At 73.3% G+C, this 55,520-nt stretch carries 50 protein-coding genes, 5 tRNA genes and 2 pseudogenes (1 of these 57 running past the window's edge); 17 read left to right on the forward strand and 40 right to left on the reverse strand.

Annotated features, from left to right (window positions below):
• Positions 1 to 336: 336 nt before the first annotated feature.
• The gene (locus ABZ836_RS19690; protein WP_361143840.1) at positions 337 to 1,203 is read left to right on the forward strand and encodes a winged helix-turn-helix domain-containing protein; all 867 of its coding nucleotides are present in this window, start codon (positions 337 to 339) and stop codon (positions 1,201 to 1,203) included.
• Positions 1,190 to 1,891, forward strand: a complete 702-nt coding sequence (locus ABZ836_RS19695; protein WP_361143843.1) for an HAD family phosphatase — start codon at positions 1,190 to 1,192, stop codon at positions 1,889 to 1,891. Before ABZ836_RS19690 ends, ABZ836_RS19695 begins: the two co-directional genes overlap by 14 nt.
• A 956-nt stretch (positions 1,892 to 2,847) precedes the next feature.
• Here the strand turns inward: ABZ836_RS19695 and ABZ836_RS19700 are convergent.
• The 10 genes from ABZ836_RS19700 to recG all read right to left on the reverse strand — a co-directional run bounded on the left by ABZ836_RS19700 (position 2,848) and on the right by recG (position 11,913).
• The gene (locus tag ABZ836_RS19700) at positions 2,848 to 3,606 is read right to left on the reverse strand and encodes a hypothetical protein (protein ID WP_361143846.1); all 759 of its coding nucleotides are present in this window, start codon (positions 3,604 to 3,606) and stop codon (positions 2,848 to 2,850) included.
• 224 nt (positions 3,607 to 3,830) lie between these two features.
• Positions 3,831 to 4,262 carry a hypothetical protein gene (locus tag ABZ836_RS19705; protein WP_361143849.1) on the reverse strand — a complete coding sequence of 144 codons (432 nt, stop codon included), beginning with the start codon at positions 4,260 to 4,262 and terminating at the stop codon, positions 3,831 to 3,833.
• A 30-nt stretch (positions 4,263 to 4,292) separates the two neighbouring features.
• Entirely contained in the window at positions 4,293 to 5,150 is an 858-nt protein-coding gene (gene mutM / locus ABZ836_RS19710; RefSeq protein ID WP_361143851.1) for a bifunctional DNA-formamidopyrimidine glycosylase/DNA-(apurinic or apyrimidinic site) lyase, read from the reverse strand.
• A 125-nt stretch (positions 5,151 to 5,275) separates the two neighbouring features.
• Entirely contained in the window at positions 5,276 to 6,196 is a 921-nt protein-coding gene (gene rnc / locus ABZ836_RS19715; protein ID WP_356137813.1) for a ribonuclease III, read from the reverse strand.
• Between the two features lie 19 nt (positions 6,197 to 6,215).
• Positions 6,216 to 6,389 (reverse strand): 50S ribosomal protein L32, encoded by a 174-nt coding sequence (rpmF, locus tag ABZ836_RS19720; protein ID WP_052859918.1) that lies wholly within the window; start codon positions 6,387 to 6,389, stop codon positions 6,216 to 6,218.
• A gap of 2 nt (positions 6,390 to 6,391) precedes the next feature.
• A complete protein-coding gene (locus ABZ836_RS19725; protein ID WP_361143855.1) occupies positions 6,392 to 7,045 on the reverse strand; it encodes a YceD family protein in 654 nt (217 codons plus the stop codon).
• 142 nt (positions 7,046 to 7,187) lie between these two features.
• A complete protein-coding gene (locus ABZ836_RS19730) occupies positions 7,188 to 8,414 on the reverse strand; it encodes a cell division initiation protein (protein ID WP_361143858.1) in 1,227 nt (408 codons plus the stop codon).
• 123 nt (positions 8,415 to 8,537) lie between these two features.
• The gene (coaD, locus tag ABZ836_RS19735) at positions 8,538 to 9,017 is read right to left on the reverse strand and encodes a pantetheine-phosphate adenylyltransferase (RefSeq protein ID WP_356137829.1); all 480 of its coding nucleotides are present in this window, start codon (positions 9,015 to 9,017) and stop codon (positions 8,538 to 8,540) included.
• A gap of 26 nt (positions 9,018 to 9,043) precedes the next feature.
• Positions 9,044 to 9,631 carry a 16S rRNA (guanine(966)-N(2))-methyltransferase RsmD gene (gene rsmD / locus ABZ836_RS19740; RefSeq protein ID WP_356137808.1) on the reverse strand — a complete coding sequence of 196 codons (588 nt, stop codon included), beginning with the start codon at positions 9,629 to 9,631 and terminating at the stop codon, positions 9,044 to 9,046.
• A 74-nt stretch (positions 9,632 to 9,705) separates the two neighbouring features.
• Positions 9,706 to 11,913, reverse strand: a complete 2,208-nt coding sequence (gene recG / locus ABZ836_RS19745; RefSeq protein WP_361143862.1) for an ATP-dependent DNA helicase RecG — start codon at positions 11,911 to 11,913, stop codon at positions 9,706 to 9,708.
• Positions 11,914 to 12,085: 172 nt separating this feature from the next.
• Here recG and ABZ836_RS19750 point away from each other — a divergent pair, with 172 nt between their 5' ends.
• Together ABZ836_RS19750 and ABZ836_RS19755 are read left to right on the forward strand one after the other, a co-directional pair.
• Positions 12,086 to 13,960, forward strand: coding sequence for an HSP90 family protein (locus ABZ836_RS19750; protein WP_361143865.1), 1,875 nt, complete (start codon positions 12,086 to 12,088; stop codon positions 13,958 to 13,960).
• Positions 13,957 to 16,854, forward strand: a complete 2,898-nt coding sequence (locus ABZ836_RS19755) for a tetratricopeptide repeat protein (RefSeq protein WP_361143868.1) — start codon at positions 13,957 to 13,959, stop codon at positions 16,852 to 16,854. Before ABZ836_RS19750 ends, ABZ836_RS19755 begins: the two co-directional genes overlap by 4 nt.
• A gap of 71 nt (positions 16,855 to 16,925) precedes the next feature.
• On the opposite strand, the gene ABZ836_RS19760 is transcribed toward ABZ836_RS19755, so the two are convergent.
• Positions 16,926 to 18,629, reverse strand: a complete 1,704-nt coding sequence (locus tag ABZ836_RS19760; RefSeq protein ID WP_361143871.1) for a DAK2 domain-containing protein — start codon at positions 18,627 to 18,629, stop codon at positions 16,926 to 16,928.
• Between the two features lie 276 nt (positions 18,630 to 18,905).
• Here ABZ836_RS19760 and rpmB point away from each other — a divergent pair, with 276 nt between their 5' ends.
• Complete coding sequence (rpmB, locus tag ABZ836_RS19765; protein ID WP_151775442.1) at positions 18,906 to 19,091, forward strand: 50S ribosomal protein L28; 186 nt, start codon at positions 18,906 to 18,908, stop codon at positions 19,089 to 19,091.
• A 210-nt stretch (positions 19,092 to 19,301) separates the two neighbouring features.
• Here the strand turns inward: rpmB and thiD are convergent, their stop codons facing one another.
• Complete coding sequence (thiD, locus tag ABZ836_RS19770; protein ID WP_356137783.1) at positions 19,302 to 20,126, reverse strand: bifunctional hydroxymethylpyrimidine kinase/phosphomethylpyrimidine kinase; 825 nt, start codon at positions 20,124 to 20,126, stop codon at positions 19,302 to 19,304.
• A 2-nt stretch (positions 20,127 to 20,128) separates the two neighbouring features.
• Positions 20,129 to 21,094, reverse strand: coding sequence for a thiamine-phosphate kinase (locus ABZ836_RS19775; protein WP_356137781.1), 966 nt, complete (start codon positions 21,092 to 21,094; stop codon positions 20,129 to 20,131).
• A gap of 238 nt (positions 21,095 to 21,332) precedes the next feature.
• On the opposite strand from ABZ836_RS19775, the gene ABZ836_RS19780 reads away from it, so the two are divergent.
• Complete coding sequence (locus tag ABZ836_RS19780; RefSeq protein WP_356137779.1) at positions 21,333 to 21,566, forward strand: Lrp/AsnC ligand binding domain-containing protein; 234 nt, start codon at positions 21,333 to 21,335, stop codon at positions 21,564 to 21,566.
• Positions 21,567 to 21,586: 20 nt separating this feature from the next.
• A complete protein-coding gene (locus ABZ836_RS19785) occupies positions 21,587 to 22,102 on the forward strand; it encodes a DUF3515 domain-containing protein (RefSeq protein ID WP_361143876.1) in 516 nt (171 codons plus the stop codon).
• A gap of 98 nt (positions 22,103 to 22,200) precedes the next feature.
• Here ABZ836_RS19785 and ABZ836_RS19790 read toward each other — a convergent pair whose 3' ends face one another.
• From ABZ836_RS19790 to ABZ836_RS19800, 3 genes are all read right to left on the reverse strand, one after another.
• Entirely contained in the window at positions 22,201 to 22,518 is a 318-nt protein-coding gene (locus ABZ836_RS19790) for a hypothetical protein (RefSeq protein WP_356137775.1), read from the reverse strand.
• A gap of 225 nt (positions 22,519 to 22,743) precedes the next feature.
• Positions 22,744 to 23,592 carry a DUF4397 domain-containing protein gene (locus tag ABZ836_RS19795; RefSeq protein ID WP_361143879.1) on the reverse strand — a complete coding sequence of 283 codons (849 nt, stop codon included), beginning with the start codon at positions 23,590 to 23,592 and terminating at the stop codon, positions 22,744 to 22,746.
• Between the two features lie 131 nt (positions 23,593 to 23,723).
• Positions 23,724 to 24,350: a sigma-70 family RNA polymerase sigma factor gene (locus tag ABZ836_RS19800; RefSeq protein WP_361143882.1), complete on the reverse strand. Its 627-nt coding sequence runs from the start codon at positions 24,348 to 24,350 to the stop codon at positions 23,724 to 23,726.
• A 153-nt stretch (positions 24,351 to 24,503) separates the two neighbouring features.
• Here ABZ836_RS19800 and ABZ836_RS19805 point away from each other — a divergent pair.
• From ABZ836_RS19805 to ABZ836_RS19825, 5 genes and pseudogenes are all read left to right on the forward strand, one after another.
• Positions 24,504 to 24,749 (forward strand): annotated as a pseudogene (locus tag ABZ836_RS19805) (MerR family transcriptional regulator); the annotation flags it as partial.
• 405 nt (positions 24,750 to 25,154) lie between these two features.
• Positions 25,155 to 25,823: pseudogene (locus ABZ836_RS19810) on the forward strand (B12-binding domain-containing protein); the annotation flags it as partial.
• 129 nt (positions 25,824 to 25,952) lie between these two features.
• Positions 25,953 to 27,200: an NAD(P)/FAD-dependent oxidoreductase gene (locus ABZ836_RS19815; RefSeq protein ID WP_361143885.1), complete on the forward strand. Its 1,248-nt coding sequence runs from the start codon at positions 25,953 to 25,955 to the stop codon at positions 27,198 to 27,200.
• Positions 27,201 to 27,417: 217 nt separating this feature from the next.
• Entirely contained in the window at positions 27,418 to 28,707 is a 1,290-nt protein-coding gene (locus ABZ836_RS19820; protein ID WP_361143888.1) for a lycopene cyclase family protein, read from the forward strand.
• Positions 28,704 to 30,290, forward strand: a complete 1,587-nt coding sequence (locus ABZ836_RS19825) for an NAD(P)/FAD-dependent oxidoreductase (protein WP_361143891.1) — start codon at positions 28,704 to 28,706, stop codon at positions 30,288 to 30,290. Before ABZ836_RS19820 ends, ABZ836_RS19825 begins: the two co-directional genes overlap by 4 nt.
• Positions 30,291 to 30,378: 88 nt before the next feature.
• Here ABZ836_RS19825 and ABZ836_RS19830 read toward each other — a convergent pair whose 3' ends face one another.
• From ABZ836_RS19830 to ABZ836_RS19860, 7 genes are all read right to left on the reverse strand, one after another.
• Positions 30,379 to 31,395 carry a DUF5914 domain-containing protein gene (locus tag ABZ836_RS19830; RefSeq protein ID WP_361143894.1) on the reverse strand — a complete coding sequence of 339 codons (1,017 nt, stop codon included), beginning with the start codon at positions 31,393 to 31,395 and terminating at the stop codon, positions 30,379 to 30,381.
• The gene (locus ABZ836_RS19835; protein WP_356137761.1) at positions 31,392 to 32,426 is read right to left on the reverse strand and encodes a phytoene/squalene synthase family protein; all 1,035 of its coding nucleotides are present in this window, start codon (positions 32,424 to 32,426) and stop codon (positions 31,392 to 31,394) included. The genes ABZ836_RS19830 and ABZ836_RS19835 overlap by 4 nt, the downstream gene beginning before the upstream one ends.
• Positions 32,413 to 33,984, reverse strand: a complete 1,572-nt coding sequence (locus ABZ836_RS19840) for a phytoene desaturase (RefSeq protein ID WP_361143897.1) — start codon at positions 33,982 to 33,984, stop codon at positions 32,413 to 32,415. The genes ABZ836_RS19835 and ABZ836_RS19840 overlap by 14 nt, the downstream gene beginning before the upstream one ends.
• Positions 33,981 to 35,123, reverse strand: a complete 1,143-nt coding sequence (locus ABZ836_RS19845; RefSeq protein WP_361144042.1) for a polyprenyl synthetase family protein — start codon at positions 35,121 to 35,123, stop codon at positions 33,981 to 33,983. The genes ABZ836_RS19840 and ABZ836_RS19845 overlap by 4 nt, the downstream gene beginning before the upstream one ends.
• Before the next feature lie 367 nt (positions 35,124 to 35,490).
• Complete coding sequence (locus tag ABZ836_RS19850; protein WP_356137757.1) at positions 35,491 to 36,660, reverse strand: D-alanine--D-alanine ligase family protein; 1,170 nt, start codon at positions 36,658 to 36,660, stop codon at positions 35,491 to 35,493.
• A gap of 189 nt (positions 36,661 to 36,849) precedes the next feature.
• Complete coding sequence (locus tag ABZ836_RS19855; RefSeq protein ID WP_361143900.1) at positions 36,850 to 37,896, reverse strand: NAD(P)H-dependent glycerol-3-phosphate dehydrogenase; 1,047 nt, start codon at positions 37,894 to 37,896, stop codon at positions 36,850 to 36,852.
• Positions 37,893 to 38,678, reverse strand: coding sequence for a lysophospholipid acyltransferase family protein (locus tag ABZ836_RS19860; RefSeq protein ID WP_361143903.1), 786 nt, complete (start codon positions 38,676 to 38,678; stop codon positions 37,893 to 37,895). Before ABZ836_RS19860 ends, ABZ836_RS19855 begins: the two co-directional genes overlap by 4 nt.
• A gap of 195 nt (positions 38,679 to 38,873) precedes the next feature.
• Between ABZ836_RS19860 and cofC the strand changes: the two genes are divergently transcribed.
• Together cofC and ABZ836_RS19870 are read left to right on the forward strand one after the other, a co-directional pair.
• Entirely contained in the window at positions 38,874 to 39,515 is a 642-nt protein-coding gene (gene cofC / locus ABZ836_RS19865) for a 2-phospho-L-lactate guanylyltransferase (protein WP_356137751.1), read from the forward strand.
• 51 nt (positions 39,516 to 39,566) lie between these two features.
• Positions 39,567 to 39,779 carry a hypothetical protein gene (locus ABZ836_RS19870; RefSeq protein ID WP_356137749.1) on the forward strand — a complete coding sequence of 71 codons (213 nt, stop codon included), beginning with the start codon at positions 39,567 to 39,569 and terminating at the stop codon, positions 39,777 to 39,779.
• A gap of 82 nt (positions 39,780 to 39,861) precedes the next feature.
• Here the strand turns inward: ABZ836_RS19870 and ABZ836_RS19875 are convergent, their stop codons facing one another.
• The 4 genes from ABZ836_RS19875 to leuC form a co-directional block, all read right to left on the reverse strand.
• Positions 39,862 to 40,521 (reverse strand): HU family DNA-binding protein, encoded by a 660-nt coding sequence (locus ABZ836_RS19875; RefSeq protein ID WP_356137747.1) that lies wholly within the window; start codon positions 40,519 to 40,521, stop codon positions 39,862 to 39,864.
• A 136-nt stretch (positions 40,522 to 40,657) separates the two neighbouring features.
• A complete protein-coding gene (locus ABZ836_RS19880; protein WP_356137746.1) occupies positions 40,658 to 40,888 on the reverse strand; it encodes a hypothetical protein in 231 nt (76 codons plus the stop codon).
• Positions 40,889 to 41,213: 325 nt separating this feature from the next.
• Entirely contained in the window at positions 41,214 to 41,807 is a 594-nt protein-coding gene (gene leuD / locus ABZ836_RS19885) for a 3-isopropylmalate dehydratase small subunit (RefSeq protein WP_356137744.1), read from the reverse strand.
• A 19-nt stretch (positions 41,808 to 41,826) separates the two neighbouring features.
• Positions 41,827 to 43,251, reverse strand: a complete 1,425-nt coding sequence (gene leuC, locus ABZ836_RS19890) for a 3-isopropylmalate dehydratase large subunit (RefSeq protein ID WP_356137742.1) — start codon at positions 43,249 to 43,251, stop codon at positions 41,827 to 41,829.
• Positions 43,252 to 43,406: 155 nt separating this feature from the next.
• Here leuC and ndgR point away from each other — a divergent pair, with 155 nt between their 5' ends.
• Positions 43,407 to 44,123, forward strand: coding sequence for an IclR family transcriptional regulator NdgR (gene ndgR, locus ABZ836_RS19895; protein ID WP_356137740.1), 717 nt, complete (start codon positions 43,407 to 43,409; stop codon positions 44,121 to 44,123).
• 162 nt (positions 44,124 to 44,285) lie between these two features.
• Here the strand turns inward: ndgR and ABZ836_RS19900 are convergent.
• The 8 genes from ABZ836_RS19900 to ABZ836_RS19935 form a co-directional block, all read right to left on the reverse strand.
• A tRNA-Glu gene (locus ABZ836_RS19900) sits at positions 44,286 to 44,358 on the reverse strand.
• Positions 44,359 to 44,386: 28 nt separating this feature from the next.
• A tRNA-Gln gene (locus ABZ836_RS19905) sits at positions 44,387 to 44,458 on the reverse strand.
• A gap of 22 nt (positions 44,459 to 44,480) precedes the next feature.
• Positions 44,481 to 44,553 (reverse strand) — tRNA-Glu (locus ABZ836_RS19910).
• A 27-nt stretch (positions 44,554 to 44,580) separates the two neighbouring features.
• A tRNA-Glu gene (locus ABZ836_RS19915) sits at positions 44,581 to 44,653 on the reverse strand.
• 21 nt (positions 44,654 to 44,674) lie between these two features.
• Positions 44,675 to 44,746: transfer RNA gene (locus ABZ836_RS19920), tRNA-Gln, on the reverse strand.
• A 94-nt stretch (positions 44,747 to 44,840) separates the two neighbouring features.
• Complete coding sequence (locus ABZ836_RS19925) at positions 44,841 to 45,572, reverse strand: HAD family hydrolase (protein WP_356137738.1); 732 nt, start codon at positions 45,570 to 45,572, stop codon at positions 44,841 to 44,843.
• Complete coding sequence (locus ABZ836_RS19930) at positions 45,569 to 47,092, reverse strand: hypothetical protein (RefSeq protein ID WP_361143910.1); 1,524 nt, start codon at positions 47,090 to 47,092, stop codon at positions 45,569 to 45,571. Before ABZ836_RS19930 ends, ABZ836_RS19925 begins: the two co-directional genes overlap by 4 nt.
• Positions 47,093 to 47,247: 155 nt before the next feature.
• A complete protein-coding gene (locus tag ABZ836_RS19935) occupies positions 47,248 to 47,844 on the reverse strand; it encodes a YceI family protein (protein WP_361143913.1) in 597 nt (198 codons plus the stop codon).
• 340 nt (positions 47,845 to 48,184) lie between these two features.
• Here ABZ836_RS19935 and ABZ836_RS19940 point away from each other — a divergent pair, with 340 nt between their 5' ends.
• Together ABZ836_RS19940 and ABZ836_RS19945 are read left to right on the forward strand one after the other, a co-directional pair.
• Positions 48,185 to 49,789, forward strand: a complete 1,605-nt coding sequence (locus tag ABZ836_RS19940; RefSeq protein ID WP_356137732.1) for an acyl-CoA carboxylase subunit beta — start codon at positions 48,185 to 48,187, stop codon at positions 49,787 to 49,789.
• Positions 49,790 to 49,800: 11 nt separating this feature from the next.
• Positions 49,801 to 49,998: an acyl-CoA carboxylase subunit epsilon gene (locus ABZ836_RS19945; RefSeq protein WP_356137730.1), complete on the forward strand. Its 198-nt coding sequence runs from the start codon at positions 49,801 to 49,803 to the stop codon at positions 49,996 to 49,998.
• 172 nt (positions 49,999 to 50,170) lie between these two features.
• Here ABZ836_RS19945 and ABZ836_RS19950 read toward each other — a convergent pair whose 3' ends face one another.
• From ABZ836_RS19950 to ABZ836_RS19970, 5 genes are all read right to left on the reverse strand, one after another.
• On the reverse strand, positions 50,171 to 50,752 hold the full coding sequence (locus ABZ836_RS19950; protein ID WP_159535964.1) for an ATP/GTP-binding protein: 582 nt from the start codon (positions 50,750 to 50,752) through the stop codon (positions 50,171 to 50,173).
• Positions 50,733 to 51,320, reverse strand: a complete 588-nt coding sequence (locus tag ABZ836_RS19955) for a DUF742 domain-containing protein (RefSeq protein WP_356137728.1) — start codon at positions 51,318 to 51,320, stop codon at positions 50,733 to 50,735. Before ABZ836_RS19955 ends, ABZ836_RS19950 begins: the two co-directional genes overlap by 20 nt.
• A 96-nt stretch (positions 51,321 to 51,416) precedes the next feature.
• Complete coding sequence (locus ABZ836_RS19960; RefSeq protein WP_108954969.1) at positions 51,417 to 51,830, reverse strand: roadblock/LC7 domain-containing protein; 414 nt, start codon at positions 51,828 to 51,830, stop codon at positions 51,417 to 51,419.
• Positions 51,831 to 51,840: 10 nt separating this feature from the next.
• Positions 51,841 to 54,954: a nitrate- and nitrite sensing domain-containing protein gene (locus tag ABZ836_RS19965; protein WP_361143917.1), complete on the reverse strand. Its 3,114-nt coding sequence runs from the start codon at positions 54,952 to 54,954 to the stop codon at positions 51,841 to 51,843.
• A gap of 469 nt (positions 54,955 to 55,423) precedes the next feature.
• On the reverse strand, positions 55,424 to 55,520 hold the final stretch of the coding sequence (locus ABZ836_RS19970) for an ATP/GTP-binding protein (protein ID WP_356137724.1). 479 nt of this gene lie beyond the right edge of the window; the window shows 97 of its 576 coding nt (coding positions 480-576); its start codon lies off the right edge, out of view — the gene reads right to left on this strand; it ends in the stop codon at positions 55,424 to 55,426.

A 55,520-nucleotide genomic window follows, 5' to 3' on the forward strand; every position in this document is an offset into this window, starting at 1 on the left:
TCCGGTCCGGAAGTAACGGCTCAATCCGCGCCCACTGCGCGTCAGTCAACGGCACAACCAGACCAACGATCGGATGATCTGAACGAAACGGCCTAACCCCGTGACCGGGGCGACCTGCGGAGCACTCAGCGTTGCGGGCATGATGGAACTTCCCTTCGTGGGACGAAGGAGGGCGGCGGACTGCTTGGCGGTAGGGCGCCGCCCTCTGGACCACAACATGACCAACCTGGCTAGCCGAGTTGGTCACGACTTGAAGGTAAGGAAGATGGCTAGCCATGTCAACAGCATGACTGACATGGCTGTCCTGATTGCGGTCAAGTCCCCTACCATCGAGACATGACCTTCGTTCCGGAGCCTCTGGACCCAGACGACGACCGCCCGCCTTACGAGCAGGTTGCGAGCAGCCTGGGTGCCGCGATCCGCACCCGCCGTCTGGCACCAGGCGAAAAGCTGCCTTCCCAGAAGGAACTGACCGAGCACTACGGCTTCGCGCGAGCCACGATCCAGCGCGCACTGCGGGATCTCGAAGATGATGGGCTCGTTGTCTCCCGCAAGGGCAGCGGGGTCTACGTCCGGAACAGGACCGAAAGGCCGGCGGGCCTACGGCCGTACGTCGAGCAGGCCTTTTCCAAGCGCCAGGTCACGATCGACTTCGCTGGTTTCTCCAGCGAGACGCTGCACGGTGCGCTTCAGGAGCCGTTGGACAAGATTCGGGTGGGCAGGCTGACCCCCGAGAGCATTACGGTCCGGCTCCTGGTCCCGGACATGTCCGTGCCGCAGGCTGCCCCGGTCCGGAAGTCAGATGGTGCGGATGACGAGCGGCTCCGAGCCCGCATGCACGACATCATGCTTGGTTACGCGCGAAGCATCCGAGATGCCTTCTCGGAGCTGCAGCACCTCGGCCTGGTGGCGCAGACCAGCGTGATGGTTCGAGTTCATAGCGGAACGCCGTTCTTCAAGCTGTACGTCATCAACCAGGAAGACGCGTTCTTCGGGTACTACCCGATCCGCCCGAACAAGGTTGTAGCACAGGGGGAGGCCATCGAGATCTACGACTTGGTCGGCAAGGACGCCACGCTCTTCCACCACTCCGTCAACGACGGAGAGTCCTCCAGCGGGACACAGCAGGTTCAGCAAGCGCAGATGTGGTTCGACAGCGTCTGGCAGACCATCGGAAGGGACTTCGACCTTGACGCACGTTGATCCCCTTGCCGAGGTGCTGGCCCACGTTGAGGCTGTGTTCTTCGACTTCGACGGCCCTCTGTGTGATGTCTTCGCTGGCCTGCCAGCCCCACAGGTGGCTGACGAGCTAACGCGCCTTCTTGCTGCGAAAAGTGCCGCGGCTGGTGAGCGAGCAGCCGCTACGGACGACCCCATTGAGGTCCTGCGCATCGCTCACGATGAAGACGCGGCCCTCGGGAATGAAGTCGAGCGTGCACTGGCTGCCACTGAAGTGCGAGCTGTAGGGGTGGCGGGCGAGCCCACCCCAGGCGGCGTCGCAGCGTTGAAGGCTGCGAGTGCTGCGGGGCGCAAAGTGGCCGTCGTCAGCAACAACTCGGCTGACTGTGTGCGGGCCTTCCTGGCACTGCACTCCCTGACCGAGTACGTCGGCGAGGTCGTCGGCCGACCGGCCAATCATCCTGACCTGATGAAGCCCAACCCGTACCTGCTCATCACGGCAGCCGAGCAGCTCCGCACGCAGGTTGCGGCATGCGTACTTATCGGTGACTCAGTGACCGACATCGAGGCTGCCCGCGCGGCTGGAGCCGAGGTCATTGGCTACGCAAACAAGACGGACAAGCCCGCAGCATTCGCCGAAGCCGGCGGCCGTGTCATCACCGACGACATGCAGTCCATCGCCGACGCTTTGCTTGCCCTGCGGAACGCATAGCCGCGACGCGGCCCGGGGACTGTTACGGGTTTCTCTACCTCATCAAGCCCGGCTGCGCTCCGCTCCGCCGGGCGCGCTCCCGGCTCCGCGTCGCGCTGCGCTCCTGCCTTCGGCCCGCTCCGCGCACGCTGCGCCGACGCGCACCCACGAATAGGAGCAGCACCAGGCGGTGAGGCGGGTACCGCACGACCGGGGCCGCGGTGAAGGACATGCCTCCGGCGGGGGACCGGCCGACACCGGGATGGAGGGGGCGCCGCGGCCGAGTGCCGGCCAAAGGTAGCTGATGCGGGGGAGCTCCCATCCCGTCTGCCGTCGACCCAGGCAGAGCCGAGCAGACACGGCACCTGGCGTCCAGGTCGTTCGTACAGTGGCGCGCTCCACCTGGACGCCAGGCACCGCGCCTGCTCCACGGAGTGTGGGTCGACGGCAGACGGGATGGGAGCTAGGGGAAGCTTAGGGCACTGAGCTGCGCAGGTGTCTGCCTGCTTGCCTCTTGATGGGCAACCTCGCCGCGCACTGCAGCTGCGAGAATCGCATACATGGTCAAGATTAAGTAAAAAAATCTTCCAACTTGACTCGCCCACTTGGCGATCCGGGCTACGCTCCGTGACCGAAGGTCAGCATAGCGACGGAGCGTAGCCCGGATCGCCAAGTGGGCGACACACAAAACTACGCTCCGTGAGAGCTCTCTCTGCTTTCTAGCTAAACCGCAGGTCAGACGCCAGCGAGGGCATGCCTCGCCCCACCACCGAAGTAACGTGAGTGCGTCTTCCGGAGGCCTTCAAGAGACGCCCCGGTCAGAACCACGATCTCGATGTCGTCGTGTCCCCTGAGCTCACGCTCAAGCTGAAACCTAGCGCGCAGAGCTGCTCGGGTCTCGGAAGCCGGGAACTCCTGCCGCACATCAGTGTCACCCGTGTGACGGTTGTAGACGAGCAGGAAGTGCCTTAGAGCCTTCATGTAGCCGACCTCCCCTTGATGCCCTCGATCTCCTGCAGGATCTTCCGTAGCGTGACCAGGCTCGGATCCAGGCGAGCCAAGCAATCTTCTCGCTCGCCACCAGAGACGATGGATGCGGCCACATCCCTCTCTAGCTCAAACAGCTTAGCTGAGAGGCCTTCCATGCTCGAGATGATGTCGGTCACCGCCTCTCCACCATACTCCGGAGGTTCTCCGTATCTGATACCCCGGCCGAAGATGTCTGCAATCCGCTCGAAGACGTTCGCCCACAAGTCCTGCCCAACCGTACGGATCTGAACCTCAACGGTCCTGCCGCCGGCTGAGATGAGCACATGCACTGCCCTGTAGCCGACCATGGGGTCTTCTCGCCGATCCTTGACGGAGCATCTGTGCCCCTGCCCTTCAAAGCGCTCAGCCACCATGGCTGTGAGCTCATCTTGCTCCGTCAGGGTGAGAGGGCCTGACACCCGGATCCCGGCGATGTCCTGTATGCGCGCGAGATTCGTGCTCGAGCCACGTGCCTTGGCTCGCTGCAACTTCTGGATAAGGGTGTCAGTCGTCTTGAGCCGGTGTGTGACACCCAGCGGCCACGTCACGCTGTCGCATAGTTCGTCGATCTGGCCACGGGCGACACCCAGCAGCTCGCTGTAGTCAAGGAGGAGATCCTCAAGGAGGGTCAAGTCCTCCTCCGAGACGGCCTCAGGAAGCTCAAGACGCTTGCCGAGCTTCTGAATCGCCGAGTTGGACATGGGCATCGCACCAACATAGGGGAAGAGCAACCACCGCCGCTCCAGGAATACTTGTCCACTTCAAGGTCCACGCCGGTTCGGGCCGTCTCCGGGCCGTCCCAGGCTGCTCAGCGAAGACCAACGCTGACAACCAACGACAACAAAGTCGCTGGTCCCAGCGTTGCTCCTCTACATCACCGCAGGTAGGAGGACGGGTCCGTCACTTCTTCGGCTACTGAGACAACCGGTCGTCACGCGGGCCGCATCGGCGCGACGGTCGTCTCGACGCCGCGGTGGCGGAGGCGCAGCGCCAGGACCTCCATCTCGACGAGCGTGCCGACGAGACCGTCCTGGGCGAGGAGCGCCGCCTGCGCCCGTGCCGCGCCGAGGGACAGGTCCCCAGCCTCCCTGAGGGCCCGCAGTACGGGGACCAGGTGCGGCACCTCGCCGGAGAGGCGCAGCCGTGCCGGGCCGTGGACCCGCAGCAGGACCTGCCGGACGCTCTCGGGCGTGACGGGGCCGCTGTCCTGTTCGCACCACGCGTTCGGACAGTCGGCGCACCGTCCTTCGGTGCCCCACCGCAGCGTGCCGCCGTGGAAGAACTGACCCACGTCGCAGGTGGTGGTGGATCCGCACGCCTCGCACCGGCCGGTGACCGTCGTGCCTTGCGTGATCATGCTCATCCGCGTCCCCCTGTACGTGCCACCCGGCGGTCACCGTGGCCGGGGCGGCCTCTGGCAGTGGGGGCAGAAGTAGCTGGACCTGTTCATCCACGGTCGTCGCCGCATGGGCGTGCCGCAGCGGCGGCACGGCTGGCCCTCGCGGCCGTAGGCGTCCAGGGAGCGGTCGAAGTAGCCGGACTCGCCGTTCACGTTGACGTACAGGCTGTCGAAGCTGGTGCCGCCGACCTGCAGGGCCTCGGACATCACGTCGCGGACGTGGCCCAGCAGTTCCGCCGTGCGCGGGCGGGTGAAACCGGCCGTGGGGCGCTCGTAGTGCACGCGGGCGCGCCACAGCGCCTCGTCGGCGTAGATGTTCCCGACCCCGCTGATCAGCGACTGGTCCAGCAGCGCCCGTTTGACGGTGGTGCGGCGGCGGCGCAGCGCCTGGTGGAAGGCCTCGTCGTCGAAGAGGGGGTCCAGCGGATCGCGCGCGATGTGGGAGATGACGTCGGGCAGGCCCTCGGCGTCGGTCGGGTGCAGCGAGAGACCGCCGAAGGTGCGCTGGTCGACGAAGCGGAGCTCGGTGCCGAGTCCGTCGTCGAAGCGGATCCGGATGCGCAGGTGCTTCTCGTCCGGGGCGTCGTGCGGCTGGACCAGCAGCTGCCCGCTCATGCCGAGGTGGGCGAGGACGGCCTGGTCCACGTCCTCCAGCGGCAGCCACATGTACTTGCCGCGCCGGCTGGGCACGCCGACGCGGTGGCCGGCCAGGCGGCCGGCGAAGTCCTCGCCGCCCGCGAGGTGGCGCCGCACCGCGCGCGGGTGCAGCACCTCGACGGCGTCGACGGTGCGGTGGGCGACCCATCGTTCCAGGCCGCGCCGGACGACCTCGACCTCGGGCAGTTCGGGCATGGCTCGGTCTCCCCCGTGGGCTGGGCGTGGGCGAACGCCCGCCCCCGGTGGTCCGGGGGCGGGCGTTCACGGGTGTACCGCGGTGGCCCGTGCGCGCCGCGCACGGGCCGGCCGGAAGGGCCGGGTCAGGCGGACGCCTGCTCGGCGCCGGCCGGTCCGCCGCCGTGCGGCGCGTCGGCCTCGCCGGTCGCCTCCGACCCCTCCGCCCCTTCCGCCTCCTCGGCGGCCGAGGCTGCCGGTTCGGCCGAGGCGGCGTCGGACGCGACCGCGTCCGCGGCGGTGTCGGCGGCGGGCGTCGCGGCGGCGGCCTCCACGGCCTCCGCCTTGGCGCGCTCGTCCGCGGCGGCCCGGATGGCCCGCCAGGCGGATTCCGCGGCCTGCTGCTCCGCTTCCTTCTTGCTGCGGCCGGTGCCGGTGCCGTACGAGACGCCTCCGACGCGGGCGGCAGCAGTGAAGGTCTTCTCGTGGTCGGGGCCGGTCTCCGTGACCAGGTACTCGGGGACACCGAGCCCCTCGGTCGCGGTGAGCTCCTGGAGACTGGTCTTCCAGTCCAGGCCGGCGCCCAGGTTCGAGGACTTCTCGATCAGCGGGTCGAACAGGCGGTGCACCAGCTCCGCCGCCGCGTCCAGACCCTGGTCCAGATAGACCGCGCCGATCACCGCTTCGAGGGTGTCGGCGAGGATGGAGGCCTTGTCCCGGCCGCCCGTGCCCTCTTCACCGCGGCCGAGCCGGATGAAGGAGCCGAGGTCGAGCCCGCGGCTCACCTCGGCCAGCGCGCGCGAGTTGACCACCGCGGCCCGGAGCTTGGCCAGCTGGCCCTCCGGGAGGTCGGGGTGGACCCGGTACAGCGTGTCCGTGACCACCAGGCCGAGCACGGAGTCCCCGAGGAACTCCAGCCGCTCGTTGGTGGGCAGGCCGCCGTTCTCGTACGCGTAGGAACGGTGGGTCAGCGCACGCACCAGAAGGGCGGACTCGAGTCTGTACCCGAGCCGCCCTTCCAGAAGCGTGTGGGACGAGGCCGTGTCCGCCTTCTTGGCGTTGGACATGGAGCCTCTCACCAGCCGCTCAGACCTCGAGGACCTGGCGCTTGTTGTACGTGCCGCAAGACGGGCACGCGATGTGCTGCTGCTTGGGCTCGTGGCAGCGCTCGCACGACACCAGGGTGGGGACCGCAGCCTTCCACTGCGACCGGCGGTGGCGCGTGTTGCTGCGCGACATCTTCCGCTTCGGAACAGCCACGGCTACTTCTCCTGCTTCTCGTCGGCGCGTGCTGACTGAGGCGCGCCGCCGCTCATCTCGTCCTTATCGCCGGATTCGAGTGAACCGGCGAGTCCCTGCAGAGCCGCCCAACGGATGTCGACGGCATCGTGGTGGTGGTCCGGGTCGTCCGCCAGCCGCACCCCGCACTCGGGGCACAGACCAGGGCAGTCTTCCTGGCACACCGGCTGCATCGGCAGTGCGAGTACCACCGCGTCACGCAGCACGGGCTCGAGGTCGAACATGCCGTCCTCGAGGTAGAGAGTGTCCTCGTCGTCCTCGGCGTCGTCGCCGGGCTCCGCCTTGGGGCGGCCCCGGTCGTCGGCGTCAGGGTACGAGAACATCTCCTGGAAGTCCGCCACGAGCTGACGCTCGAGCGGCTCCAGACACCTTACGCACTCCCCCTCGGCCTTCGCACGGGCGGTCCCCGTGACGAGGACGCCCTCCAGGACCGACTCCAGCCGGAGCTCGAGCTCCACCGGGGCGCCCTCCGGCACTCCGATCACGTCGGCGATGCCGAGGTCACGGGGCGCGTCGACCGTCCTGGTCAGGCGCTGCAGCGCACCGGGCCGCCGCCCCAGCTCATGCGTGTCGAACACGAGAGGGTCGCGGTGGTCGAGGCGGGCGTTCTGAGCCATTCCAGCCTTAGGTCTGCGAAGAGATGAGGGGGGACGTCGCGCCGAGAAGGCACGACCGAAGAGCCAGGATACTGGACGTTTCGACCGGCTCCCAAACCGGCTCCCGAACCGCCCCCCTCGACGCCGCTCGCCGGCCGCGCCGCTACTGGCCGCGGCCCTGCTCGTAGGCGCGCATCTGCTCCGGCGTGATCATGCTGGTGTCGAAGAAGCTGGTCTCGTCCAGCGCGCGGGCCGGAGCGGGCACGGCCGGCTCCCCGTAGCCGTTCTGCTGCCCGTAGTCCTGCTCGTACCCCTGCTGGGGCTGGTGCTGGGGCTGGTGCTGCGGCTGGTGCTGCGGCTGCTGCCCGTAGCCGCCGTAGGCGTCGGCCTGGGTGTAGTCGTAGCCGTAGCCCTGCGAGTGCTGGGACTGGTCGTAGCCGCCGTAGGAGGCCGCGGCGGGCTGGGGCTGCTGGTAGCCGTACGGGTCCTGGGCGGGCTGCTGCTCGTACGGCGAGGGCTGCTGGTGCTCGTACGGCGACTGCTGCTCGAACGGCGGCTGCTGGTCGTACTGCGGCTGGTGCTGCGGCTGCGGCTGGTGCTGCGGCTGCTGGGGAAGCCGGGGCTCCCGCTGCTCGGCGTGCCGGTCCAGGCGCCGGTCGGGGGCCTGCGCGGCGTCCGCGAGCCCGGCCAGGTAGTCGGCGTCGCTCTCGTGGTGCAGCGGCATGCCGTCCTCGTCCACCGGCAGGTCGGCCAGCGCGTCGGAGGCGATCCGGCCCTGGAGCTTGTCCCGGCCGCGGCCGACCGCCTCCAGCGTCTTGGCGAGGACCGCCTCGAAGGCGCCCAGCTTGGCGTCGACGTAGCTGTCCGCGTCGCGGCGCAGCGTCTCCGGGTCGTGGCTGCGCTCGGGGGCGTCCTCGTCCTCGTAGCCGTTCTCGTCGAGGCCGGGGCCGGTGCCGAGCAGCTTCTCGCGGCCGCGGCCCACCGAGCCGAGGGTCTTGGTGAGGACGACCTCGAAGTTGGCCAGCTTGGAGTCGACGTAGTCGTCCGCCTCGGCCTTGATCTCCTCGGCCTCGGCCTGTGCCTCGGCGAGGATGCGCTCGGCCTCCTGCTGGGCCTGGCGGGCGATCTCGGTGCCGGAGATCAGTGAGGCGCGCTCGGCGTGGGCGCCCTCGACGATCCGGCCGGCCTCCTCGCGGGCCTGCTGGACCATCGTCTCGCGGCCGCCGATCAGCTCCTGCGCCTGGGCGAGGGAGCCGGGCAGGGCGTCCCGCACCTCTTCCAGCAGGGCGAGGAGCTCGGCGCGGTTGACCACGCACGAGGCCGACATGGGCATCGACCTGGCACCTGACACCATGCCGACGATCTCGTCGAGCTTGTTCTGCACGTCCACCTGGACTCGCCACTCTCTACAGCTGGTTGGAGACGGACGGGACGACTGTACGGCGACTGCCGCCCCGTCCGACACGGATGACGGGACGTCCCTGCGCCCCCGGCGCGTCGGCGCCGCGTGGACTCAGTTCCGGCGCAGCCGGTCGGTGAGTGCCGTCAGGACGGTCGGGGGCACCAGGTGCGCCACGTCGCCGCCCCAGGCCGCCACCTCCTTGACCAGGGAGGAGGACAGGAAGCTGTACGTCGGGTTGGTGGGGACGAAGAGGGTCTCCACGCCGGAGAGCCCGTTGTTCATCTGGGCCATCTGCAGCTCGTAGTCGAAGTCGCTGACGGCGCGCAGCCCCTTGACGATGGCGGGGATGTCGCGCTGCTTGCAGAAGTCGACCAGCAGGCCGTGGTGGGACTCGACGACCACGTTGGCGCAGTCGGCGGTCACCTCGCGGATCAGTTCCATCCGCTCCTCGACCGTGAACAGGCCCTTCTTGTTCTGGTTGATCATCACGGCCACGTACACCTCGTCGTACAGACGGGAGGCTCGGGCGATGATGTCGAGGTGTCCGTTGGTGATGGGGTCGAACGACCCGGGACATACGGCGCGGCGCACGTGAGATCCCTCGCTCTCCGGTCCGGTCATGACGCGTCCTCGCTGGTGGAGGCGGCGTGACCGTACCAAAAGGTGCCCTCGCCGTAACGACGGGACCTCAGTGGTGCGAAACCGCCGGGCCAGTGGAAGGCGCCGCCTCGGGTGCTGCGCTCCACGGTGACGAGCGCCTCGTCGGCGAGCCAGCCTCCGGCGTGGAGTGTGAGCAGGATCTCCCGGAGATCGTCGTCCGTGACCGCGTAGGGCGGGTCGAGGAAGACCAGGTCGTAGGGGTCGCCCGGGGGCGGTCCCTGGATCACCTGCCCGGCCTTGGCGTTGCGGACCTCGGCGCCGGGAAGCCCCAGCGAGCGGACGTTCTCGCGGACGGTGCGGGCGGCGCGGGCGTCGGCCTCCACCAGCAGGGCGTGGGCGGCGCCTCGGCTGAGCGCCTCCAGGCCGACGGCGCCGGAGCCGGCGTACAGGTCGAGCACGCGTTCGCCCTCCAGGGGGCCGCCGAGCAGCGCCTCCCAGGTGGAGAAGAGGCCCTCGCGGGCCCGTTCCGAGGTGGGGCGGGTGCTGGTGCCCGGGGGGACGGCCAGGCGGCGTCCCCCGGCCGTCCCGGCGATCACGCGGCTCATCTGCTGCTCAGGTCCTCTGGTTCGGCGACTGGTTCGGCGTCCGGTGCGACGGCGTGCTGTGGATCTCCAGTCTCTCAGCCCTTCTCCAGGTACTGCTCCCGGTCCTCGTCGAGGAGGGCGTCCAGGGCGGCGCGCAGGCCCGGGTGGGCGGTGAGGCCGGGGTCCTCGGCGACCACGGCGGTGGCCTCCTCGCGCGCCTGGGCGATGACCTCCTCGTCGTCGATGACGGCGAGGACCCGCAGGGAGGAGCGGGCGCCGGACTGGGCCTGGCCGAGCACGTCGCCCTCGCGGCGCTGCTCCAGGTCGATCCGGGAGAGCTCGAACCCGTCGAGGGTGGAGGCCACCGCGTTGAGCCGCTGCCGGGCGGGGCTCGCCTCGGGCGCGTCGGTGACCAGCAGGCACAGGCCGGGCGCGGAGCCGCGGCCCACGCGGCCCCGGAGCTGGTGGAGCTGGGAGACGCCGAACCGGTCCGCGTCCATGATCACCATGGCGGTGGCGTTGGGGACGTTCACGCCGACCTCGATCACCGTGGTGGCGACCAGGACGTGGGTCTCCCCCGCGGCGAACCGGCGCATCACGGCGTCCTTGTCGTCCGGGTGCATCCTGCCGTGCAGCACCTCGACCCGCAGGCCGGCGAGCGGGCCCCGGGCGAGCTGCTCGGCGACCTCCAGGACGGCGAGCGGCGGGCGCCGGTCGGCGGTCTCGGCCTCCTCCTTCTTCTTCCGGCCCTTCGGGTCGTCCTCCTCGTCCCCGATGCGCGGGCAGACCACGTAGGCCTGGTGGCCGTTCTCCACCTCCTCGCGGACGCGTTCCCAGGCGCGGGCCAGGAAGTGCGGCTTGTCGGCGGCGGGGACCACGTGGCTGGCGATCGGGGAGCGCCCGGCGGGCAGCTGGTCCAGGACCGAGGTCTCCAGGTCGCCGAAGACGGTCATGGCGACCGTGCGCGGGATCGGGGTGGCCGTCATCACCAGCAGGTGGGGCGGCTGCCTGCCCTTGCCGCGCAGGGCGTCGCGCTGCTCGACCCCGAAGCGGTGCTGTTCGTCGACGACCACCAGGCCGAGGTCGTGGAACTGGACCTTGTCCTCGATCAGGGCGTGGGTGCCGATGACGATGCCGGCCTCGCCGGTGGCCAGGTCCAGCAGCGCCTGGCGGCGGGCGGCGGCGCCCATGGAGCCGGTGAGCAGCACGACCTTGGTGGCCTGCTCGGCGCCGCCCAGCATGCCGCCCTGGGCGAGGTCGCCCATCATCTCGGTGACCGACCGGTGGTGCTGCTGGGCCAGCACCTCGGTGGGGGCGAGCATGGCGGCCTGTCCGCCGGCGTCGACCACGGCGAGCATGGCCCGCAGCGCGACCATCGTCTTGCCCGAGCCGACCTCTCCCTGGAGGAGGCGGTGCATCGGGTGCTCCGCGGCGAGACCGTCGAAGATCTCCTTCGACACCTTCCGCTGGCCCTCGGTGAGGGTGAACGGGAGGCGCTCGTCGAAGGCGGCGAGGATGCCGTCGGCTGTGGGCCTGCGGGGCACGGCGGGCAGCTGGGCGTCGGCGTGGCGGCGGCGGGCGAGGGCGACCTGGAGGACGAACGCCTCGTCCCACTTGAGGCGGGAGCGGGCGTCCTCGACGTCGGCCGGGGTCTGCGGCCGGTGGATCTTGAGCAGCGCCTCGGGGAGGGGGACCAGGCCCCGGCCCTCGCGGAGGCCGGCCGGCAGCGGGTCCACGGCCTCCCGGGCGCCGGGCAGGACCGTCTGGACGGCCTTGGCCAGCTTCCAGGACTCCAGCTTGGCCGTGGCCGGGTAGATCGGGATCAGCGCTCCCGCCCAGCTGTCGACCGCCTCCGCGGCGTCCTCGCCGCGCAGCAACTCGTAGGCAGGATGGGCGAGTTGGAGACGCCGGTTGAACATGGAGACCTTGCCGGCGAAGAGCGCGCGGGTGCCGGGGAGCAGTTCCTTGTGGGGTTTGTGGACGCCGTTGCCGAAGAACACCAGCTGGAGGCGGCCGCTGCCGTCGGTGATGGTGACCTCCAGGCGCTGGCCCTTGCCGCGCGGGGCCCGGCTGGAGGCGAAGGTCGCCAGCCGGGCGTCGGCGACCTGGGCGACCACGGTGACGTGCTCGTCCATGGGGAGGTCGGCGAGCCGGGTGAGCCGGCCGCGCTCCTCGTACCGCCGCGGGTAGTGGTGCAGCAGGTCGCCGACGGTGTGCAGGCCGAGGTTCTCGGCCATCACCTTCGCGGTGGCGGGGCCGAGCACCTTCTTCAGGGGTTCTTCCAGTGCGGGCACGCCCCCCATTCCACACCACGGGTGCGACAGGGCCGCGGAATGCCTGTGGAAACTCCTGGTCAGGTGTGTTCTTCAGCTCCTAGGATGACGCGTCCGTCCACCACCGACCCGCGGACCACCGCCCCACACGGTGCCGCCCGACCCCGCGCCGACCGCTGTCTCCCCCACCGGCGCCGTGACGATGAACTCTCAGACCTCGAAGCCGGACCAGCCCGCTCCCTCCGCCCCGCACTCCTTCCAGGTCGACCTGCGCGGTCTGGTGGACCTGCTCTCCCACCACCTGTACTCCAGCCCCAAGGTCTATCTGCGGGAGCTGCTGCAGAACGCCGTGGACGCCGTCACCGCGCGCCGCGCGGAGGACCCGGACGCGCCCGCCCGGGTGCGGCTGTACACCGGGGCCGGGACGCTGCGGGTGGAGGACACCGGCGTCGGCCTCACCGAGGAGGACGTCCACAGCCTGCTGGCCACCATCGGCCGCAGTTCCAAGCGCGGCGACGCCGCCTCGCTGGAGTCGGCCCGCTCCGGGTTCCTGGGGCAGTTCGGCATCGGTCTGCTGGCCTGCTTCCTGGTGGCCGAGGAGATCCGCGTGGTCAGCCGCAGCGCCCGTACGCCGGGGGCGCCGCCGGTGGAGTGGCGCGCGAGGGACGACGGCTCGTACACCGTGCGGACGCTGCCCGAGGAGGACCGGCCCGAGCCGGGCACCACCGTCCATCTGCGGGCGCGGGCGGGGGCCGCGCAGTGGCTGGAGGAGGAGCGGGTGCTGAAGCTGGCCCGTGACGTCGGTTCGCTGCTGCCGTACGACGTGCGGGTGGGCGACGAGGCGGTGACCGACCTGCCGGCGCCCTGGGACCGGTCGTACCAGAGCCCGGCGACCCGCCGGGTGGCGCTGGCCCGGCACTGCCGGGAGCTGTTCGGCTTCACGCCCCTGGACGCGGTCGACCTGGACGTGCCGGTGGCCGGCGTGCGCGGCGTGGCGTACGTGCTGCCGGCCGCGGTCAGCCCGGCGCAGCGGGCCGGTCACCGGGTGCACCTCAAGGGCATGCTGCTGACCGACCGGGCGGACGAGCTGCTGCCGGACTGGGCGTTCTTCGTCCGCTGCGTGCTGGACACGGACACCCTGCGGCCGACCGCGTCCCGCGAGTCGCTGTACGAGGACGAGACGCTGGCGGCGGTGCGGGAGGCGCTCGGCGAGCGGATCCGGTCCTGGCTGACCGGGCTGGCGGCGGGCGACCCGGAGCGGCTGCGGGCGTTCCTGGCCGTGCACCACCTGGGCGTCAAGGCGCTGGCGCGGCACGACGCCGAGATGCTGCGGGTGATGCTGCCCTGGCTGCCGTTCGAGACCACGGACGGGCAGCTCTCCCTGGAGGAGTTCGCCCAGCGGCACCGGATCGTGCACTACACGCGCACGGTGGAGGAGTACCGGCAGGTCTCGGCGATCGCCTCGGCGCAGGGCGTCGGCGTCGTCAACGGCGGCTACACCTACGACACGGAGCTGGTGGAGGCGCTGCCGTCGGTGCGGCCGGGCACGGTCGTCGCCGAGCTGGACGCGGACGTGGTGACCGCCCACCTGGACGCCGTGGACCCGTCGGTGGAGCTGGCGCTGCAGCCGTTCCTGGCGGCCGCCCGGTCCCGGCTGGACCCCCTGGGCTGCGACGTGGCGCTGCGGGCCTTCCATCCGATGACGGTGCCGGCGCTGCACCTGGACGACCGTTCCGCGCGCCACGAGCAGGCGCGTGCCGAGGCGCAGGAGCAGGCCGACGACCTGTGGTCGGGGATCCTCGGCTCGCTGCGGGGCGGCGCGCCGCGCGCCCGCCTGGTGCTCAACCATCTCAACCCGCTGATCCGGCGCATCGGCTCGCTGACCGATCCGGAGCTGATCGGCACGGCGACGGAGTCCCTGTACGGGCAGGCGCTGCTGATGGCGCAGCGCCCGCTGCGGCCAGCGGACACCGCGCTGCTCAACCGTGCGTTCCTCGGCCTGCTGGAGTGGGCCACGCACGGCGACGCCACGCACGGCGACGCCACGCCCGGCGACAACGAGGAGGACGTCCGTTGACTTCCGTCACCAGCCTGGACGAGCTGCGCCGCGCGATCGCGGAGAACGGCGAGCGGCCGGAGGGCCCGGCGCGCAACGCGCGGTCCGAGCAACTGCTGGCCGACGCCGAGGCGCTGGGCGTACCGCTGGCCGTGATCGAGGCGCTGGGCCACCAGTTGACCGTCTACAACTACAGCTCGGAGAAGGACAAGGCGTTCGTGCCCTTCGCCCGGCTGCTGCGCATGTGGGACGAGCGGCCGGAGGACTTCGACGCCTACGAGACGCACTCGCTGTTCTGGCGCTTCAAGTGGATGTCGACGGGGATGCTGGGTCAGCCGCACATCCCGCTGGACGCGATGGAGAACTGGCTGGCGGAGATGGAGCGCCGCTACCGGCTGGCGGGCCACTCCGAGCGGGCGGTGCGCTCCTGCGAGTTCCACGTCGCCAGCCATGTCGGCGACCTGGAGCGCGCCGAGCGCGCCTACCAGGCCTGGCTGGCCGCCGACCGCGACCGGATGGCCGACTGCTACGCCTGCGAACTGCAGGGCCAGGGCTGGTGGCAGGTGGTGAACGGCCGGGACGAGGAGGCGCTGGAGCTGTGGGCCCCGGTGCTGGAGGGCCGCTTCACCTGCGCCCACGAGCCGCACAACGTGCTGGCGGCCTCGCTGCTGCCGCTGCTGCGGCTGGGCCGCCTCGACGAGGCGAAGGCCCACCACCTGCGGGGCTTCCGGCTGGTGCGGGCGACGGAGAGCATGCGGTCCTCGTACGCCGAGCACGTGGAGTTCTGCGCGCTCACCGGGAACGAGGCGCGGGCGCTGGAGCTGCTGGCCGAGCGGCCGTCGTACTTCACCGACGACGGGCACCCGTCGAGCAAGAAGGACTACCTGGCGGTGACGGCCCTGCTCATGGACCGGCTGGTGGCGCTGGGCCTGGGTGACAGGCAGGTGCCGGGGCCGGCCGGCCGGGAGTGGACGGCCGCGGAGCTGGCCGGGCACGCGCGGACCGAGGCGCTGTCGCTGGCGGAGGCCTTCGACCGGCGCAACGGCACGACGTACGTGAGCGACCGGGTGCGCCGGAGGATGGCGCGCGAGCCGCTGGTGGAGCGTCTGCCGCTGGGCCTGCGGGTCGCGGTGGGCGCCGTGGCGCCCCGGCCCGTCGCACAGGCCGCGGCGCCGTCCGGCGGTCCCGCGGACCTGGCCGGACTGCTGGCCGAGGCGCGGCGGCGGTCGGAGGCGCTGCTGCCGAGCTCGGTGGAGGCGTGGGAGGCCGTGGAGCGGGCCGCGCAGGCGGATCCCGAGGGCGCGGAGCTGACCGTCCGGGACCGCGCGGAGATCGCCGAGCACCGGGCGCTGGGGCTTGGCCCGGACGGCGTGGAGCTGTTCGCCACCGCGGCCGGGCTGTACGCGGAGGCCGGTGACCTGGGCGAGGCGCTGGCGGCGCGGGCGCGGGGGGTGTACGCGCGGACGCTCACCGGCAAGCTGGACGGGGCGCTGGAGGACGTGACCGAGCCGTACCGGCAGTGCCTGTCGCTGTTCGCGGCCGGGGACACCGGGGTGCGGCAGACCGCGTCGGTGCTGATGGCCAGGGCGCGGGTGCTGCTGCGGCTCGCCCAGGGCGCGGACGGCCAGGAGAAGGACCCGGCGGCGGAGGCCGCGACGGTGGAACTCACCCGGGAGGCGGCCCGCGAGGTGCTGGCCTTCGTCGCGGAGCACGCTCCGGGCACCGAGGACCCGCACCTGCTCTCGCGGACCGCCGAGGCGCACGCCATGCTGGGCGACCTGTCCCCGGAGCCGGAGCGGGCGGTGCCCGAACTGACGCTGGCGGTACGGCAGTTCCTCGACGCCGGGCTGCCCTGGTACACGGTGGAGTACGAGTCGCGGCTGGCCGCGATCGCGCACCACCTCGGTGACCCGGAGGCCGCGGCGGGGCACCTGCGGTCCGCGCTGGAGCACGGCGGGCAGGCGCTGCCCGCGACGGGGCACGCCCACCTCCACCTCCAGCTCTGCGAGGTGCTCGCGGAGGCGGACGCCGTTGCCGAGGCGGCCGACCACGCGCTGGAGGCGGCGCACTGGGCCGACGAGGCCGGGCAGTCGGCGACGCTGGGCGCGTACGCGCGGCACCGGCTCGGCGGGCTGCTGCACCGGCAGGGCCGCTGGGCGGAGGCGGCGGAGGTGCTGGAGTCCACCCTCCCGGACCTGACGCCGGAGTCGCACGGGGACGGCACGGTGGTGCAGACGCTGTGGTGGCTGGGCGACTGCCTGGCCTCCCTCGGCGAGCACCGGGACGCGGCGGAGCGGCGGCTGCGGGCGGCGGAGCTGGCGGCGCGGTGGCCCGAGCAGCGGGACCACGCGACGCTGGCGCACCTGGCCGCCGAGTCGCTGTCCCGCGCCGAGCTGCCGGCCGAGGCGGACGCCGCTTACGCGCGGGCCGGGGAGCTGTGGCGTGGGCTGGGCGACCTGCCGGGCCAGGTGCGGGCGGTGCGGGCCCGGGCGTGGCTGGCGGCGGACGACGACGTGCGCGCCGCGCGGGAGCTGATGGAGCAGGCGCTGGCCGCGTGCCGGGAGGCGCTGGCCGTCGCGGAGGACGACGGCGAACGACTGCCGGCCGCGGCCGAACTGGCGGGCACCCACCACCAGTTCGGTGGCATGATCGCCGACCACGAGGGACCGTCCGAGGAGGCCCACGGGCACCTCACGGAGGCGGTGTCCGGGTTCGCGTCCCTCGGCGGAGCCGCCCGCGTGGCGCACGCGGACGCCCTCCTCACCCTGGGGCGCCTGGAGGAGGCCCTCGGCCGCTCCGCCGACGCCGCCGCCCGCGCCCGCGAGGTCCTCACCGCCTGCGACGCGGACCCGGAGGGCCCTCTCGCCTCCCGCCGCGCCGACGCGGAGACGCTGCTCCGCGAGACGGAGGCCTGACCCGCAGCGCGGGTGTGGCCCGCGATGCGCCGGCCTGACCCGAGCCGCGGCGCTCCTCCGCCCCGTCGGCGCTACTCCACCCCGACGAGGAGCGGGGCTCCCTGGGCGCCGCCGCGGTGGATGATCGTGTCCACGGCGAGATGGTGGTCGTGGACGTGGGACTCGAGGGCGGTGGCCAGGTCCTCGGGGGCGGTGTCGTCGAGGACCAGGGTGACCAGTTCGCCGCCCGCGGAGAGCATGCGGTCGAGGACGTCGAGGGCGACCGCGGTGACGTCGGAGCCGATGAGCGCGACGTCGCCCTCGACCATGCCGAGCACGTCCCCCGGCTGGCAGATGCCGGCCATGGTCCAGGCCTGCCGGTCCGCGACGGTCACCTCGGCGAAGCGGGTCGCGCCCGCCGCCGAGGTCATGGAGACGACGTCCTCGTCGAAGCTCCGCTCCGGCTGGTGGACGGCGAGGGCGGCGATGCCCTGGACGGCCGCGCGCGTGGGGATCAGCGCGACGCGTATCCCCTCCGCCCGCGCCCGTTCCGCGGCGGCGGAGGCCACCGGCCGCAGCTCGTCGTCATTGGGGAGGAGGACGACCTCCCGGGCCCCTGCCGCGCGGACCGCCTTCAGCAGTTCCTCGGCGGTCGGGGTGCTCCCCGGCGGCGCGAGCAGCGTCGACGCCCCCGCCTCCGCGCAGAGCGCCGCCAGGCCCTCGCCGGGCAGCACGGCCACCACGGCCCGCCGCGCGTCCTGGAGGGAGTCCTCGGCCCCGGGCCGCCCGACGCCCTGGTCGGCGGCGAAGTGGGTGATCCGGATGCGGTGCGGCCGCCCCTCCTCGATCCCCGCCTCGACCGCCGCGCCCGCGTCGTCCACGTGGACGTGCACGTTCCACAGCCCGTCGCCGCCGACGATCACGAGGGAGTCGCCGAGGGCGTCCAGTCGCGCCCGCAGCCGGTCCACGCCCGCGTCGTCGGTCCGGTCGAGCAGGTAGATCACCTCGTAGGCGGGTCCGCCGCCGTCGGGTCCGGCCGCGCAGGTCTCCGCCGCGCCGGCCACCACGCCCTCCGCGGGGAGCGCCGCGGTCAGGGCCGCCGGCCGTTCCCCGGTGAGGACCTCCACCAGCGCGCCCAGCACGGCGACCAGTCCGCGCCCGCCCGCGTCGACCACCCCGGCCCGGCCCAGCGTCTCCAGCTGGCCCGGGGTCCGCGCGAGCGCCTCGCAGGCGCCGTCGTAGGCGGCCCGCGCCACGGCCCCGCAGTCGCCGTTCCCGCCGGCCGGGGCCGCGGAGGCGGCCGAGGCCGCCGACGCGGCGGTGGCCGCCGCGGCCGCCGCCGAGGCGACGGTCAGGACGGTGCCCTCGACGGGTCGCGCCACCGCCTCCCAGGCGGAGTCCGCGGCCCGCCGCAGCGCCGCGGAGAGCCCGGCGGCGTCGGCGTGGGGGGCCTTCTCGTCCAGGCCCTCGGCCATCCCGCGCAGCAGTTGGGCGCAGATCGTGCCGGAGTTGCCCCGCGCGCCGACCAGCGCGCCGTGGGCCATCGCCCGCATCACCTCGGGCAGCCGGGGGGCGGCCCCGCCGGCGAAGACGTCCTCGACGCCGGCCGCGGCCGCCTCGAGGGTCAGGTAGAGATTGGTCCCGGTGTCGCCGTCCGGCACGGGGTACACGTTGATCGCGTCGATCTCCTCGCGCGCCCTGCCCAGCGCGTCGAGCGCGAGGGCGCACCAGGCGCGCACCGCCGATGCGTCGAAGACCGCGGATGCGTCGAAGAACGTCTCCCGCACCTTCGGCACCTGCGCCTCCTGTTTCTGTCGGACCGGTCGGCCGGCCGGACCGGTACGCAGCGTAGTCCCCGGCCGGGTCCGGCGGGGGCCCGCCCTGTGAGGGCTCCGGGCGGGTCGATGCCCGTACCGTGGTAGTTTCGTTGTACGGACGCAGTCGTTGTATGCTGCTCCGGTTGCCCGATCCGTTCGGGCCATTCCCCTGGCAAGGCCACTCAGATCCCTTCGATCCGACCCCTGGCATGCCGGGGTCCACCGTAAGTGCATCTGAAGTCTTTGGAGTGACCCGTGGCTGCCAACTGCGACGTCTGCGGCAAGGGCCCGAGCTTCGGCAACAACATCTCGCACTCGCACCGCCGTACGCCCCGTCGCTGGAACCCCAACATCCAGCGCGTTCGTACCGTGGTGGGCGGGACGCCGAAGCGCGTGAACGCTTGCACCTCGTGCATCAAGGCCGGCAAGGTCTCGCGCTGACGTCCACCACCCGCTCCCCCGGGACTCCCCGGGGCGCGGGGACATCACGCGCGGCCACTGCCGGTTCGCTGCATTGAGCCGGTCCACGACTCCGTGGACCGGCTTTCTGCTGTTCCCGCCCGGGTGCTCCCGCGCGGGCGTTTCCCCGTGGGCGTTTGCGCGCGGGCGTTTCCGCGCGCCTCCGGGTGTACCCGCCCGGACGTGCGCGGACTAGCGGCTGCCCGTGCGGGTCCCGCGCGTGCGCCAGCCGTGGTCGACGGGGCCGATGCCCGCTCCCAGCCGGAACCCGGCGGCTATCGCGCCCGTGACGTACTCCTTGGCCCGCGTCACCGCCTCCGGCACCGGCAGTCCGAGCGCCAGGTGCGAGGCGATCGCCGAGGCCAGCGTGCAGCCCGTGCCGTGGGTGTGCCGGTTGTCCAGGCGCGGCGCCCGCAGCCAGTGCTCCTCGGCGCCGTCGGTCAGCAGGTCCACGGCGTCGCCGGACAGGTGGCCGCCCTTGACCAGCGCCCAGCGCGGTCCGAGGTCCAGCAGCGCCTCGGCGGCCCGCCGCATCCCCGCCTCGTCCTCCACCCGCACCCCGGTGAGCTGGGCCACCTCGTCCAGGTTGGGGGTGACGACGGTGGCTGCGGGCAGCAGCCGGGTGCGGACCGCGTCCAGCGCGGAGTCGGCCAGCAGCGGGTCGCCGTGCTTGGAGACGCCGACCGGGTCGATCACCGCCGGAGCGTCCGTTCCGGCGATCAACTCGGAGACCAGCTCGACCAGTTCGGCCGAGGAGAGCATCCCGGTCTTCACCGCGTGCACGCCGATGTCGTCGGCCACCGCCCGGTACTGGGCCCGTACCGCCTCGGCGGGCAGGTCCCAGACGCCGTGCACGCCGCGTGAGTTCTGCGCGGTGACGGCGGTGAGCACGCTCATCCCGTGCACGCCCAGTGCCAGCATCGTCTTGAGGTCCGCCTGGATGCCCGCGCCGCCGCCGGAGTCGGATCCGGCGACGGTCAGCACCAGCGGCGGCGCCTCGGCCACGGTCGTCGTCACGGTCACCCCTCCACGTCCGCGAAGTGGTCCCAGCCGCCCTTGCGGGTCCAGGGCGCCCCGTCCACGGTGACCTGCGGCAGCGCCGACGGGTTCAGGACCTCGCCGATCACCTTCCACCGCGCGGGCAGTTTCACGTCGGGCGGGAAGGTCGCCACGATGGCGTGGTCCTCGCCCCCGGTGAGCACCCACTGCAGCGGGTCGACGCCGACCGCGGAGCCGATGTCGTTCATCTGCGTGGGGACGTCGAGGGCGCCGGAGCGGATGTCGATGCGCACCTTGCTGGCCTCCGCGATGTGCCCGAGGTCGGCGATGAGGCCGTCGCTGACGTCGCACATGGCGGTCGCGCCGAGCGAGGCGGCGGCGGGACCAGCGTGGTACGGCGGCTCGGGGCGGCGGTGGGCCTCCACGAACGCGCGGGGCGAGCGGAAGCCGCGGGAGAGCACCGCGAACCCGGCGGCCGACCAGCCGAGCCAGCCGGTGACGGCGACCAGGTCGCCCGGCTGCGCGCCGGCGCGGGTGACCGGTTCGTGGTTGCGCAGGTCGCCGAGGGCGGTGATGGAGACGGTGATGGCGTCGCCGCGGACCACGTCCCCGCCGACCACGGCGGCGCCCGCCACCTGGCACTCGTCGCGCAGGCCGTCCATCAGCTCGGTCGGCCAGGTCACCGGGAGCTCCGCGGGCAGCACCAGGCCAAGGAGCAGCGCCGTCGGCACCGCGCCCATCGCGGCGATGTCGGCGAGGTTCTGCGCGGCGGCCTTGCGGCCCACGTCGTAGGCGGTCGACCAGTCCCGGCGGAAGTGGCGTCCCTCGATCAGGATGTCCGTGCTCGCCACCACCCGCCGGTCGGGGGCGGCGACGACGGCGGCGTCGTCGCCCGGGCCGAGCCGGACCGCCGGGGTGGTGGTGAGCCGGGAGGTGAGCTCCCTGATGAGCCCGAACTCCCCCAGTTCCCCCACGGTTCCCTTCACCGAGTCTCACCGTTCCTCTCAGCGGTCGATGTTCCGGGTATCAGTGTCATGCGTCCACCTGTGTACCTGTCCGCGGGGGCGGCTGCGCCCGGAGTCGCGGTCGTGCGTCAACCCGCGCCGAGGGGTGCACTCCGGCGCGCGGGCCCTTGATCGGCGAGGTCTCCCCCCGGCGTGGGGCGACGCGATACCGTGGCGGTCCTTCTCTGCACACGATCCTCGAAGCCGCCCTGGAGGTTCCGTGGTACAGGCGTACATCCTCATCCAGACAGAGGTGGGCAAGGCCTCCTCCGTCGCCGACACCGTCAGCAAGTTCTCCGGTGTCGTCCAGGCCGAGGACGTGACCGGACCCTACGACGTGATCGTGCGGGCCCAGGCCGATTCGGTCGACGAGCTCGGCCGCATGGTCGTCGCCAAGATTCAGGGGGTGGAGGGCATCACGCGGACGCTGACCTGCCCGGTCGTGCATCTGTAGCCCCCGTCTACCCTGGGCCGGTGAACTCCTTCCGTCACCGGCCTCGTCCCCGTGCCCTCCGCGTCCGCTCCTTCGCGTGCGCGGGCGTGGCCGGACTGCTGTTCCTGGCTCCCGCCTGCTCCTCGGCAGACGACCGGGCCGAGGCTGCGGTTCCCTCGCCGGACGAGGAAGTGGCCGGGCTCTGCCGCGACCTCGACGAGGCCCTGCCGGGGAAGGTCGACGGCAGGGACCGCACCGACCCCGAACCGGCGTCCGACCTCACGGCGGGCTGGGGAAGCCCGGCGATCATACTCCGCTGCGGGATCCCACGGCCTGCCGTGATGAGCGATCCCGACCAGGTGACGGCGGAGATCGACGGCATGGCGTGGGTGGTGGAGGAACTCGACGGCGGGGCCTACCGGTTCACCACGGGGCTGCGCCGCGCGTACGTCGAGGTCACGCTCCCCGCGGAGGTCGCCGAGGAGACCGGGTCCTTCGCCCTGGTCGATCTGGTGCCGGCGATCGAGCGGACGATCCCGGAGGAGCTCGCGGACTGACGGGGCGCGCGGCGGCAGCGGCACGGCACGCCGCGGCAGCGGCTCGGCGCGCGCGGTCCCGCGGCAGCGGCTCGGCGCGCGGTCCCGCGGCAGCGGTTTCAGCGCGCGGTTCTGCGGCGGCGGCCCCGCATCCACCGGCGTACGGCGGCGACCGCGCCGCGCAGGCCGCGGGGCGGTCGCCGGTACGGCGGCGCGGCGAGGTCCCGGGCGACCGCCCGCCACACCCGCTCGGGGGGCTCCGCCGGAAGGTCCCGTTCCTCCACGGCCCGCGCGGCGGCGACGACCCGGGTGATGCCGCGCAGTTCCTCGCGGCAGCGCGCGCACCCGGTGAGGTGGGGCAGCGCCGCGTCGTCGGGCGGGACGCCGCCGTCCCTGAGGGCGAGCTCCATGAGGTGTGCCGGGTCGACGTGCGCCACCGTGCGTCATCCTTGCTGCGCTCGGGCGCCCTTGCCGGGCCGCCGCTTAGGTCCCTCCCCCGCCGGAGCGGCTTCCGCGACGGCGGCCGGGCTCGCCGCGCGACCGCCGCGGGCGGGGCGTGCGACCCCCGGCCGGTCACGGGGAACGACCGCCGCCGCGGCGACGGTCGTCCGGGAAGGGAGGGGAAAGGAAGGAGGGGGAACGGGTGGGGGTGTCCGGTCAGGTCATCCCCGCCGGTCCCCGTACCGGCGTGCCAGGTGGACGCCCGTGAGGGTGACCAGTCCGGTGACGGCCGCCCAGGCCAGCCAGGCGTCCGACGAGTTGGGCGCGGCGGCCGCGGCCGTGGTGCCGCCCATGCCGCCGGTCGGCGAGGACTGCGTGCCGCTGATGGTCTGGGTCGCCAGGGCGAGGTTCTTGTCGTTCGCGCTGCCCCAGGCGTAGACGATGTTGTTGCTGCCTTCCTTGAGGTCGAGGTCGGCCGGGCTGATCGCCACGGTGTCGGTGCCGGCGAGGGTCACGTCGGCGTTGACGGTTCCGGCGTCCACGACGGTGGAGTCCTGGTTCGGGTTGGTCAGCCCGGTGAAGACGGGCTGTCCGCCGGCCCGCACGTCCACCGCCGGGGCGGCGGCCACGTGGCGGACGGTCAGGCGGGCCTTGCCGGACTCGGTCGTCGAGGTGTCGTTCACGAAGGTCGTCAGCTGCGGCTTGCCGTCGGCGGACAGGTGGGCCGCGATGGTGGCGTTGGCGCCCTCGGGCACCTCGACCTTCTTCTCGAGGGCCGGACTGCCGTCGGGTCCCTGGCCGGCCTTGAAGAGTTGTATGTCGTAGGTGCCGGCGTCCAGGGCCTGCGGCTGGGTCACCGTGCCGGGCTTGAAGTCGCCGAGCAGGCGCTCGCCGTTGGCGTAGACGTCGACGGTCAGTCCCGGCACACCGTGGAAGACGGACACCATGCCCGTCTGTTCGCTGTCCGCCGCGGTGGCGGCCACCGCCGGTCCCGCGACGGTCAGGGCGAGGGCGCAGGCTCCGGCCGAGGCGCCGAGGAGGAGGGGGGTCCTGGAGATCCGGGAGGTCATGGGAGTGATCCCTTCGTCGAGGTCCGCGCCGGTTGCGCGGTCTCACCTGTACTTCGCGCGTACCCCTCCGGACGGATGCACATGGCGGACATTTCTTACAAATCGCCCACATCGTCTGCTGCGCAGCGCGCCTACGCCCCGCCCTGGGGGGCGCCTCCCCGTTCGACGGCGGCGCGCAGCCGGAGCAGCCCGCGGCGGGTGTGGCTCTTGACCGTGCCGAGGGGCAGGCCGGTGCGCTCGGCGATCTGGGCCTGGGTCAGGTCCTCGTAGAAGGCCATGCACAGCACCTCGCGCTGGGCGCGCGGCAGCCGGGACAGGGCGTCGACGAGGAGCAGCCGGTCGAGGACCTCCTCCGGAGCGCCCTCGGGGCGGGCCTCCCCTCCGCCGTCGGCGCGGGCGGCGGTGTCCACCAGCGCCAGGCGCCGGGTGCGTGCCGCGAGGGCGTCGACGATCTTCCGGCGGGTGATGCCGACCAGCCAGCCGCCCAGGGTTCCCCGCTCCGGGCGGTAGCCGTCCCGCCCCCGCCAGGCGCCGATGAAGACCTGCTGCGTCACGTCCTCGGCCTCGTGGCTGTCACCGAGCGAGCGGGTGGCCAGGGTGTGGACCAGGGGGCCCCACCGCCGGTAGACGGCCGCGAAGGCGTTCTCGTCGGCGGCGCGCAGGCCGCGGGCGAGTTCGTCCTCGTCCGGCGTCGGCGGCGCGATCCGGGCCGGCGTCGGAGGGGGGCGGACTCCGGCGTGCGCGGTGTACGTGGTCATGACCTGGTCCTCCTGCCGTTTCCGCCGTCGCCGGCGGCTCGTGCTGTTCAGTCTTGTGAGTGAAAACGACGCACTCAACATGCGTCGTTTGTGCGTCGTATGCTGGGGTGAGCCGGGAGGAAGCTGCCGGGGGCGCGACAGGAGGCGGACGACATGGACGAGGAGCCCGGCGGGACACCGGGACCGCCGGACGAGGGCGGTCTGACCACCGGCGAGGTGGCGCGGCGGCTGGGTGTGGCGCCGACCACGGTCCGGTCCTGGGACCGCCGTTACGGGCTCGGTCCGGCCGCGCGCACCGGCGGGCGGCACCGACGCTGGACCGCCCAGGACCTGGCCCGTCTGGAGCGGATGTGCGCGCTGACGGCGACCGGGGTGCCGCCGGCGGAGGCCGCGCGGGTGGTCCTCGCGGAGGCGGCGTCCGGCGCCGTGCCGCACGCGGGCACGGGCCGGCCGCGTTCCCTGCCCGGGGGGCGCGGCGCGCGGGAGCCGCGCCGCGCGGACGGGCCGCGCGACACGGACGGGCCTCGCGACACGGGCGGGCCTCGCGGACCGAGTGGGCCTCGGGGCACGGACGGGCCGCGTGACAGGGGTGGGCCGCGTGACACGGGTGGGCCTCGCCGCGCGGACGGGCCGCGTTCCTCGGGTGAGCCGGGCTCCCCGGGCGGACCGCGCGACCTGGCCGGACCGGCCGACCCGGGCGGACCGCGCGACCTGGCCGGGCCGGCCGACCCGGGCGAGCCCGGCGCCCCGGGCGGGCCGCGTTCCTCGGGCGGGCCGCGGCCTCCGTCCGGGCCCGGTCGCGGGCGGAGCCGGGCCGGGTCGGGCATGCGGCTGGGTGACGCGCGCCAGGAGTGCAAGGGCATCGCCCGGGCCGCCCTCCGCCTGGACGCCGTCGCGCTCGACGACCTGCTGGACCGGACCATGCGCGCCTACGGGCCGGTCGCCGCCTGGACGGAGGTGATCATGCCGACGCTGCAGGCGGTGGGGCGGAAGTGGGAGACCTCCGGCGAGCGGTACGTCGAGGTGGAGCACTTCCTGTCCTGGCACGTCTCCGGTGCCCTGCGGCGTCACGCGCCGCCCGTGGCCGCCGACCGCCCGGGGGCCACCACGGTGCTGGCCTGCGTCCCCGGGGAGACCCACACGCTGCCGCTGGAGGCGCTGGCCGCGGCACTGGCCGAGCGGGACCTGCCGGTGCGCATGTTCGGCGGCGCGCTGCCCGTGGAGTCGCTGGTGACCGCCGTGCGCCGGACGGGACCGGCGGTGGTGGGGCTGTGGGCGCAGTCCCGCACCACGGCGAGCCGGCCGCTGGCCCAGCACGTCGCGGCCATCGAGTGGGGGGTGCGCGGGGCCCGCAGGCGACCGGTGGTGCTGACGCTGGGTCCCGGCTGGGCCGGGCAGACGGCGGCCGGGCTCCCCCATCCGCCGGGCCTGGCGGAGGCCGTCGCCGTGGTGGAGGCGGCCGTCCGCAGGTGACGTGCCGCGTCGGCCGGGTACCCGGCGCGCGCCGTCCGGTCCGCCGGCGGCCCCGCCGGGGCGCAGGCCCCCGGGGGGCGAACGGTGCCGCCCGAGGGGTGGCACCGAAGGAACACCGGAGGAACAGTCATGGCCGGTCGTCCCCCGAGCGCCCCGGACACCGTCGTCGTCGGGGCGGGTCTCGCCGGTCTGGCCTGCGCGCTGGACCTGTGCCGCGCGGGCCGGCGCGTGACGCTGCTCGAGGCGTCGGACGGGGTGGGCGGCCGGATGCGCACGGACCGCCGGGACGGGTTCCTGCTGGACCGGGGCTTCCAGGTGTTCAACACCTCGTATCCGCAGGTCAAACGGCGGCTGGATCTGCGGTCCCTGCGGCTGCGGCCGTTCACGCCGGGCCTGGTCGCGCACACCCCGGACGGCCCGGTCCGACTGACCGACCCGACCCGGCGGCCCGGGGAGGCCGGGGCCCTGCTGCCCGGGCGGGTGCTGCCGGCCCGCGACCTGGCCGCCCTCGGCGTACTCACCGCGCGGGACGCCCTGCTCCCCGCCCGTCTCCTGACCCGCGGCGCCGACCGCTCCACGGCCGACGCCCTCTCCCGTGCCGGGGTGTCCGCCGGGACGGTCGACCGGATCCTGCGGCCCTTCCTCTCCGGGGTGTTCCTGGAGGACCGGCTGGAGACCTCCGCCCGCTTCTTCCACCTGGTGTGGCGGAGCATGGTCCGCGGCACGCTCTGCCTGCCCGCCGACGGCATCGGCGCCGTCCCCGCCCAGTTGGCCGGCCGGCTGCCCGAGGGCACGCTGCGGCTGGGGACGCCGGTGGAGGCGGTCACCGACGACGGCGTGGTGCTCGCCGACGGCGGCGAGGTGGCCGCGCCCCACGTGGTGCTGGCCACGGACGCGGCCACCGCGGCGCGGCTGCTGCCCGGCCTGGCCGTGCCGCCCAGCCGCACGGTCACCACCTACTACCACGCGGCGCCGCGCCCGCCGCTGGCCGAGCCGACGCTGCTGGTGGACTCCTCGGGCGCGGTGCTCAACACCTGCGTGCCGAGCGAGGTCGCGCCGGGCTACGCGCCACCGGGGTCCGCCCTGGTCTCCACCTCCGTGCTGGGCGGCGACCGGCCCGGGGCGGACGCGGCGGTGCTGCGGCGCCTGGGCGAGCTGTACGGCGCGGACACCCGCGACTGGCGGCAGGTCGCCGTGTACACGGTGAAGGGGGCCCTGCCCGTGATGGAGGCCTCCTGGCCCCTCAGCCGCACCACGCGTCTCGGCGCGGGCCGCTACGTCTGCGGCGACCACCGGGCGACCGGCAGCGTCCAGGGCGCGCTCGCCTCGGGCACGCGGGCGGCCCGCGAGCTGCTCGCCGATCCGTCACCCGGCTGACGGCGGCCCGGACCGCGCGCCGCATCCACCGGCGGCCGGTACCCGGAAGAGAACATGCCTGAGCGAAGGCCGACGACCCGTTCTCCGACCTCCGGGAGTGAGCTGTGACGTCCGACGGCGTGCGCGCCCGTCCGAGCACCGGCGGGCCCTGCCCGCCCCGCACACCGTGCGGCGGCCTTTCGGTGCCGCCGCCGCCCGCGCGCGCCGGGGTGGACGGATGAGCCGCGGGCCCGCGCCGTCGGCCGTGGACGCCGACGTGGTCGTCCTCGGCGCCGGCGCGGCCGGGCTGAGCCTGGCGCACCGGCTGGCCGAGACCGTCCCCGGCCGCACCGTGGTCCTGGTCGAGCCGCCCGCCGGCCCCCTGCGCCCGCCCGAGCGCACCTGGTGCCACTGGACCCGCGGCGACGACGACCTCGGCCCCGCGGTCGCCGCGTCCTGGCCGCGGCTGCGCGTCCACGGAGCCGACGGGCGGGCCGTGACCGTGGACCCGGCCCCGCTGCGCTACCGGATGATCCGGTCCGCGGACTTCGAGCGCCTGGTGCGCGCCCGGCTGGCCGCCGCGCCCGGCGCGCGCCTGCTGCGGGCGACCGCGGAGGAGGTGCGCGACACCGCCCACGGCGCCGAGGTGCGCTGCGTCACGCCGGACGGCGGCGCCCTCCGGCTGACGGCCCGGCACGTCTTCGACTCCCGCCCCCTGCCCGCCCTCCCGCCGGCCCGGACCCAGCTGCTCCAGCACTTCCGCGGCTGGTTCGTCCGCACCGCCGCGCCCCGGTTCGACCCGTCGGTCGCCGACCTGATGGACTTCCGCGTCCCCCAGCCCCGCCACGGCCTCGCCTTCGGCTACGTCCTCCCGCTGGCGCCCGACCGGGCGCTGGTCGAGTACACCGAGTTCTCCCGGACGCCCCTGTCCACGGAGGCGTACGAGGCGGCGCTGCGGCACTACTGCCGCGAGGTGCTGGAACTCGGGGCGTTCACCGTGGAGTCGGCGGAGCAGGGCGTCATCCCGATGACGGACGGCCGCTTCCCCCGCCGGGCCGGCCGGTCGGTCTTCCGGATCGGCACGGCGGGCGGCGCGACCCGGCCGGCCACCGGCTACACCTTCGCCGCCGTGCAGCGGCAGAGCAGGGCGGTGGCCGCCGCCCTGCGCGCGGGCCGGGTCAGCGTGCCGCCGCCGCACGGGCGGCGGTCCCTCGCCATGGACGCCGTGCTGCTGCGGGCGCTGGACACCGGCCGGGTCGACGGCCCCGCCTTCTTCACCGACCTGTTCCGCCGGGTCCCCGCGGAACGCCTGCTGCGCTTCCTGGACGGCGGCACCTCGCTCCCGGAGGAGTGGAGCGTCGGACTGCGCACCCCCGTCGGCCCGATGCTCCGGACCGCCCTCGAACTGCCCTTCCTGCCCCGCCGCCACCGGTCCACCGCACGCACCGCACGCACCGAATCCACCGCACCCAGCGCACCCACCGCACCCACCGCACCCACCGCACCCACCGGAGAGAGCCACCGATGACACCGCCGTACACCACGCGCCCGGCCCAGGGCGGCCCCCACCGCGCACGCGCGGCCCGGCGGGGCCGTGACCGCAAGGCCGAGATCCTGATGCCCGCGCCGGGCCGGGACCGTTTCACACCCGGTGACGCGCCCGGTGTCGCCGTGGTCGGCGGCGGCATCGCCGGTCTCGCCGCGGCCACCCTGCTGGCGGAGCGCGGCGCCCGGGTGACCCTCTACGAGCGGGGCGAGGCGCTGGGCGGCCGCCTCGCCGGATGGCGCACCCGTCTCGCCGACGGCTCCGAGGCCACCATGAGCCGCGGCTTCCACGCCTTCTTCCGCCAGTACTACAACCTGCGTGGCCTGCTGCGCCGCACCGATCCCGCGCTCGACCGGCTCCGGCCGCTGCCCGACTACCCGCTGCGGCACAGCGGCGGGCTGACCGACAGCTTCGCCCGGGTGCCCCGCACCCCGCCGTTCAGCGCGCTCGGCTTCGTCGCCCTCAGCCCCACCTTCGGCGCGCGCGACCTGGCGTCGATGGACGCCCGGGCCGCGCTGCCGCTCCTGGACGTGCGCGTCCCCGAAGTGTACGAGCGCTTCGACGACATGAGCGCGACGGACTTCCTGGACCGGGTCCGCTTCCCGGAGGCCGCGCACCACCTGGCGTTCGAGGTGTTCTCCCGCAGCTTCTTCGCCGACCCGCGCGAACTGTCGGCGGCCGAACTGCTCCTGATGTTCCACATCTACTTCCTCGGCTCCTCCGAGGGCCTGCTGTTCGACGTGCCGAACGAGCCGTTCCCGCAGGCGCTGTGGGAGCCGCTGGGCGACTACCTCCGGGGCCTGGGGGCACGGGTGCGCACCGGCACCCCGGTCCACGACGTCCGGCCGGGCGAGGACGGCGTCGAGCTGCGCACCGACGAGGCCGTGGAACGGCACGAGGCCGTGGTGCTGGCCCTCGACCCGGGGGCGCTGCGCGCGCTGACGGAGGCGTCGCCGGACCTCGGCACCCCCGCCTGGCGGGACGACGTGGCCGCCCTGCGGACCGCGCCGCCCTTCCTGGTCTCCCGGCTCTGGCTGGACCGGCCGGTGCGCCCCGACCGGCCGGGCTTCCTGGGCACCAGCGGCTACGACGGGCTGGACAACATCAGCGTCCTGGAGCTCTACGAGGGCGAGGCGGCGCGGTGGACCGCCCGCACCGGGGGGTCGGTGGTGGAGCTGCACGCCTACGCCGTCCCCGCCGGGGCCGGCCGGCGGGAGACGCAGGACCGGCTGCTCGCCGGTCTGCACCGGGTGTACCCGGAGACCCGCGAGGCACGGGTCGTGGACGCCCGGCACGAGTGGCGGGCGGACTGCCCCTTCTTCCCGGTCGGCTCCCACCACCGGCGGCCGGCCGTGCGCACCCCCCACCCGCTGGTCACGCTGGCCGGCGACGCGATCCGCTGCGACCTTCCGGTCGCCCTGATGGAACGCGCCGCCACCACCGGTTTCCTGGCCGCCGGCGCCCTGCTCGACCGGTGGGGCGTCCGCGGGCAGGTGCTGTGGACGGTTCCCCGCGCGGGCCGGTCATCCGCGCTGCGGGCCCTGAGCGCCCTCGCCGCCCGCTGACCCCTTCCCCGAGATGAGCGGCGGCGGGGGCGCTCACCTCGGGGACCTGGTGCTTCACCCTCGGGGCCTGGTGCTTCACCCGCGGGACTCACCCCGGGAAGCGCCCCGTGCTGCGCAGCGCCCAGCGGCGTTCGGCGTAGTCGAGGTCGTCCCGCCACAGCCGCCCGGCGGTGCGCCGCATCAGCGGGCGCAGCACGGGCGCGGCGGCGCGGGCGAGGGCGAAGCCGGGCCGGTCCGAGGCGGCGACCACCGCCTCGACCACGGCGGTCCGCGGCCGGGGGTCGTCCGGGGCCGTCAGCGGTGTCGCGTGGGTCTCCACCACCGAGGTGCGCCCCTCCCCCTCGGTGATCCGCATGACGACGGTGCGCGGCTCCGGGGCGGTGAACTCCGCCCGCACCGGCACCACCAGACGGCCGGCCACCCGGAACGAGACGTCGACGACGAACACGTCCTCGTCCTCGTCCTCGCCCCGTGGCGCCCCGGCCACCGTCAGGTCCACGAACGAGTACGGGTGGAACCACGAGCCGTGCCAGGGGTCGAGCCGGTTGGCGACCACGTCCTCGGGCTCGCACCGTCCCACCGCCGTGAACACGGCGTCCACGCCGCTGCCCGTCCGGGGTCGCGGCGGGACCACCGGGAGCTCCGTCGGCTCCTCGCCGCCGACCGCGTCGAGCCGGACCCACACCAGCACGCCGTCGTCGTGCACCGGGTAGGGCTCCCACCCGGCCGTCGGCCCGCCGTCCAGGGCCAGGCCGTGCCAGTGGCAGACCAGGGTGCCGCAGGCCACCCGGCTGTCCTTCAGCGGCGCGCCCAGGTGCGGGCACACCCCCGGACCGGCCCGCAGCTCCCCGGACTCCGACCGCCACAGCACCACCTCGACGCCGCCGACGGTCCGGCCGTAGGGGCGCTCGCCGACGCGCACCTCGCGGGAGGCGCCGACGACGAACCAGTTGCCCGAGGGGCGGGCCGAGGCCCGCTTCAGGGCCTCGGCGATCAGGGCGGGGCGCGCCGCGCGCCAGGTCGGCGGCTGGGCCGCCCAGTCCGTCCGGCGGCCCAGCCTGCGCAGCGGGGACGTCCAGCCGGCGCGGTCCGATCGGTCGCTCACGTCACCGGTCCTCTCGACGGGAGCGCCACGCCGTCCGGGCGGGGCGCCGGGCGGGCGGCAGGGCGTGCGGCGGTACGGGCGGCAGGGCGGGCGGCGGTGCGGGCACGGGCCCGCGCGCCGGCGATCTGCACCAGTCCGGCCGCCGCCGTGGCTGCGCGCCGCGCCCCGGACACCACGGCCCGGCGGTGCAGCACCGCGTACCCCTGCTCCGCGATCGCGTCGAGGATCCCGGAGTAGAGGATGAACGCGGTGCGCACGCAGGGACGGGTGCGCGGGTCGAGCAGCGCGATGCCCGGCACGGCCTCGCGGTAGATCTTCCTGGTCAGCGCCTCCGCGGCGAGCAGGGCGTTCCTGATGCGCGGGTCGCGGCGGCCGGTGCGGCGGCTCCACTCCAGCAGCGGCCGGTCCACGCCGTGGGCGTCGAGCAGGTCCGCCGGCAGGTACACGCGGCCGCGGTCCAGGTCCTCGCCCACGTCCCGCAGGAAGTTGGTGAGCTGGAACGCCTCGCCGAGGGCGGCGGCGTAGGGCGCCGCCTCCTCCCGGGGCACGGTGGTGCCGAGCACCGGGAGCATCTGCAGCCCGATCACCGCGGCCGACCCGTGCATGTAGGCCTTCAGGTCCGCGAAGGTCGGGTAGTCGGTGACGTGCAGGTCGCTGCGCATCGAGGCCAGGAAGTCGGCGAAGAGCGCGTGCCCGATGCCGTACCGGCGGGCGGTGTCGGCGACGGCCAGGACGACCGGGTCGTCCGCCTCCCCGGTGCGCAGGGCGAGCGCCAGGTCGTCCTCCAGCCGCCGCAGCGCGGCGTCGCGCTCCCCGGGCGTCCGGTGCCGCGCGTGGTCGTCGACGAAGTCGTCGGCGCGGCGGGCGAAGCCGTAGAGGGCGTGCACGGCGGACCGGCGTTCCACCGGGAGCAGGCGGGTGGCCAGGAAGTAGGTCCGCCCGTGGCGGGCGTTGAGCCCGCGGCACCGGGTGTAGGCGGCGCGCAGCTCCGGATCGGTGATCCGGGCGGCATCGAGTTCACGACGGGTCATGGACGCCTGCCGGGGTCGCTGGGGCGGTCCGCGCGGCGCGCGGGCCGGAGGGGAGGGAGGTGACCGTCCGGCGCGGGGTGCCGCCGGTGACGCGCGCCGCGGCCAGCTTGCCGCTGAGCAGCACCGTGGGCACCCCGACGCCGGGGGTGGTGCCGCAGCCGGCCAGGACGGCGTTCTCCACGCCGCGGATCAGGTTGCGCGGGCGGAACGGGCCGGTCTGGGCGAAGGTGTGGGAGACGGAGAAGGGGCTGCCGGCCGCGTGGCCCTGCGCCGTCCAGTCCAGCGGCGTGATCAGCGCCTCCTCCTGCACGCTGTCCGCGAACCCGTCGAGCCCGCGGCGTTCGAGTTCGGCGACCAGGCTGTCCCGGTAGCGGGGCCCCAGGTCGCGCCAGGTCTCCGCGGAGGGCCCCACAGCGGTGTTGGGGCAGGGCGCCAGCACGTAGTGGAGGTGCCGGCCGGCCGGGGCGAGACGCGGGTCGTGCGTCGTCGGCCGGGTGATCAGCAGCGAGGGGTCGCTCATCAGACGTCCCGAGCGGGTGAGTTCCTCGAAGGTCTGCTCCCAGGCCGCCCCGAAGGAGAGGGTGTGGTGGGCCAGCGAGTCCCAGGTGCGGTCCGTCCCGGCGTGCAGCACGACGGCGGACGGCGAGTGGCGCAGCCGCACCGGTCGCCTCGGGGCCCGCCCGAGGAGTTCGTGGGCGGCGGGCAGTTCGCAGGTGAGCACCACGGCGTCGCAGGCGATCCGTTCCCCGGAGGCCAGCCGCACGGCCCGCACGCGGTCCCCGGAGCGTTCCAGCTCCGTCACCTCGGAGGACCAGCGGAACTCCGCCCCGGCGCCGGACGCGGCGTCCGCCATCCCGCGCGGCAGCGCGTGCATGCCGCCCTTGGGGAACCAGACGCCGGCCACGGTGTCCATGTAGGCGATCACGGCGTAGGCCGCGAGCGCCCTGGCCGGGGCGACGCCCGCGTACAGCGCCTGGAACGAGAAGACGCGGCGCAGCCGGGGGTCCTGGAGGAACCGGCCGATGCCGCGGTCCAGCCGCCCGAACCCGCCGAGCGCCGCCAGCCGGGCCAGGTCCGGGTGCAGCAGCTGGAAGGGCGAGTCGAAGTTGGCGTCGACGAAGCGCCGCATCTGGGCGCGGTAGAGCCGCTCCAGCCAGTCCCGCAGGCGGCGGTAGCCGTCGGCCTCGGCGGGTCCGGCGAACCGCCGGACCTCCTCCTCCATCGCCTCGCCGTCGGTGTGCACGTCGAGTGCGGTGCCGTCGGCGAACCGGGCGCGGTAGGCCGGGTGCAGGGGGACGAGCTCCACGTGGTGACGGAGGCTGTCGCCGACGGCCGCGAAGGCCTCGTCGGCCAGGTGGGGCATGGTGAGCACGGTGGGGCCGGTGTCGATCTCGTACCCGCCGAGGCGCAGGTGTCCGGCGCGGCCTCCGGGGCCGGCGTCCCGCTCGACGACGGTGACGCGGCGCCCCGCCCCGAGCAGGTGCAGCGCGCAGGCGAGGCCGGACAGTCCGGCGCCGACCACGACGACATGGTCCGTGGGACCCGGTACGGTCCTCATGCCGCCTCCCCCGCGCCCTCGAGGGCGACGCCCGCGGCCAGTCCCACCAGGGCCGCGAACTCGGCGCGCACCGCGGGTGGGGCGCCGGTGCGGGTGAAGTGCCGCAGGGCGGTGGCGGCCAGTTCCCCGATGCGCGCCTCGACGGCGTCCCGGGCCCCGGTCCGGGTCAGCGCCGCGCGGACCCGCTCCAGGTCCTCGTCCGACCCGGTCTGCGGGCCCGCGGCGAGCGCGGTGGCTGCCTCGGCGTCGCCGGACGCCCCGGCGAGCCGGACACCGGCGGCGAGCAGGTAGGTCAGCTTGCGGGCGCGCAGGTCGTCGCCGGCCGGCTTCCCGGTCAGCGCCGGGTCTCCGAACGCGCCGACCAGGTCGTCGCGGAGCTGGAACGCCAGCCCGGCGCAGCGTCCGGCCAGACGCAGCGCGTCCAGGACCGCCGCGTCCGCCCCGGCCAGGGACGCGCCCAGCGCGAGGGGGCGCTCCACGGTGTACAGGGCGCTCTTCAGGGTGGCGATGGTCACCGCCTCGTCCATCCCCGACGCGCCCGTGGCCTGGGCGCGGACGTCCCGGTACTGGCCGGCCGCCATCTCGCGCCGCATGGCCCGCCATTCGCCCAGCAGCCGCCCGCCGTGCGGCGAGCCGAGCGCGGTCGCCGCCGCGAGGTCGTCCGCCCAGACGAGGGCCAGGTCGCCGGCCAGCACGGCGGCGGACAGGGCGAACGTCCCCGGCGGGCCGGTCGTGCGCGCTTCCTGGTACAGGTCCGCGAACTCCACGTGGAGGGCCGGGCCGCCGCGCCGCAGCGCCGATCCGTCCATCACGTCGTCGTGGACCAGCGCGCACGCCTGCACGAGTTCCAGGGCCGCGCCCGTGCGGAGGACGGGCGTGGCGTCCCCCGTTCCGCCGGCCGCCCGCCAGCCGCACCAGGCGAAGGCGGCACGCATCCGCCTGCCGCCGCGTCGGACGAACGCGGCGAGGCGTTCGGCGACGTCGTGGGCGAACACCGGGTCCGTGTCACGGGCCTGGGCCAGCGCCTCGTCCAGGACGCCGGCGAGTTCCGCCTCGACCGCCCGGACGGCCTCGCGGGCCGTGAGCGGACCGTCGAGCGGCCTGACCGGTTCGGCCACCGTGAGCCGCACTCCCAGCATGCACAACCCCTCTTCACTCTCGGTCACCTGCACGCCTGTGCTTCGGCCGAGGGACGGTGGATGGATGCGCTGATCCCTGCCCGTTCCGAGCCCTCTTGCGGACCGGGGTCACTCCACCGGCCCTGCCCGCGTCCCCACCCCGGCGCAAAACCGGCCTCCGGCGGAGGGGCGGGCGGGGCGGGCGGCAAGCGGCAGGCAGGCGGAGCGGCAGGCAGGCGGAGCGGCAGGCGCGGCGGGCCGGGCGGGACGGCGGAGGCTGCTGTGCGAGGGCGGCAGCGGTCGCGCGGCCCCCGGGAACGGCGAACCCCGCCGCGGGCGGGCCGCGGCGGGGTGGGGGGTGCGGGCGCGGGTGCGGGGAGGAGAACCGTTACCGCAGGCCGGTGCGGCGCCGCAGCGCCGCCCCCAGCAACCGGTCCACCAGCTCCCCGTACGACACCCCGGACTCCTCCCACATCCGCGGATACATGGAGATCGGCGTGAACCCCGGCATGGTGTTGATCTCGTTGATCACGAACTCCCCGTCCTCCGTGAGGAAGAAGTCGGCCCGCACCAGCCCTTCGCAGGACGCCGCGTCGAACGCCTCGACGGCGAGCCGCTGCACCTCCGCCGTCTGCTCCGGCGTCAGCGGCGCCGGCACGATGCCCGCCGCGGAGTCGATGTACTTGGCCTCGAAGTCGTAGAAGGCGTGGCTCTGCGCCGGGGGGATCTCGGCCGGCACGCTCGCCCGCGGCCCGTCCTCGAACTCCAGCACGCCGCACTCGATCTCGCGCCCCACCACCGCCGCCTCGACGATGATCTTCGGGTCGTGCGCCTGCGCCTCGGCGATCGCGTCCTCGAGCCCGGACAGGTCGTCGACCTTGGTGATGCCGATGGAGGAGCCGGCCCGCGCCGGCTTCACGAACAGCGGCCAGCCGTGGTCGCCCGCCAGGTCGACGATCTTCTTGCGGGCGGCCGCCGGGTCCTGCTCCCACTCGCGGGGGCGGATCACCACGTACGGGCCGACCTTCAGACCGAAGGAGGTGAAGACCCGCTTCATGTACTCCTTGTCCTGGCCGACGGCGGAGGCGAGCACGCCCGCGCCGACGTACGGCAGGCCGGAGAGCTCCAGCAGGCCCTGCAGGGTGCCGTCCTCGCCGTACGGGCCGTGCAGGACGGGGAAGACCACGTCGATCTCGCCCAGGGTCTTGGCGACCGAGCCGGGCTCGCTGTAGACGACCTCGCGGCTGGCGGGGTCGACGGGGAGCACCACGCCGCCCTCGGTGGACTCGGCGAGCTCCTCCACGGCCGGGACGACACGGTCGGTGATCGCCATGCGGTCGGGCTCGTCGGCGGTCAGGGCCCAGCGCCCCTCCCGGGTGATGCCGACCGGCAGGACGTCGTACTTCGTCCGGTCGATCGCGCGCAGCACGGCGCCCGCGGTGACGACGGAGATGCCGTGCTCGGAGCTGCGTCCTCCGAAGACGACGGCGACGCGCGGCTTGCGCTGCGGTTCCTCGGCGGTCGGCTCAGGGCTCTGGGGGAGGTTCTGGGTGCTCATAACGGATTGAGCGTACCCGCTGGTTCCGCGAGGGTCAGCGGGCGCGGTCGGCCGCGCGGACGATTCGCCCGGTCTGCCCCTGCGGAGGGGGCCGACCGGGCGTAGGCCCACGACCAGGGACGTTCCGGCGCCACCGGCGGACCGGGTCGTGCCACCGGCGAGCGGGGCCGGCGCCGCCCCGCCGCCGGGTCAGCGCCGTTCCGGCTTGGGGTCGCGCCCCATGAGCTCCTTGAGCGCGACGACCGGCGGCTTGCCCTCGTGGACGATCTCCACGACCATCTCGGTGATCGGCATGTCCACCCCGTGCCGGTGGGCGAGGTCGCGCACCGACTCGCAGGACTTGACGCCCTCGGCGGTCTGCCGGGTCACCGCGATGGTCTCCTCCAGCGTCATCCCCTTGCCGAGGTTGGTGCCGAAGGTGTGGTTGCGGGACAGCGGCGAGGAGCAGGTGGCGACCAGGTCCCCGAGGCCGGCCAGACCGGCGAAGGTGAGCGGGTCGGCGCCCATGGCGAGGCCCAGCCGGGTGGTCTCCGCGAGTCCGCGGGTGATCAGCGAGCCCTTGGCGTTGTCGCCGAGGCCCATGCCGTCGGCGATGCCGACCGCGAGGCCGATGACGTTCTTGACCGCGCCGCCGAGTTCGCAGCCCACCACGTCGGTGTTGGTGTAGGGCCGGAAGTACGGGGTGTGGCAGGCGGCCTGGAGCCGGCGGGCGACGGACTCGTCGGCGCAGGCCACGACGGCGGTGGTGGGCAGCCGGGAGGCCACCTCGCGGGCCAGGTTGGGCCCGGTGACGACGGCGACCCGCTCCGGCCCCACCTTGGCGGCCTCGGAGATCACCTCGCTCATCCGCATCGCCGAGCCGAGTTCGACGCCCTTCATCAGGGAGACCAGCACGGTGTCGGGGTCGAGCAGCGGCGCCCAGGCGGCCAGGTTGCCGCGCAGGGTCTGGGAGGGCACCGAGAGGACCGTGAGGTCGGCGTCCCGGGCGGCCTCGGCCGGGTCGGCGGTGGCCCGGATCCCGGCGGGCAGTTCGGCGCCGGGCAGGTAGTCGGCGTTGACACGGGTGGAGTTGACGGCCTCCACGACCTCGGGCCGGCGGGCCCAGAGGGTGACCTCGCAGCCGGCGTCGGCGAGGACCATGGCGAACGCGGTGCCCCAGGAGCCGGCGCCGAAGACGGCCGCCTTCACCGGCCGTGCGCCGTCGGCCCGGGGTTCGGCGGGGACGGGTCGGGTCACTTGCCGTTCCCCTCCCCCGCCGTGGCGGGGCCGGTCTGCTCGGCGGTCCGCCGGGCGGCCCTGCGGCGCTGTTCGAGGCGGACCTCGCGGGGGTCGTGGCGGACCTCGGGCGCCTTCTCTCCGCGGAGCACTTCGAGCTGGCGGGTGATGGCGTCCATGATGACCTCGGTGGTCTCCTTGAGGACCTCCGGCGTCATCTCCTTGCCGTGGAAGCGCGACAGGTCGACCGGCGGCCCCGCCATCACGCGCACCGTCCGGCGCGGGAACAGGCTGGGCTTCCTGGCGTACGGCGGCAGCACCTCGTTGGCGCCCCACTGGGCGACCGGGATCACCGGGCACCGGGTGCTCAGGGCCACCCGGGCGGCGCCCGTCTTGCCGGTCATCGGCCAGACGTCGGGGTCGCGGGTGAGGGTGCCCTCCGGGTAGAAGGCCACGCACTCGCCGCGTTCGACGGCGTCGATGGCGGCACGGAAGGCGCTGAGCGCGTCGGTGGACTCGCGGTAGACGGGGATCTGGCCGGTGCCGCGCATGACGGCGCCGACGAACCCCTTCCTGAACAGCCCGCTCTTGGCGAGGAAGCGCGGCACGCGGCCGGTGTTGTACTGGTAGTGCGCGTAGACGAGGGGGTCCACGTGGGAGATGTGGTTCACCACGGTGATGAAGCCGCCCTCGGCCGGAATGTTCTCCATTCCTCGCCAGTCCCGCTTCAGCAGAAGCACCAGCGGCGGTTTTGCGATGACCGCTGCGAAGCGGTACCAGAAGCCGATTCTGCGGCGAGGCACGCGCACACCTTCCTCTTGGGCCCGTCCGGCCGTACGGGGCCGGGGCCTGGTTCCTGGGGGGTCGTGGGTCGCACAAGTGTGGCCCCGGGCCGACCGTCTGTCGAGAACACCGTACGCCCCGCCCGTCGGCGGCCGTCGCCCTGCCGCCGGACGGGGCGGGGGACAATGTGGGCGACAAGAGAGGGACGAACGCGCGTGCACTGGACCCTGGTCATCCCCCTGAAGCCCCTGGCGCGGGCCAAGAGCAGGCTGTCGGACGCCGCCTCGGACGGGCTGCGGCCGGGGCTCGCGCTGGCGTTCGCGCAGGACACGGTGGCCGCCGCGCTGGCCTGCGCGGCGGTGCGGGATGTGGCGGTAGTCACGGAGGACCCGCTGGCGGCGCGGGAACTGGGGGCGCTGGGCGCGCGCGTCGTCGCGGAGGCCACGGCGGGCGGCGGTCTGAACGCCGCGCTGGCGCACGGCGCGGCGGTGGTCCGCCGGGCACGGCCCGCGGCCGCGGTCGCCGCCCTCAACGCGGATCTCCCGGCGCTGCGGCCTGCGGAATTGTCCCGTGTGCTGGCCGCGGCGGCGGAATTCCCCCGCGCCTTTCTGCCGGACGCCGCGGGAATCGGGACGACATTGCTGACGGCGTCCCCGGGCCGGGAATTGCGTCCGGAATTCGGGCCGGATTCACGGGCCCGCCACGCCGCCTCGGGCGCCGCCGAGCTGCCGCTCGCCGACGTGGGGTCGGTCCGCCAGGACGTGGACACCGGCGCCGACCTGCGGGCCGCGCTGGCGCTCGGGGTGGGTCCGCGGACGGCCGCGCTGGCCGCCCGCCTGCTGCCGGCCGGCCCCTGAACGGCCGCCGCCGCGCCGGACCGGGCGCGGGCCCGCCGGTACGCTGACCGCATGCAGGCCACCGCTTACACCTTCGACCCGGACACCCGCACCGGTCAGGTGCTGCTCGACGACGGGACCCCGGTCCCCTTCGACGCCGCCGCCTTCGACGCGGGCGGCCTGCTCCTGCTGCGCCCTGGCCAGCGGGTGCGCCTGGAGGTCGGGGACGCCCCGGCGGCGGACGGCGCGCCGCGCATCACCCTGGTGACCCTGCAGACCTTCTGAGCTCCCCGGACGCGCCGCGGGCCGGACTTCCACGAGGGAGTCCGGCCCGGCGCGCGAGCTGCCCGAGGGGCGCGTGACGTTCCTACTTGCCGCCGCGCGAGGCGGTCTTCTTCGCGGTGGTCTTGCGCGCCGCGGACTTCTTGGCGGGCGCCTTCTTCGCGGTGGCCTTCTTGGCCGGGGCCTTCTTGGCGGCGGTCTTCTTGGCCGTGGCGGTGGTCTTCGCGGGGGTGGTCTTCTTGGCGGCGGCCGAGGTCTTCTTCGCCGTCGACGACGTGGTCTTCTTCGCGGCGGCCGAGGTCTTCTTGGCCGTGGCCGAGGTCTTCTTCGCGGCCGTGGTCTTGGCGGCGGAGGCCTTCTTCGCGGCGGTGGTCTTCTTGGCCGCGGCCTTCTTCACGGTGGCGGAGGCGCCACCGGTGAGGCTGCCCTTGGGGGCCTTCTTCACCGCGACGTCGTTCTTCGGCAGCTTCTTGGAGCCGCTGACCAGGTCCTTGAAGCCCTGACCGGCGCGGAACCGCGGCACCGAGGTCTTCTTGACCCGCACCCGCTCCCCCGTCTGGGGATTGCGGGCGTAACGCGCCGGGCGGTCGACCTTCTCGAAGGAACCGAAGCCGGTGACCGACACCCGGTCCCCGGCGACGACCGCGCGGACGATGGCGTCCAGGACCGCGTCCACCGCGTCGGCGGCCTGCTGACGGCCGCCGACCTTGTCGGCAATCGCTTCTACGAGCTGCGCCTTGTTCACGTCTTCCCCTTCGGAGACATTGCGAGAACGTATCCGTTCAAGCGTTTTCGCACGTTAGGCAGATATATACCGCAAATCAAACACGAAACGGGCTAATCACCCTTGTGCCGCAACGGACTCGACCGCCCCGGAGTGCTCAGTGGCTCTCGGCGGGGAATCGTCCCTGCGCGAGGTCGTCCGTGAACCGCTCCAGCCGCCTTGTCGCGTCGGCGAGATCATGTTTGGCCGCTGCCGTGATGATCAGCAGCTTCCGGGTCAGCGCCACCCGTACGCCCTCCGGGACTTGCAGTGAGCGCACCTTTGTGTGCGCTTCCTTGAGCCGGTCCGCGACTGCCGCATAGAGCGCGAGTTGGCCGTCGTGTTCCATGCACAGATTGTGCCATCTAGGGCGAGTTGTCGCCTGCGCAGGGGGCAACTGCTCACTCGACGGGCCCTTCGAGGCCGCCGTCCACGGGCGGCGCCAGGGCTCGTGTACCCGGACAACATCGCAGCTAACACGGGGAGTTGGGAACGAATCGGGCGGCGTCAACCCGTCGGTGGGGCCGCGCGGCGAGGTAGCCCAATCGTGGTGGCGGGGTGCGACGGGAGGTTCGAAGGGGTGGCCGAAAAAGACCCCCGGAACCGACCGGTCGGGTCGGTTCCGGGGGCCTTCGGGTCCTCGGAGGGCTCCGCGGGGAGCGGAGCCGGGGGGCTCAGGCGGCGATCGTCCTCGGCTTGTGTCCGGGCCGCCCGGCCTCGTAGGCGGCGATGTCCGCCTCGTTCCGCAGGGTGATGGAGATGTCGTCGAGGCCGTTCAGCAGCCTCCAGCGGGAGTTCTCGTCCAGCTCGAAGGGGGCGGTGACGCCCTCGGCCCGCACCTCGCGGGCCTCCAGGTCGACGGTGATCTCCGCGGTCGGGTCCTGCTCGGTCAGCTCCCACAGGGCGTCCACGACCTTCTGGTCGAGCACCACGGTGAGCAGGCCGTTCTTCAGCGAGTTGCCCCGGAAGATGTCGGCGAAGCGGGAGGAGACCACGGTCTTGAAGCCGTAGTTCTGCAGGGCCCAGACGGCGTGCTCGCGGGAGGAGCCGGTGCCGAAGTCGGGGCCGGCCACCAGGACGGTGGCGCCCTGCCGCTCGGGGCGGTTGAGGACGAACTCGGGGTCCTTGCGCCAGGCCTCGAAGAGCCCGTCCTCGAACCCGTCCCGGGTCACCTTCTTGAGCCAGTGGGCGGGGATGATCTGGTCGGTGTCGACGTTGCTGCGGCGCAGCGGGACGGCCCGGCCGGTGTGAACGGTGAAGGCTTCCATGTTTTCGGCTCCAGCTTTCTCAGACGCCGGCGGCGACGGGCGCGTCGGACAGGTCGGCCGGGGAGGCGAGCCGGCCCAGGACGGCGGTGGCGGCGGCCACCGGGGGCGAGACCAGGTGGGTGCGGCCGCCCTTGCCCTGACGTCCCTCGAAGTTGCGGTTGGAGGTGGAGGCGGAGCGCTCGCCGGGGGCGAGCTGGTCCGGGTTCATGCCCAGGCACATCGAGCAGCCCGCGTGCCGCCATTCGGCGCCGGCCTCCTTGAAGACGACGTCCAGGCCCTCGGAGACCGCCTGCAGGCCGACCCGCGCGGAGCCCGGGACCACCAGCATCCGTACGCCGTCGGCGACTTTGCGGCCCTTGATGACCTCGGCGACCGAACGCAGGTCCTCGATGCGGCCGTTGGTGCAGGAACCGACGAAGACGGTGTCCACCGCGACCTCGCGCAGCGGCGTCCCGGCCTCCAGCCCCATGTACTCCAGGGCCTTCTCCGCGGCGAACCGCTCGGACGGGTCCTCGAAGGAGGCGGGGTCCGGCACTGCCGCCGAAAGCGGCGCTCCCTGGCCGGGGTTGGTGCCCCAGGTGACGAACGGGGAGAGCTCCGCGGCGTCGATGACGACCTCGGCGTCGAAGACCGCGTCGTCGTCGGTGCGCAGGGTCCGCCAGTACTCGACGGCGGCGTCCCAGTCGGCGCCCTCGGGGGCGTGCGGGCGGCCCTCGAGGTAGGCGAAGGTGGTCTCGTCGGGGGCGATCATGCCCGCGCGGGCGCCGGCCTCGATCGACATGTTGCAGATGGTCATCCGGGCCTCCATCGAGAGCTTCTCGATGGCGCTGCCGCGGTACTCCAGGACGTAGCCCTGGCCGCCGCCGGTCCCGATCCGCGCGATCACGGCGAGGATCAGGTCCTTGGCGGTGACCCCCTCGGGCAGCTCGCCCTCGACGGTGATCGCCATGGTCTTCGGGCGGGCCATGGGCAGCGTCTGGGTGGCCAGCACGTGCTCGACCTGCGAGGTGCCGATGCCGAACGCCAGCGCGCCGAAGGCGCCGTGGGTGGAGGTGTGCGAGTCGCCGCAGACCACCGTGGTGCCGGGCTGGGTCAGGCCCAGCTGCGGGCCCACCACGTGGACGACGCCCTGCTCGACGTCGCCCAGGGAGTGCAGGCGCACGCCGAACTCGGCGCAGTTCTTGCGCAGCGTCTCCAGCTGGGCCCGGGAGACCGGGTCCGCGATCGGCTTGTCGATGTCGATCGTCGGGGTGTTGTGGTCCTCGGTCGCGATGGTGAGGTCGAGGCGGCGCACGCGTCGGCCGCTCTTGCGGAGGCCGTCGAAGGCCTGGGGGCTGGTCACCTCGTGGAGCAGGTGCAGATCGATGTAGAGGAGGTCGGGCTCGCCCTCGGCTCGCCGGACGACGTGGTCGTCCCAGACCTTCTCCGCCAGTGTCCTACCCATCGCTTTCCCTTCGGCGGGGACCACGTCGGCCCCGCACTTCTTGAGACTCAGGTGGTGGCCGCCGAGCGGCGACCACGACGCCATGCGTCCCAGAGTGGCGCGTTCCACGGGAAAGTGAACTTGCGTTTCACAGAGTGAGACGCGAATATCGTTGCATGGACAACAGCAGCGGCGTCGGCGTTCTGGACAAGGCGGCCCTTGTGCTGAGCGCTCTCGAGTCCGGTCCGGCCACCCTCGCGGGTCTGGTCGCGGCGACCGGACTGGCAAGGCCCACGGCCCATCGTCTGGCCGTGGCACTGGAGCATCACCGCATGGTCGCGCGCGACATGCAGGGCCGTTTCATTCTCGGGCCGCGTCTGGCCGAGCTGGCCGCGGCGGCCGGCGAGGACCGGCTCCTGGCCACCGCCGGCCCGGTGCTCACGCATCTGCGCGACGTCACCGGGGAGAGCGCCCAGCTCTACCGCCGCCAGGGCGACATGCGGATCTGCGTCGCCGCCGCCGAGCGCCTGTCCGGACTGCGGGACACCGTGCCCGTGGGATCGACGCTGACCATGAAGGCGGGTTCGTCGGCGCAGATCCTGATGGCCTGGGAGGAGCCCGAGCGGCTCCACCGCGGCCTGCAGGGCGCCCGTTTCACCGCCACCGCGCTCTCCGGCGTGCGCCGCCGCGGCTGGGCCCAGTCCATCGGCGAGCGCGAGCCGGGCGTGGCCTCGGTGTCCGCCCCCGTGCGCGGTCCGTCGAACCGGGTGGTGGCCGCGGTGTCCGTCTCCGGTCCGATCGAGCGCCTCACCCGGCACCCGGGCCGGATGCACGCGCAGGCCGTCATAGACGCGGCCACGCGGCTCTCCGAGGCGCTGCGACGCGCCGGCTGACGTCTCCCGCGGCCCGTGTCCGCCCCGGTGGGCGGACACGGGCCGCTTCCCTGCCCCACCACACTCGCCCGTCCCGCCCGTCCCGTCCGCGACCGGACCGTCGGACCGGGCGGACAACGAGGAAGGGTCCCGTTCTCTCGAACGGGACCCTTCTCCTACACGTACCCCCGACCGGATTCGAACCGGCGCTACCGCCTTGAGAGGGCGGCGTGCTAGGCCGCTACACAACGGGGGCGAGGATCTTGCGTTTCCGCAGATCCGAGCTGGTCTACCTGGACTCGAACCAAGACTAACTGAACCAGAATCAGTCGTGCTGCCAATTACACCATAGACCAATACATGGTATAGACCAGTTTGTACCCCCGACCGGATTCGAACCGGCGCTACCGCCTTGAGAGGGCGGCGTGCTAGGCCGCTACACAACGGGGGCCTTTGGCGATCCTCCGAAGAGAATCAGTACCCCCGACCGGATTCGAACCGGCGCTACTGCCTTGAGAGGGCAGCGTGCTAGGCCGCTACACAACGGGGGCTTTGCAGATGAGCTCTGCGAGCTGGCCTACCTGGACTCGAACCAAGACTAACTGAACCAGAATCAGTCGTGCTGCCAATTACACCATAGGCCATCGGAACGCAAGCCCCCGTGCGGGGGATCTTGTTCTCTTGTCGCGCTTCCGGTCCCGGCCCGTTCGGCCCGTTTCCCTCGGCGCAGGAAGAACATTACCCGAAGGTGGACCGTGCTCCAAAACGGGTTTCCCGCCCCAGCACCCCGGGCAGCTCCGCCAGGCTGCGGATCCGCCGCCAGGGGAGCTCCCGGGGGCCGCCGGGCTCCTCACCGTGGCGGTCGATCCACACGGAGAGCAGGCCGGCCTCGGCAGCGCCCCGCCCGTCGATGTCCGGGTGGTCGCCCACGTAGGCGACGCGCTCCGGGGGCAGCCGGAGGGCCTCGCACGCGGCGTGGAAGGCCTCGGCGGCCGGCTTGGAGACGCCGAGCTCGGCGGCGCAGAGCACCGCCTCGAACCGGTCCAGCACGCCCAGCGCGCGCAGCTTGTGCTCCTGCACGCGGAGGCTGGAGTTGGAGAGCACCGCGTGCCGGTGGCTGGGCACCAGCGCATCGAGGGCCGGGAGGAAGTCCGGGAACAGGGCCCAGGCGGACTCGTAGTGGACGATGTACCGGTCGAACCAGGCGTCCGCCGCGGCGTCGTCGAGGTCCCGTCCGGTGAAGGTGCGGACCCGGTCCCGCCGGTGCTCCTCGTAGGTGACCTCCCCGGCGGCGAAGCGCGTCCAGTGCAGCTCGGTCACCTCGCGCCAGCGCGCGAGTGCGTGGTCGGCGCTCTCGTACGCCGCCGCCAGGCCCTCGGCGGCGAGATGGGCGGCGATGCCGCTGCGGTCGGCGGTGCGGTAGTCGAAGAGGGTGTCGTCCACGTCCCACACCACGGCCTCGATGGTCATGGTCCGACAGTACGCCCGCCGGGCGCCGCCTGTCCCCGGTCCCGCCCGTCCGGCCCCTTGGGCGGCAGCCAGGCGACGTGCCCGCCCGCGAGTTCCACCGGCCGCCAGCCGTCGGCGTAGCCGGGCGGGCGGCGGCCGTCGACGGTGATCACGGCGAGCGGCGAGGAGCGCTGGAGGCGCAGCAGCCCGGCCACCGTGATGCTGCCGTCGTGGCCGCCGACCGGCTGCCGCGAGGAGCAGCCGGCGTAGTAGGCGACGGGCACGAACTGGTCGCCGCTGACGACGCACGGCGGCCGGACCCCCAGCCGGTGCAGTTCGGCGGCGACGGCGGTCAGTTCCCGGTGCTGGGCGCGGCTGCGTTCGGTGACCGTGGCCGCCACCGCGAGCTGGGCGGCGACGTGCCCGAGCAGCGCCAGGGCGAGGCCGCCGCCGAGCAGGACGCGGGTGCGGCCCCTGGTCCTGCCCACCGCCCGGACGGCGGCGACCAGCGCCTCGGCGACCGGGACGGCCAGCAGGGCGTAGGCGGGCAGCAGGAACCGGGGGGCGGCGTAGTCGATGGTGAACAGGTAGGTGACGGCCAGGGAGCCCGCGACGACGGCGGCGAGGACGGAGGCCGCGCCCCGTCCGGCCCGCCGGGCGAGGACGATCCCGGCGGCCGTGACCAGGGGCAGCGCGAACCACCACAGCGCGGTCCACCGGTGGTTCCAGGGGCCGACGCAGGGGCGGCACAGCGTGCGGCCCACCAGGGAGCGGATCTGGTCGTCGACGGCGAAGTGCAGGCCCATGCCGCCCTGGATCTCCCCCGCGCGGCGCAGCCGGGCGAACAGACCCCCGTACGACTGGTAGGCCTCCACCACCCAGGGCAGCGCGCCCAGGGCGAGTCCCGCGACCAGCACCAGCGGCAGGGCGCGGTGGCGCCGCCAGGCCGGCACCAGGAGGGCCGCGGCCACCAGCGGCAGGGCGAGCCAGAGGCCGTCCGCGGGGCGCATCACGGCGACGAGACCCACGGCCGCCGCCGCGAGCCAGGGGGCACGGCGGTCCTCCGGGACGCCGGGTCCGCGCCGGACCGCGCGGAGGAACCAGCCGGTGGCGGCCAACGCCCCGAGCGCGCACCAGAGGTTGGGCATGGCGCGGGGTCCGTAGAAGAGGGTGACCCACAGGCCGGCGAAGAAGAGCCCCGCGACGCCGAGGACGGCGGGCGGGAGCAGCGTGCGCCATACCCGCAGGGCGAGGAGGAGGCCGAGCCCGGCGAGCAGGGCGAGGTAGACGCGGAGCGCGGCCGGGGAGGCGGCGGAATCGGTGAACGCGGCGACGGGCGCGCTGAGCCAGCTGACCCCGCGGGCCCGGGGGGCCGAGAAGAAGGCGGCGGGGGTGTCGCCGCCCTCGACCTGGGTGACGTAGACGATCTCGTCCCAGCCGAGCCCGGTGCCGGGGATCAGGACGAGTTGGGCCGCGGTGAAGACGGCGGCCGCCGCCGCGGGCCACAGGAGTGCGGGTCGCGCGTCCACGAGACGTTGCATGGGCCCACCCTGTCGGGTGGGCGGCCGTCCTGCCCAGACGGCGCGGGGACCGCGTCGCGCAGGAGGGGGACGGCGTGTAGCCCGAGTGCCCGGGCGGGCGGCGCGCGTGTTCCCCGCCCGGTGTCCGGGCGGGGAACCCCCGCGGCGCACGGGCGTCAGGCGGACTTGATCGCGGAGATGTCGAAGCGCAGCTTGATCTTGTCCGACACCAGCACGCCACCGGTCTCGAGGGCGGCGTTCCAGGTGACGCCCCAGTCGGAGCGCAGGATCTCGCCGCGGCCCTCGAAGCCGACGCGCTCGTTGCCGAACGGGTCCTTGGCGGCGCCCTGGAACTCGAGGTCGATGGTGACGGGCCGGGTGACGCCGAGGATGGTCAGGTCGCCGGTGACCCGGTAGTCGTCGCCGCCGACCGCCTCGACCTCGGTGGAGCGGAAGGTCATGTGCGGGTGCTCGTCCGTCCTGAAGAAGTCCGCGCTCCTCAGGTGACCGTCGCGGTCGGCGGAGCCGGTGTCGATGGAGTCCATGACGATGTCCAGCGAGGCGGTGGACTTCGACGGGTCGGCGCCGTCCAGGTGCAGGGAGCCGGTGAACTCGCGGAACTGGCCCTTGACGTTGGTGACCATGGCGTGGCGGGCGACGAAGCCGAGCGTGGTGTGCGAGGGGTCGACGGTGTAGTCGCCGGTGAGGGCCGCGAGGTCCGGGCTCACCGGGGCGTTGCCGGCGGCGTCGTTGCTGCGGTTGAAGATGCCCATGATGTGCTCCTCGGAGACGGATCGGACGGATGACTGCGGGCGTCGGTTGAAGATTCAACGAATCCCCGACGAGTACGAAGGTAGCGCCATTCTGTTTAAGATTCAACCGTTCGCGCCGAAGGGCGCCCGGAATCACCCTCCCGGCCGCACCGCGGACGCCGTGCCGCGCTCACCCGGGTGGAGCAGAGCACTTGTGGCGTCCCCACAACGGCACGGGCGGTTCGTCAGGAGGATCGCCTGCACGGACGGGGTCTTCTGTCCGGTAGCGCCAGGAAATCGCGCCGGACACTGTACGGAGTCGACGGCCCGGTGCGTCCGGCTCGCTTCGTAAGGTCGCTACATGACCGTTGTGGAAGAGGCACTGGGTGAGCCCACGGAGGACCTGAACGAGCCGGCCGACGCGCGAGGCCGTGCGGCGGAGCTGCACGGGATCCGGGCGCGGGCACTGGCCGGGCCGAGCGAGCGGGCCACCGAGGCGCAGCACGCCAAGGGCAAGCTGACCGCACGGGAGCGTATCGACCTGCTGCTGGACCCCGGTTCCTTCCGCGAGGTCGAGCAGCTGCGCCGCCACCGGGCGACCGGGTTCGGCCTGGAGGCCAAGAAGCCGTACACGGACGGTGTGATCACCGGATGGGGCACGGTGGAGGGCCGTACGGTCTTCGTCTACGCCCACGACTTCCGGATCTTCGGCGGCGCCCTGGGCGAGGCCCACGCCACCAAGATCCACAAGATCATGGACATGGCCATCGCCGCGGGGGCGCCGCTGGTGTCGCTGAACGACGGCGCCGGCGCGCGGATCCAGGAGGGCGTCTCCGCCCTGGCCGGCTACGGCGGCATCTTCCAGCGCAACACCAAGGCGTCCGGCGTCATCCCGCAGATCAGCGTGATGCTCGGCCCGTGCGCGGGCGGCGCGGCCTACAGCCCCGCCCTGACCGACTTCGTCTTCATGGTCCGCGAGACCTCGCAGATGTTCATCACCGGCCCCGACGTGGTCAAGGCGGTGACCGGCGAGGAGATCACCCAGAACGGCCTCGGCGGCGCCGACGTCCACGCCGAGACCTCGGGCGTCTGCCACTTCGCGTACGACGACGAGGAGACCTGCATCGCCGAGGTCCGCTACCTGCTGTCGCTGCTCCCGCAGAACAACCGGGAGAACCCGCCGCAGACGGTGGCCACGGACCCGGCCGACCGGCGCTCGGACGTCCTGCTGGACCTGGTCCCCGCCGACGGCAACCGGCCCTACGACATGGCGAAGGTCATCGAGGAGATCGTCGACGACGGCGACTACCTCGAGGTCCACGAGCGCTGGGCCCGCAACATCATCTGCGCGCTCGGCCGGCTCGACGGGCAGGTCGTGGGCATCGTCGCCAACCAGCCCCAGGTGCTGGCGGGCGTGCTGGACATCGAGGCCAGCGAGAAGGCCGCGCGCTTCGTCCAGATGTGCGACGCCTTCAACATCCCCATCCTGACCTTCCTGGACGTGCCCGGCTTCCTGCCGGGCGTGGACCAGGAGCACGGCGGCATCATCCGGCACGGCGCCAAGCTGCTGTACGCGTACTGCAACGCGACCGTGCCGCGGATCTCGCTGATCCTGCGCAAGGCGTACGGCGGCGCGTACATCGTCATGGACTCCCAGTCCATCGGCGCCGACCTCACCTACGCCTGGCCGACCAACGAGATCGCGGTGATGGGCGCCGAGGGCGCGGCCAACGTGATCTTCCGCCGCCGGATCGCCGAGGCCGACGACCCCGAGGCCATGCGGGCCCGCATGGTCAAGGAGTACAAGTCCGAGCTGATGCACCCGTACTACGCCGCGGAGCGCGGTCTGGTCGACGACGTGATCGACCCGGCCGAGACGCGGGAGGTCCTGATCGGGTCCCTCGCGATGCTCCGCACCAAGCACGCCGACCTGCCGTCCCGCAAGCACGGCAACCCGCCTCAGTAGGAGACGAACCCATGAACACGTCGTTCGACATCCGCGTGGAGAAGGGGCAGGCCGAGCCGGAGGAGCTCGCGGCCCTCACCGCGATCCTGATGGCCCGCGCGGCCGCGGCGCCGGTCCCGGTGCCGGGGCACGGCGGCGGCTCCGTGCGGGCCGCCTGGCGGCGCCTGGAGCGCGAGCCCGGCTTCCGCGCCCCACACAGCTGGCGCTGACCTCACCCGCGCGAGGCCCGTCCACTCCCCCTCGGGGGTGGGCGGGCCTTCTCGCGTCGTCCACGGCCCCCTGCGCGCCGCGGTTCGCCCCGCCGCCCACCGCCTTGCCCCCGGAGAACGCCGGAACCCGGCGCTGCCGTGGCGGCGCCGGGTTCCGGGGTGAGGCCGGCGGCTAGCGGAGCCGGGCCATCAGGGCGTGCTCGACGAGCGTGATGAGGGTCGACTTGGCGTCGGCCCGGTGGCGCGCGTCGGTGGTGATGATCGGAGTGTCGGGCCCGATCTGCAGCGCTTCCCGCACCTCTTCCGGCTGGTACGGCTGCTGGCCGTCGAAGCCGTTCAGGGCGATGACGAAGGGGAGACCCGAGTTCTCGAAGTAGTCGACCGCGGGGAAGCAGTCGGCGAGACGCCGGGTGTCCACCAGGACCACCGCGCCGATGGCGCCGCGGACCAGGTCGTCCCACATGAACCAGAACCGGTCCTGGCCGGGGGTGCCGAACAGGTACAGGATCAGGTCCTGGTCCAGGGTGATGCGGCCGAAGTCCATGGCGACCGTGGTGGTCGTCTTGTCCCCGGTGTGGGTGAGGTCGTCGATGCCCGCCGAAGCAGACGTCATGACGGCCTCCGTGCGCAGCGGGTTGATCTCCGAGACGGCGCCGACGAACGTGGTCTTGCCCACGCCGAAGCCGCCCGCCACCACGATCTTCGCGGACGTGGTGGAGCGGGAAGGACCGCCGCTAGAGCTTGCGAAGTCCACTGAGCACCCTTTCGAGCAGTGTCACGTCTGGCTGGCCGCCGGCGTTCTCGTCGCCGCCGGGCTGATGGATGGCGACCAGGCCCGCCTCCGCCAAGTCGGCGACGAGGATCCTGGCCACGCCGAGAGGGATCTGCAGCAGGGCCGAGACCTCGGCGACCGACTTGATCTCCCGGCAGAGGTTGCAGATCCGCTGATGCTCGGGAAGCTGCCCCTGCATCTGGTGCGGCTGCGCGGTGGTGTGCACCAGCGCCTCGATGGCGAGCTGGTAACGGGGCCTGGTACGGCCGCCCGTCATGGCGTACGGACGCACCAGGGGGTTCTTGGCGGACGGAGCGGGCTCGGCGTTGCGCCGCTGCTGCGCCCCTGACCGGTCGTACGGAGCAGTCGGCTGCCCGTACGGGGACTGCTGCCCGTGACCCGGTCCCTGCGGGTGCTGGGGAGCATACGGCTGCTGGTGCTGGTGGCCCGCAGCGGAGGAAAAGTCGTACGACTGCTCGCCGTGCTGCCCGTTCTGGCCCTGGCCGTAAGACCAGCCGCCCGGGTTCGGACCGCCTGGGGGTGTTGCCACTCTCTCTCCTCCTCCAACTGTGCCGGGCACCCAACGTGTGGAAGCCGCGTCCCGAAACCTTACGGTCTCGGGACGCCAAGACGCACGTGGTGTCTGCTAGTTGAGCAGGCTTCCCTGAAGCTCCGCACGAAGATCCGGCGTAAGTACCGTACCCGCACGGTCGACCAGGAGGGCCATCTCGTATCCGACCAGACCGATGTCCGCCTCGGGGTGGGCCAGCACGGCCAGTGACGAACCGTCCGAAATGGACATGATGAAGAGGAATCCCCGCTCCATCTCGACCACCGTCTGGTTCACATGGCCGCCCTCGAAGATCCGCGAGGCTCCCGCGGTCAGCGAGGTCAGACCCGACGCGACCGCCGCGAGCTGGTCCGCACGGTCACGGGGGAAGCCTTCCGACATCGCCAGAAGGAGGCCGTCGGCGGAGACCACCACGGTGTGGGAAACACCGGGGGTGTTGTCCACGAAGTTGGTGATCAACCAGTTCAGGTTCTGCGCCGCCTGGCTCATCGGGCTCACACTAACGCTCCTGGTTGTAGGTGCTGTCAGGACCACGGAATTGGTTCCCGTCGGCCTGGCCGTTCGTTTCGTTCCCGGCGGTGCGTCCGCGCTGGACGCCCCGCCGCAGGTTGCTCAGCCGGCCCCGCACTTCGTCGGGGTTGCGGGAGACCTGCGGGCCGCCCTGCGGTGTCGGCTCGGCGGTGCCCTCCACGAGGTTCGCCTTGGGCACCCGCTTCGGCAGGCCGGAGGAGGTGACTCCGCCCGCCTTGGGCTTGCGGAGCTTGGAGGCGGACTCCCAGCGGTCGTCGTTGGACGAACGCCAGTCGTCGCCCGCCGCGGCCTGCTGCCGGCCGTTGCCCTGGCCGGGCCCGGCCGGACCGGCCGGGCCGCCCGGGCCGCCCGTGAAGCCTCCGCGGCGCGGAAGTCCGGCGTCGGTGGTCGCCGGGCCCTGGCCGAAGCCTACGCCGTCACGCATGCCCACGTCAGGACCCTGCGGGGATTCCGCTTCCTGCGCGTACCCGTCGCCGTAACCGTTGCCGTAGCCCTGCTGCTGCTGCCAGTCGTCCTGGTAGGACTGCTCGCCGTAGTTCTGGTAGGCGTCCTGGCCGTCGGCCTGGGGGCCGCCCTGACCGGCGTCCGCATAGCCCTGCTCGTAGCCGTTCTCGGGGGCGTAGTACGACTCGTCGTAGTTCTGCGCCTGGTCCTGGTAGCCCTGCTGCTGGTCGAAGCCGCCGTCCTGGTAGCCCTGACCGTCCTGGTAGTTCTGGCCCTGACCCTGACCCTGGCTCTGGGCCTGGCCCTCGCCGTAGCCCTGGTCGTCGCCGTAGCCCTGCTGGTGGACCTGGGCCTCCAGCGCGGCGCGGCGCTCCTCGCGGAGCATCTGGCGGCCGACCGGGTCGAGCTCGCGGACGTCCTCCGGCACCTGCTGGTAGCGGGTGTCGTCGAAGCCCAGCTCGGCGGCGGTCCGCAGCGGGGCCTGCTCGACGGCGGCCTGCTGGTACGACTGCTTCGGGATGATCTGCGAGACGGTGAACTCGTCCGCCGGCAGGTCCTGGGCGGCGCCGCCGTGGGTGATGTTGTCCGGGAGCATGACCAGCGAGGTGGTGCCGGCCTGCTCGCCCGAGGGGCGGAGCTGGACGCGGATGCCGTGCCGGTCCGACAGGCGGCCGACCACGAAGAGGCCCATGTGCTGGGAGATCGCGGCGTCCACGGTCGGCGGGTTGGCCAGCTTGTGGTTGATGTCCGCGAAGTCCTCGGCGGTGAGGCCGATGCCCTTGTCGTGGATCTCGATCATGATGCGGCCGTCGGGCAGGCGGGTCGCGGTGACGCGGACCTTCGTCTGCGGGGAGGAGAACGTGGTGGCGTTCTCCAGCAGCTCGGCCAGCAGGTGGACGAGGTCGGTCACGGCGCGGCCGTGGATCTCGGCCTCGGGCACGCCGGCCAGCTCGATGCGGTCGTACTGCTCCACCTCGGAGGAGGCGGCGCGCAGGATGTCGACCAGCGGGACCGGCTGGTCCCAGCGGCGGCCGGGCTCCTCGCCGGCGAGGACCAGGAGGTTCTCGCCGTTGCGGCGCATACGGGTCGCCAGGTGGTCCAGCTTGAAGAGGTTCTCCAGCTGGTCCGGGTCGGCCTCGTTGTTCTCGAGGTCGGTGATCAGGGTCAGCTGGCCCTCGATCAGCGACTGGTTGCGGCGCGACAGGTTGGTGAAGATCGCGTTGATGTTGCCCCGGAGCAGGGCCTGCTCCGCGGCGAGCCGGACCGCCTCGCGGTGGACCTGGTCGAAGGCGCGGGCGACCTCGCCGATCTCGTCGGTGGTGCTGATCGGGATCGGGGTGACACGGGTGTCGACGCGGCCCGGGTCGGTGCGCGAGAGCTGGTCGACCAGCATCGGCAGGCGCTGCTCGGCGACGTCGAAGGCGGCGTTGCGCAGGTCGCGCATCGCGCGGCTCATCTGGCGGGCGACGAGACCGGCCAGGATGAAGGCGGCGATCAGGGCGATGAGCACGGCGCCGGCGGCGAGGAAGGCGGCCGTCCTGGAGTCGTCGGCGACCTGCTGGGAGCCGTTCACCGCGGCGTCGGCGAGGTCGGCCTCGATCGCGCCGTAGGCCTCGAACTTGGGGTCGTTGACCTCCTGCCAGGTCTGCGCGGTGATGCCCATCTGCTCGAGGGCGGCCGCGCCCTCGGGCGTGGCCGGGTTGTACTTCATCATCGCGGCGATGATCTGGGTCGTGTCGGTCAGGTTCTTGTGGAACGGCGTCTCGGTCGCCGTCTTCTGGAACTGCCGCTTGATCTCGACCGTTTCCGCCTCGAGACGCTCGTGGTCCTCGTCGCGGCCGGCGCCGGTGTACTCCTCGATGGCGATGCGCTCGAGGTAGGCGAACGAGTAGAGGGTCACCAACTGCTGCTGGACCCGCTCCGGGTCCGGCTTCACCAGGATGTGCGTACCGACGGAGCGCTGCAGCGACAGGGCGCCCTTGGTCAGCGAGATGGCGTACGCGGTACGGCCGTAGGAGACGACGTTGCCCTCGTCGAGCGTGAGCTCGTTGGCGAAGTCCATGAGGGGGTGGATGACCTTGATGTACCCCTCCTCCGTCTGGGTGCCGGGCAGCGCCTTGGTGTAGGCGCCCTGCCGCAGCTTCGCGAGGAGGCCCTCGGAGTCCTCGAAGATGCGGATGCGCCGCTCGAGGGAGTCGCTCTCCGGGGCGTCGAGGAGGAGCTTGTCGAAGTCGGCGGCCGCCTTGTCGGTCCGCTGGCGGACCTCCTTGACGACCGGGTTGTCCGCGCCCTTGCCCTCCAGGAGCGGGGCGGCACTGCGGTCACGCTCCTCGGAGAGGGCGTCGGCGTAGTCGAGGGCGCCACGGACGATGCGCGCGGTGGCCGCGGCGTCCTCGGCCTCCTGCCAGGTGTCGATCGATCCCTTGACCTCGACGGCAGCCAGAATGAGGCCGAGGACCACGGGTATGAGCAGGATCGCGTTCAGACGCGTGCGGACACGCCAGTTGCGCGGCGAGAAACGACCTCCGCTCGCCTCCGGCGCGGCCACCGGCTCGGAGCCGGGCAGCTCGTCCGCGCGCGGGGGCGGCGTGAAGTTGCCCCGCGCCGACGGCTCGGGTCCGTTCTTGCGTTGCCTCACTCGACCAACAACCTCTCGGCGGTCGGCACCTTCGTCGTGCCGCGGTGTCTCTGGGCCCTTGTGACCAATGGGCAGTTCTGGCATTCCAGCATGTGGGGAGGGACAGTTCCAAACGTCCGGATGGGACTGGACCGCACACGGAACGCCACCCGCAAACAGGACATAAGGACCGTCGACCGGCAAAAGGCGGGGAGTTTGTGCGCGCAGCGACATCGCCCGACCGCGCCCTGTCGCAGGAGGTGACCGATATCTCTGTCGAAATGTTATGAACACCCGCCACCGGGTGGCCCAGGCCACAGGGGCCTGTTGAGGCATGTCATAACACGGGTCGCAACTGTGCTGCGCGGTGGCGCACTTGGCCTGCGCGGCAGCGCATTCTGAGTGCTCGCGGCCGCCCCCGCGCGCCCTAACGGACGGCGGAACCCGGCCGCGCCGCCGGGGCGCGACCGGGTTCCGGTGAAGTGGCCGGCTAGCGCAGCCGCGCCATGAGCGCGTGCTCCACCAGGTTGATCAGGGCGCCCTTCGCGTCGGCGCGGTGCCGGGCGTCGGTGGCGATGATGGGGGTG

The organism is Streptomyces sp. NPDC047130 (genome assembly GCF_040643475.1).
Classification (GTDB): Bacteria; Actinomycetota; Actinomycetes; order Streptomycetales; family Streptomycetaceae; genus Streptomyces.

What these genes read in the sequence shown, in the direction of transcription:
- ABZ836_RS19690 (WP_361143840.1), top strand. Translation starts at nt 337, where the DNA reads ATGACCTTCGTTCCGGAGCCTCTGGACCCAGACGACGACCGCCCGCCT.
- ABZ836_RS19700 (WP_361143846.1), bottom strand. Translation starts at nt 3,606, where the DNA reads ATGCCCATGTCCAACTCGGCGATTCAGAAGCTCGGCAAGCGTCTTGAG.
- ABZ836_RS19705 (WP_361143849.1), bottom strand. Translation starts at nt 4,262, where the DNA reads ATGAGCATGATCACGCAAGGCACGACGGTCACCGGCCGGTGCGAGGCG.
- mutM (WP_361143851.1), bottom strand. Translation starts at nt 5,150, where the DNA reads ATGCCCGAACTGCCCGAGGTCGAGGTCGTCCGGCGCGGCCTGGAACGA.
- rnc (WP_356137813.1), bottom strand. Translation starts at nt 6,196, where the DNA reads ATGTCCAACGCCAAGAAGGCGGACACGGCCTCGTCCCACACGCTTCTG.
- ABZ836_RS19725 (WP_361143855.1), bottom strand. Translation starts at nt 7,045, where the DNA reads ATGGCTCAGAACGCCCGCCTCGACCACCGCGACCCTCTCGTGTTCGAC.
- rsmD (WP_356137808.1), bottom strand. Translation starts at nt 9,631, where the DNA reads ATGAGCCGCGTGATCGCCGGGACGGCCGGGGGACGCCGCCTGGCCGTC.
- recG (WP_361143862.1), bottom strand. Translation starts at nt 11,913, where the DNA reads ATGGGGGGCGTGCCCGCACTGGAAGAACCCCTGAAGAAGGTGCTCGGC.
- ABZ836_RS19750 (WP_361143865.1), top strand. Translation starts at nt 12,086, where the DNA reads ATGAACTCTCAGACCTCGAAGCCGGACCAGCCCGCTCCCTCCGCCCCG.
- ABZ836_RS19795 (WP_361143879.1), bottom strand. Translation starts at nt 23,592, where the DNA reads ATGACCTCCCGGATCTCCAGGACCCCCCTCCTCCTCGGCGCCTCGGCC.
- ABZ836_RS19800 (WP_361143882.1), bottom strand. Translation starts at nt 24,350, where the DNA reads ATGACCACGTACACCGCGCACGCCGGAGTCCGCCCCCCTCCGACGCCG.
- ABZ836_RS19815 (WP_361143885.1), top strand. Translation starts at nt 25,953, where the DNA reads ATGGCCGGTCGTCCCCCGAGCGCCCCGGACACCGTCGTCGTCGGGGCG.
- ABZ836_RS19820 (WP_361143888.1), top strand. Translation starts at nt 27,418, where the DNA reads ATGAGCCGCGGGCCCGCGCCGTCGGCCGTGGACGCCGACGTGGTCGTC.
- ABZ836_RS19825 (WP_361143891.1), top strand. Translation starts at nt 28,704, where the DNA reads ATGACACCGCCGTACACCACGCGCCCGGCCCAGGGCGGCCCCCACCGC.
- ABZ836_RS19835 (WP_356137761.1), bottom strand. Translation starts at nt 32,426, where the DNA reads ATGACCCGTCGTGAACTCGATGCCGCCCGGATCACCGATCCGGAGCTG.
- ABZ836_RS19840 (WP_361143897.1), bottom strand. Translation starts at nt 33,984, where the DNA reads ATGAGGACCGTACCGGGTCCCACGGACCATGTCGTCGTGGTCGGCGCC.
- ABZ836_RS19845 (WP_361144042.1), bottom strand. Translation starts at nt 35,123, where the DNA reads ATGCTGGGAGTGCGGCTCACGGTGGCCGAACCGGTCAGGCCGCTCGAC.
- ABZ836_RS19850 (WP_356137757.1), bottom strand. Translation starts at nt 36,660, where the DNA reads ATGAGCACCCAGAACCTCCCCCAGAGCCCTGAGCCGACCGCCGAGGAA.
- ABZ836_RS19870 (WP_356137749.1), top strand. Translation starts at nt 39,567, where the DNA reads ATGCAGGCCACCGCTTACACCTTCGACCCGGACACCCGCACCGGTCAG.
- ABZ836_RS19880 (WP_356137746.1), bottom strand. Translation starts at nt 40,888, where the DNA reads ATGGAACACGACGGCCAACTCGCGCTCTATGCGGCAGTCGCGGACCGG.
- leuD (WP_356137744.1), bottom strand. Translation starts at nt 41,807, where the DNA reads ATGGAAGCCTTCACCGTTCACACCGGCCGGGCCGTCCCGCTGCGCCGC.
- leuC (WP_356137742.1), bottom strand. Translation starts at nt 43,251, where the DNA reads ATGGGTAGGACACTGGCGGAGAAGGTCTGGGACGACCACGTCGTCCGG.
- ndgR (WP_356137740.1), top strand. Translation starts at nt 43,407, where the DNA reads ATGGACAACAGCAGCGGCGTCGGCGTTCTGGACAAGGCGGCCCTTGTG.
- ABZ836_RS19925 (WP_356137738.1), bottom strand. Translation starts at nt 45,572, where the DNA reads ATGACCATCGAGGCCGTGGTGTGGGACGTGGACGACACCCTCTTCGAC.
- ABZ836_RS19930 (WP_361143910.1), bottom strand. Translation starts at nt 47,092, where the DNA reads ATGCAACGTCTCGTGGACGCGCGACCCGCACTCCTGTGGCCCGCGGCG.
- ABZ836_RS19935 (WP_361143913.1), bottom strand. Translation starts at nt 47,844, where the DNA reads ATGGGCATCTTCAACCGCAGCAACGACGCCGCCGGCAACGCCCCGGTG.
- ABZ836_RS19940 (WP_356137732.1), top strand. Translation starts at nt 48,185, where the DNA reads ATGACCGTTGTGGAAGAGGCACTGGGTGAGCCCACGGAGGACCTGAAC.
- ABZ836_RS19945 (WP_356137730.1), top strand. Translation starts at nt 49,801, where the DNA reads ATGAACACGTCGTTCGACATCCGCGTGGAGAAGGGGCAGGCCGAGCCG.
- ABZ836_RS19960 (WP_108954969.1), bottom strand. Translation starts at nt 51,830, where the DNA reads ATGAGCCAGGCGGCGCAGAACCTGAACTGGTTGATCACCAACTTCGTG.